General features: G+C 65.4%; 56 protein-coding genes and 2 tRNA genes (2 of these 58 running past the window's edge). 23 read left to right on the top strand and 35 right to left on the bottom strand.

Translation table 11 applies throughout. The features are described from left to right. From NNY25_RS10175 to NNY25_RS10095, 17 genes are all read right to left on the bottom strand, one after another. Positions 1–766: the 5' portion of a PhoH family protein gene (locus tag NNY25_RS10175; RefSeq protein ID WP_265571299.1), read on the bottom strand. It extends 233 nt beyond the left edge of the window; only the first 766 of its 999 coding nucleotides appear in the window; it begins with the start codon at positions 764–766; its stop codon lies beyond the left edge, outside the window. Further along, complete coding sequence (gene miaB, locus NNY25_RS10170) at positions 766–2,094, bottom strand: tRNA (N6-isopentenyl adenosine(37)-C2)-methylthiotransferase MiaB (protein WP_265571297.1); 1,329 nt, start codon at positions 2,092–2,094, stop codon at positions 766–768. Before miaB ends, NNY25_RS10175 begins: the two co-directional genes overlap by 1 nt. An 11-nt stretch (positions 2,095–2,105) precedes the next feature. Beyond that, positions 2,106–2,870 (bottom strand): lysophospholipid acyltransferase family protein, encoded by a 765-nt coding sequence (locus NNY25_RS10165; RefSeq protein ID WP_265571295.1) that lies wholly within the window; start codon positions 2,868–2,870, stop codon positions 2,106–2,108. Further along, the gene (locus NNY25_RS10160) at positions 2,842–3,264 is read right to left on the bottom strand and encodes a Fur family transcriptional regulator (RefSeq protein WP_265571294.1); all 423 of its coding nucleotides are present in this window, start codon (positions 3,262–3,264) and stop codon (positions 2,842–2,844) included. Before NNY25_RS10160 ends, NNY25_RS10165 begins: the two co-directional genes overlap by 29 nt. Positions 3,265–3,360: 96 nt before the next feature. Beyond that, complete coding sequence (locus tag NNY25_RS10155; protein ID WP_265571293.1) at positions 3,361–3,789, bottom strand: Ros/MucR family transcriptional regulator; 429 nt, start codon at positions 3,787–3,789, stop codon at positions 3,361–3,363. Between the two features lie 100 nt (positions 3,790–3,889). Then, positions 3,890–4,381, bottom strand: coding sequence for a GNAT family N-acetyltransferase (locus NNY25_RS10150; protein WP_265571292.1), 492 nt, complete (start codon positions 4,379–4,381; stop codon positions 3,890–3,892). Next, positions 4,381–4,989 carry a tRNA (adenosine(37)-N6)-threonylcarbamoyltransferase complex dimerization subunit type 1 TsaB gene (gene tsaB, locus NNY25_RS10145; RefSeq protein ID WP_265571289.1) on the bottom strand — a complete coding sequence of 203 codons (609 nt, stop codon included), beginning with the start codon at positions 4,987–4,989 and terminating at the stop codon, positions 4,381–4,383. Before tsaB ends, NNY25_RS10150 begins: the two co-directional genes overlap by 1 nt. A 76-nt stretch (positions 4,990–5,065) precedes the next feature. Beyond that, complete coding sequence (locus NNY25_RS10140) at positions 5,066–5,644, bottom strand: NifU family protein (protein WP_265571288.1); 579 nt, start codon at positions 5,642–5,644, stop codon at positions 5,066–5,068. Positions 5,645–5,675: 31 nt separating this feature from the next. After that, on the bottom strand, positions 5,676–6,578 hold the full coding sequence (gene mmsB / locus NNY25_RS10135; RefSeq protein WP_265571287.1) for a 3-hydroxyisobutyrate dehydrogenase: 903 nt from the start codon (positions 6,576–6,578) through the stop codon (positions 5,676–5,678). Positions 6,579–6,592: 14 nt separating this feature from the next. After that, positions 6,593–7,366, bottom strand: a complete 774-nt coding sequence (locus NNY25_RS10130; RefSeq protein ID WP_265571286.1) for an enoyl-CoA hydratase — start codon at positions 7,364–7,366, stop codon at positions 6,593–6,595. 12 nt (positions 7,367–7,378) lie between these two features. Continuing rightward, positions 7,379–8,443, bottom strand: coding sequence for an enoyl-CoA hydratase/isomerase family protein (locus NNY25_RS10125; RefSeq protein ID WP_265571284.1), 1,065 nt, complete (start codon positions 8,441–8,443; stop codon positions 7,379–7,381). 15 nt (positions 8,444–8,458) lie between these two features. After that, the gene (locus NNY25_RS10120; RefSeq protein ID WP_265571282.1) at positions 8,459–10,153 is read right to left on the bottom strand and encodes a PHA/PHB synthase family protein; all 1,695 of its coding nucleotides are present in this window, start codon (positions 10,151–10,153) and stop codon (positions 8,459–8,461) included. 4 nt (positions 10,154–10,157) lie between these two features. Further along, positions 10,158–11,300, bottom strand: coding sequence for an acyl-CoA dehydrogenase family protein (locus NNY25_RS10115; protein ID WP_265571281.1), 1,143 nt, complete (start codon positions 11,298–11,300; stop codon positions 10,158–10,160). 45 nt (positions 11,301–11,345) lie between these two features. Continuing rightward, positions 11,346–11,774: a hypothetical protein gene (locus tag NNY25_RS10110; protein ID WP_265571279.1), complete on the bottom strand. Its 429-nt coding sequence runs from the start codon at positions 11,772–11,774 to the stop codon at positions 11,346–11,348. Further along, positions 11,767–12,150, bottom strand: coding sequence for a RidA family protein (locus tag NNY25_RS10105; protein ID WP_265571277.1), 384 nt, complete (start codon positions 12,148–12,150; stop codon positions 11,767–11,769). Before NNY25_RS10105 ends, NNY25_RS10110 begins: the two co-directional genes overlap by 8 nt. Next, the gene (locus tag NNY25_RS10100; protein ID WP_265571276.1) at positions 12,147–12,602 is read right to left on the bottom strand and encodes a nuclear transport factor 2 family protein; all 456 of its coding nucleotides are present in this window, start codon (positions 12,600–12,602) and stop codon (positions 12,147–12,149) included. The genes NNY25_RS10105 and NNY25_RS10100 overlap by 4 nt, the downstream gene beginning before the upstream one ends. Positions 12,603–12,766: 164 nt before the next feature. Continuing rightward, entirely contained in the window at positions 12,767–14,266 is a 1,500-nt protein-coding gene (locus NNY25_RS10095; RefSeq protein WP_265571274.1) for a CoA-acylating methylmalonate-semialdehyde dehydrogenase, read from the bottom strand. Positions 14,267–14,573: 307 nt separating this feature from the next. Here NNY25_RS10095 and NNY25_RS10090 point away from each other — a divergent pair, with 307 nt between their 5' ends. Then, the gene (locus NNY25_RS10090) at positions 14,574–15,728 is read left to right on the top strand and encodes a S8 family serine peptidase (RefSeq protein ID WP_265571272.1); all 1,155 of its coding nucleotides are present in this window, start codon (positions 14,574–14,576) and stop codon (positions 15,726–15,728) included. A 68-nt stretch (positions 15,729–15,796) separates the two neighbouring features. On the opposite strand, the gene NNY25_RS10085 is transcribed toward NNY25_RS10090, so the two are convergent. Continuing rightward, a complete protein-coding gene (locus tag NNY25_RS10085; RefSeq protein ID WP_265571270.1) occupies positions 15,797–16,900 on the bottom strand; it encodes a putative metal-binding motif-containing protein in 1,104 nt (367 codons plus the stop codon). 107 nt (positions 16,901–17,007) lie between these two features. On the opposite strand from NNY25_RS10085, the gene rnr reads away from it, so the two are divergent. The 4 genes from rnr (at position 17,008) to NNY25_RS10065 (ending at position 20,786) form a co-directional block, all read left to right on the top strand. Beyond that, a complete protein-coding gene (gene rnr / locus NNY25_RS10080; protein ID WP_265571269.1) occupies positions 17,008–19,284 on the top strand; it encodes a ribonuclease R in 2,277 nt (758 codons plus the stop codon). 57 nt (positions 19,285–19,341) lie between these two features. Next, positions 19,342–19,902 (top strand): NADPH-dependent FMN reductase, encoded by a 561-nt coding sequence (locus NNY25_RS10075; RefSeq protein ID WP_265571268.1) that lies wholly within the window; start codon positions 19,342–19,344, stop codon positions 19,900–19,902. A gap of 59 nt (positions 19,903–19,961) precedes the next feature. Then, a complete protein-coding gene (locus tag NNY25_RS10070; protein WP_265571267.1) occupies positions 19,962–20,138 on the top strand; it encodes a YegP family protein in 177 nt (58 codons plus the stop codon). Between the two features lie 81 nt (positions 20,139–20,219). After that, the gene (locus tag NNY25_RS10065) at positions 20,220–20,786 is read left to right on the top strand and encodes a hypothetical protein (RefSeq protein ID WP_265571265.1); all 567 of its coding nucleotides are present in this window, start codon (positions 20,220–20,222) and stop codon (positions 20,784–20,786) included. On the opposite strand, the gene dcd is transcribed toward NNY25_RS10065, so the two are convergent. After that, positions 20,787–21,341, bottom strand: coding sequence for a dCTP deaminase (dcd, locus tag NNY25_RS10060; protein WP_265571264.1), 555 nt, complete (start codon positions 21,339–21,341; stop codon positions 20,787–20,789). It abuts the gene before it with no gap. A 120-nt stretch (positions 21,342–21,461) separates the two neighbouring features. On the opposite strand from dcd, the gene NNY25_RS10055 reads away from it, so the two are divergent. Further along, positions 21,462–22,952 carry a replicative DNA helicase gene (locus tag NNY25_RS10055; protein ID WP_265571262.1) on the top strand — a complete coding sequence of 497 codons (1,491 nt, stop codon included), beginning with the start codon at positions 21,462–21,464 and terminating at the stop codon, positions 22,950–22,952. Between the two features lie 3 nt (positions 22,953–22,955). Here the strand turns inward: NNY25_RS10055 and astD are convergent, their stop codons facing one another. Both astD and NNY25_RS10045 read right to left on the bottom strand, forming a co-directional pair. Further along, a complete protein-coding gene (gene astD, locus NNY25_RS10050) occupies positions 22,956–24,383 on the bottom strand; it encodes a succinylglutamate-semialdehyde dehydrogenase (RefSeq protein WP_265571261.1) in 1,428 nt (475 codons plus the stop codon). Positions 24,384–24,417: 34 nt separating this feature from the next. Continuing rightward, positions 24,418–25,809 carry a protein adenylyltransferase SelO family protein gene (locus tag NNY25_RS10045; RefSeq protein WP_265571259.1) on the bottom strand — a complete coding sequence of 464 codons (1,392 nt, stop codon included), beginning with the start codon at positions 25,807–25,809 and terminating at the stop codon, positions 24,418–24,420. Between the two features lie 41 nt (positions 25,810–25,850). On the opposite strand from NNY25_RS10045, the gene NNY25_RS10040 reads away from it, so the two are divergent. Further along, positions 25,851–26,717, top strand: coding sequence for an alpha/beta fold hydrolase (locus tag NNY25_RS10040; RefSeq protein WP_265571257.1), 867 nt, complete (start codon positions 25,851–25,853; stop codon positions 26,715–26,717). On the opposite strand, the gene NNY25_RS10035 is transcribed toward NNY25_RS10040, so the two are convergent. From NNY25_RS10035 to NNY25_RS10025, 3 genes are all read right to left on the bottom strand, one after another. Continuing rightward, positions 26,714–27,310, bottom strand: coding sequence for an SCO family protein (locus NNY25_RS10035; protein ID WP_265571255.1), 597 nt, complete (start codon positions 27,308–27,310; stop codon positions 26,714–26,716). The two genes, NNY25_RS10040 and NNY25_RS10035, sit on opposite strands and share 4 nt — an antisense overlap. Beyond that, on the bottom strand, positions 27,310–27,768 hold the full coding sequence (locus NNY25_RS10030) for a copper chaperone PCu(A)C (protein ID WP_265571252.1): 459 nt from the start codon (positions 27,766–27,768) through the stop codon (positions 27,310–27,312). The genes NNY25_RS10035 and NNY25_RS10030 overlap by 1 nt, the downstream gene beginning before the upstream one ends. 23 nt (positions 27,769–27,791) lie before the next feature. Further along, a tRNA-Cys gene (locus NNY25_RS10025) sits at positions 27,792–27,865 on the bottom strand. Between the two features lie 170 nt (positions 27,866–28,035). On the opposite strand from NNY25_RS10025, the gene NNY25_RS10020 reads away from it, so the two are divergent. The 4 genes from NNY25_RS10020 to NNY25_RS10005 all read left to right on the top strand — a co-directional run bounded on the left by NNY25_RS10020 (position 28,036) and on the right by NNY25_RS10005 (position 33,625). Next, positions 28,036–28,656: a protein-L-isoaspartate O-methyltransferase family protein gene (locus NNY25_RS10020; protein WP_265571250.1), complete on the top strand. Its 621-nt coding sequence runs from the start codon at positions 28,036–28,038 to the stop codon at positions 28,654–28,656. Between the two features lie 32 nt (positions 28,657–28,688). Continuing rightward, positions 28,689–30,140 carry a TolC family outer membrane protein gene (locus NNY25_RS10015; protein ID WP_265571248.1) on the top strand — a complete coding sequence of 484 codons (1,452 nt, stop codon included), beginning with the start codon at positions 28,689–28,691 and terminating at the stop codon, positions 30,138–30,140. A 14-nt stretch (positions 30,141–30,154) separates the two neighbouring features. Further along, positions 30,155–30,565 (top strand): DUF2497 domain-containing protein, encoded by a 411-nt coding sequence (locus NNY25_RS10010; protein ID WP_265571247.1) that lies wholly within the window; start codon positions 30,155–30,157, stop codon positions 30,563–30,565. 111 nt (positions 30,566–30,676) lie between these two features. After that, positions 30,677–33,625 carry a valine--tRNA ligase gene (locus tag NNY25_RS10005; protein WP_265571246.1) on the top strand — a complete coding sequence of 983 codons (2,949 nt, stop codon included), beginning with the start codon at positions 30,677–30,679 and terminating at the stop codon, positions 33,623–33,625. Here NNY25_RS10005 and NNY25_RS10000 read toward each other — a convergent pair. After that, entirely contained in the window at positions 33,622–34,506 is an 885-nt protein-coding gene (locus NNY25_RS10000) for a diacylglycerol/lipid kinase family protein (protein WP_265571244.1), read from the bottom strand. The two genes, NNY25_RS10005 and NNY25_RS10000, sit on opposite strands and share 4 nt — an antisense overlap. Positions 34,507–34,568: 62 nt before the next feature. Between NNY25_RS10000 and hemB the strand changes: the two genes are divergently transcribed. Genes hemB through NNY25_RS09985 form a run of 3 tightly spaced genes read left to right on the top strand, consistent with a single transcriptional unit; the run spans position 34,569 to position 37,367 of the window. Next, the gene (hemB, locus tag NNY25_RS09995) at positions 34,569–35,555 is read left to right on the top strand and encodes a porphobilinogen synthase (protein ID WP_420854342.1); all 987 of its coding nucleotides are present in this window, start codon (positions 34,569–34,571) and stop codon (positions 35,553–35,555) included. Beyond that, entirely contained in the window at positions 35,552–36,835 is a 1,284-nt protein-coding gene (locus tag NNY25_RS09990) for an APC family permease (protein WP_265571242.1), read from the top strand. The genes hemB and NNY25_RS09990 overlap by 4 nt, the downstream gene beginning before the upstream one ends. Further along, positions 36,813–37,367: a GNAT family N-acetyltransferase gene (locus NNY25_RS09985; protein WP_265571241.1), complete on the top strand. Its 555-nt coding sequence runs from the start codon at positions 36,813–36,815 to the stop codon at positions 37,365–37,367. The genes NNY25_RS09990 and NNY25_RS09985 overlap by 23 nt, the downstream gene beginning before the upstream one ends. Here the strand turns inward: NNY25_RS09985 and NNY25_RS09980 are convergent. Further along, positions 37,357–37,854 (bottom strand): hypothetical protein, encoded by a 498-nt coding sequence (locus NNY25_RS09980; RefSeq protein WP_265571239.1) that lies wholly within the window; start codon positions 37,852–37,854, stop codon positions 37,357–37,359. The genes NNY25_RS09985 and NNY25_RS09980 overlap by 11 nt on opposite strands. A gap of 110 nt (positions 37,855–37,964) precedes the next feature. Between NNY25_RS09980 and NNY25_RS09975 the strand changes: the two genes are divergently transcribed. Beyond that, positions 37,965–38,041: transfer RNA gene (locus tag NNY25_RS09975), tRNA-Arg, on the top strand. Positions 38,042–38,118: 77 nt separating this feature from the next. Here the strand turns inward: NNY25_RS09975 and NNY25_RS09970 are convergent. Continuing rightward, positions 38,119–38,277 carry a hypothetical protein gene (locus NNY25_RS09970; RefSeq protein ID WP_265571238.1) on the bottom strand — a complete coding sequence of 53 codons (159 nt, stop codon included), beginning with the start codon at positions 38,275–38,277 and terminating at the stop codon, positions 38,119–38,121. 145 nt (positions 38,278–38,422) lie between these two features. Here NNY25_RS09970 and NNY25_RS09965 point away from each other — a divergent pair, with 145 nt between their 5' ends. Then, positions 38,423–38,758 (top strand): hypothetical protein, encoded by a 336-nt coding sequence (locus tag NNY25_RS09965; protein WP_265571236.1) that lies wholly within the window; start codon positions 38,423–38,425, stop codon positions 38,756–38,758. Here NNY25_RS09965 and NNY25_RS09960 read toward each other — a convergent pair. From NNY25_RS09960 to NNY25_RS09940, 5 genes are all read right to left on the bottom strand, one after another. Beyond that, positions 38,703–39,035: a hypothetical protein gene (locus NNY25_RS09960; protein ID WP_265571235.1), complete on the bottom strand. Its 333-nt coding sequence runs from the start codon at positions 39,033–39,035 to the stop codon at positions 38,703–38,705. The genes NNY25_RS09965 and NNY25_RS09960 overlap by 56 nt on opposite strands. A 77-nt stretch (positions 39,036–39,112) precedes the next feature. Next, the gene (locus tag NNY25_RS09955) at positions 39,113–40,369 is read right to left on the bottom strand and encodes an N-succinylarginine dihydrolase (RefSeq protein ID WP_265571233.1); all 1,257 of its coding nucleotides are present in this window, start codon (positions 40,367–40,369) and stop codon (positions 39,113–39,115) included. Between the two features lie 3 nt (positions 40,370–40,372). Then, positions 40,373–41,389, bottom strand: coding sequence for an arginine N-succinyltransferase (locus NNY25_RS09950; RefSeq protein WP_265571232.1), 1,017 nt, complete (start codon positions 41,387–41,389; stop codon positions 40,373–40,375). Beyond that, positions 41,386–42,597, bottom strand: a complete 1,212-nt coding sequence (locus NNY25_RS09945; RefSeq protein WP_265571230.1) for a hydrolase — start codon at positions 42,595–42,597, stop codon at positions 41,386–41,388. Before NNY25_RS09945 ends, NNY25_RS09950 begins: the two co-directional genes overlap by 4 nt. 28 nt (positions 42,598–42,625) lie before the next feature. Next, positions 42,626–43,099, bottom strand: coding sequence for an RNA pyrophosphohydrolase (locus tag NNY25_RS09940; protein WP_265571229.1), 474 nt, complete (start codon positions 43,097–43,099; stop codon positions 42,626–42,628). A gap of 92 nt (positions 43,100–43,191) precedes the next feature. On the opposite strand from NNY25_RS09940, the gene NNY25_RS09935 reads away from it, so the two are divergent. The 4 genes from NNY25_RS09935 to NNY25_RS09920 all read left to right on the top strand — a co-directional run bounded on the left by NNY25_RS09935 (position 43,192) and on the right by NNY25_RS09920 (position 48,820). Beyond that, positions 43,192–45,069: a 2-oxoacid:acceptor oxidoreductase subunit alpha gene (locus NNY25_RS09935; protein WP_265571228.1), complete on the top strand. Its 1,878-nt coding sequence runs from the start codon at positions 43,192–43,194 to the stop codon at positions 45,067–45,069. A gap of 98 nt (positions 45,070–45,167) precedes the next feature. Continuing rightward, positions 45,168–46,172 carry a 2-oxoacid:ferredoxin oxidoreductase subunit beta gene (locus NNY25_RS09930; RefSeq protein ID WP_265571226.1) on the top strand — a complete coding sequence of 335 codons (1,005 nt, stop codon included), beginning with the start codon at positions 45,168–45,170 and terminating at the stop codon, positions 46,170–46,172. Between the two features lie 40 nt (positions 46,173–46,212). Beyond that, complete coding sequence (locus tag NNY25_RS09925; RefSeq protein WP_265571224.1) at positions 46,213–47,565, top strand: cryptochrome/photolyase family protein; 1,353 nt, start codon at positions 46,213–46,215, stop codon at positions 47,563–47,565. A 10-nt stretch (positions 47,566–47,575) separates the two neighbouring features. Further along, entirely contained in the window at positions 47,576–48,820 is a 1,245-nt protein-coding gene (locus tag NNY25_RS09920) for an SAM-dependent methyltransferase (RefSeq protein WP_265571223.1), read from the top strand. Here the strand turns inward: NNY25_RS09920 and NNY25_RS09915 are convergent. Together NNY25_RS09915 and purF are read right to left on the bottom strand one after the other, a co-directional pair. Next, on the bottom strand, positions 48,817–49,533 hold the full coding sequence (locus NNY25_RS09915) for an SDR family NAD(P)-dependent oxidoreductase (RefSeq protein WP_265571222.1): 717 nt from the start codon (positions 49,531–49,533) through the stop codon (positions 48,817–48,819). The two genes, NNY25_RS09920 and NNY25_RS09915, sit on opposite strands and share 4 nt — an antisense overlap. Before the next feature lie 19 nt (positions 49,534–49,552). Beyond that, on the bottom strand, positions 49,553–50,998 hold the full coding sequence (purF, locus tag NNY25_RS09910; RefSeq protein ID WP_265571221.1) for an amidophosphoribosyltransferase: 1,446 nt from the start codon (positions 50,996–50,998) through the stop codon (positions 49,553–49,555). Positions 50,999–51,125: 127 nt separating this feature from the next. On the opposite strand from purF, the gene NNY25_RS09905 reads away from it, so the two are divergent. From NNY25_RS09905 to NNY25_RS09895, 3 genes are all read left to right on the top strand, one after another. Next, a complete protein-coding gene (locus NNY25_RS09905) occupies positions 51,126–51,545 on the top strand; it encodes a hypothetical protein (protein WP_265571219.1) in 420 nt (139 codons plus the stop codon). 68 nt (positions 51,546–51,613) lie between these two features. Continuing rightward, positions 51,614–51,994 (top strand): MerR family transcriptional regulator, encoded by a 381-nt coding sequence (locus NNY25_RS09900; protein WP_265571217.1) that lies wholly within the window; start codon positions 51,614–51,616, stop codon positions 51,992–51,994. A 1-nt stretch (position 51,995) separates the two neighbouring features. Then, positions 51,996–53,798 (top strand): acyl-CoA dehydrogenase C-terminal domain-containing protein, encoded by a 1,803-nt coding sequence (locus NNY25_RS09895; RefSeq protein ID WP_265571215.1) that lies wholly within the window; start codon positions 51,996–51,998, stop codon positions 53,796–53,798. Between the two features lie 10 nt (positions 53,799–53,808). On the opposite strand, the gene NNY25_RS09890 is transcribed toward NNY25_RS09895, so the two are convergent. Then, positions 53,809–54,895, bottom strand: the final stretch of a protein-coding gene (locus NNY25_RS09890) for a putative bifunctional diguanylate cyclase/phosphodiesterase (protein ID WP_265571214.1). 1,586 nt of this gene lie beyond the right edge of the window; the window shows 1,087 of its 2,673 coding nt (coding positions 1,587–2,673); the start codon falls outside the window, past its right edge; the stop codon is at positions 53,809–53,811.

Raw genomic sequence — 54,895 nt, 5'->3', positions numbered from 1 at the left:
GCGTGGTGTTCTGCGCCTCGTCGAGGATGATGAAGGCGTCGTTCAAGGTGCGCCCGCGCATGAAGGCGATCGGTGCGATCTCGATCTCGCCCGACGCGATGCGGCGTTCGACCTGTTCGGCCGGCAGCATGTCGTAGAGCGCGTCGTAGAGCGGGCGGAGATAGGGGTCGACCTTCTCCTTCATGTCGCCCGGCAGGAAGCCGAGGCGTTCGCCGGCCTCGACCGCAGGGCGAGAGAGGATCAGCCGCTCGCACGCGCCGGTGATCAGCATGCTGACCGCCTGCGCGACCGCAAGGTAGGTCTTGCCGGTGCCCGCAGGGCCGAGCGCGAAGATCATGTCCTGCTTGGCGAGCGCGTGCATGTAGCTCGTCTGCATCGCCGAGCGCGGCACGATGGTCTTCTTGCGCGTGCGGATCATCACGCGCGGCGGGTCGGCGACTTCCTCGTTGATGATGCCGTCGAGCTGGGGCTGGTTCGCCATGCCGATCACGGCCTCGACCGCTTCGGCATCGACGTCCTGACCTTGGTCGAGACGAGTGTAGAGGCCCATCAGCACCTCGCGGGCGCGCGCCGCGGCGTCGGCCTCGCCCTCGATCATCACGCGATTGCCGCGCGCGGCGATATGGACGCCCAACCGGTCCTCGATGATGACCAGGTGACGATCATATTCGCCAAATAGGGGGCCGAGCAGGAACGGCTGGTCGAACTCGATTTCGAGCCGTGCGTGTTCCTCGACCGGTGCGGCCGCTTCGGCGCGTTTGCCCATCAGGCGGCCGCCGCCGGACGTACGCGGCGTCCGCCAAGACTGTTGGGAAGCGCCTCGGTGATCTCGACCTCGACGAGGTCGCCGATCGACGCGTCGGTCTCGCAGAACACGGACTGGAGCCACGGGCTCTTGCCGATCATCTGGCCGGGCTTCTTGCCCTTGCGGTCGATGAGGATGGACAGCGTCTCGCCGATCTTCGACCGGTTGAATGCGAGGCTGTGGGCGGAGAGGCGCGCCTGGAGGCGCTGCAACCTGTCGTCCATCACGTGTTGTTCGACCGCTCCCTTCATCTCGGCCGCCGGAGTGCCCGGGCGGGCCGAATATTTGAACGAATAGGCCGAAGCGTAACGCGTCGCATCGACGATGGCGAGCGTTTGTTGGAAATCTTCCTCGGTCTCCCCCGGAAAGCCGACGATGAAGTCTCCGGAAATGGCCATGTCGGGCCGCGCGGCGCGAAAACGTTCGATCAGCGCGAGGTAGGAGTCTGCGGTGTGGCTGCGGTTCATCGCCTTGAGAATGCGGTCGCTGCCCGACTGCACGGGAAGGTGGAGGTAGGGCATCAGCTTGTCGACCTCGCCGTGCGCGGCGATCAGGCCCTCGTCCATGTCGGCGGGGTGGCTGGTCGTGTAGCGGATGCGCTCCAGGCCATCGATTTTGGCAAGCCGACGGATCAGCAGCTCGAGACCGCCTTCGTGGCCCTTCTCATCGATTCCGCGCCACGCCGAGACATTCTGACCGAGCAGCGTGATCTCGCGCGCGCCGCCCTCGACCAGACCTTCGGCCTCGCCGACGACATCGCTCCACGGACGGCTGACCTCGGCGCCGCGGGTATAAGGTACGACGCAATATGTGCAGAACTTGTCGCAACCTTCCTGCACGGTGAGGAAGGCGGACGGTCCGACCTTCCGGCGCGCGGGCATGGCGTCGAATTTCGACAGGACCGGCATGTCCGTATCGACCTGGCGTCGTCCCTGTGCGGCCTCTGCAACCAGCTCGGGCAGGCGGTGATAGGCCTGCGGGCCGACCACGATGTCGATCGCGTCCGAACGGCGCTGGGCTTCGGCGCCCTCGGCCTGGGCGACGCAGCCGGCCAGCGCGATCATCGGCTTGCCGCCGTCGCGCGTGCGCAGGCGCCCGACGTCCGAATAGGCCTTCTCGGCCGCTTTCTCGCGGATGTGGCAGGTGTTGAGCACGACGAGGTCGGCATCCTCGCCGTCGGCGGCGGGGGCGAGGCCCTTGTCGGCCATCAATTCGGCCATGCGCTCGCCGTCATAGACGTTCATCTGGCAGCCGAAGCTCTTGATTCGAAAGGTCTTGGGATGGGTCATTTCGTCGCCGCCTATAGGGCAGGGGGCGCGGCGGGAGAAGCCTTAAGCGCGGCGTCGATCTCGGCGCGCGCGCGCTCGGCGAGCTGCTTGCGATCGGTTCCGGGATCGATCGGCTCGAGCATCCGGACGGCGACCCGCGCCGCTCGCCAGCGCCCCAGGATGCGGCGCGCATTGTCGAGCCCGCTCTCGCCGTCGGTCCACAAGACGAAGTCGCGATCCGCGCCATAGTCGATGGCGACCGGGATCAGGTGCGAATTGGGCGGCGGCGGCGTGACTGCCGACAGGAGCGCCGGACGGAACGGGCGCATCCCCTCGGGCGCGCTGGTCGTGCCTTCGGGGAAGACCGCGAGCGGCATATGGTGATCGAACCGGTCCGCCACTGCGGCAATCTGCGCGGCGACGGCGCGGCGATCCTCACGACGGACGTAGAGCGTTTCCTGCTGGTCGGCGAGCCAGCCCAACAGCCACTGGTCCCTGACCTCGGCCTTGGACACGAACGCGCAGCGGGTCGCGACCCCCATGGCAAGGATGTCGAGCCAACTGGGATGGTTGGCGATCAGCAGGCTGCGCACAGGCGGGCGCGGGCCGATACGGCGAATGCGGAGCCCGATGATGCGCGCGGCGGCCGCGAGAAAGAGGTGCGCCACGGGGCTGCGCCCGGTCGCGATCCTGACAAGGACATGGGGGACGAGCAGCGCAGCCAGAAGGGCGAAGAGCAGGACAAGCCGCACCAGTGCGAGCGGCAGGCTACCTCTTCCGCTCGATCGCGACGCCATAGAGTTCCATGCGATGGTCGACGAGGCGGAAGCCGAGCTTTTCGGCGATGCGGCGCTGCAATTGCTCGAGCTCCTCGTCGACGAATTCGACGACCTCGCCCGTCTCGACGTTGATGAGATGATCGTGGTGCGCGTCGGACGCTGCCTCGTAACGCGAGCGTCCGTCGCCGAATTCGTGGCGTTCGAGGATGCCGGCTTCCTCGAACAGCCGCAGCGTGCGGTACACGGTCGCGATCGAGATATTGGGGTCGACCCGCGACGCACGGCGATGGAGCGCCTCGACGTCGGGATGGTCTTCGCTCTCGCCAAGGACCTTGGCGATGATCTTGCGCTGTTCGGTGATGCGCAGTCCCTTTTCGGCGCACAGCGCCTCGACGTCGATTTCTCGCTTCATGGCAGAGGAGATAGGGTCTCTTTGGCGCGGGGTCAAAAGGAAGCGGCGCGCAGGACGGCCAGGGTCGTGCGCGCCGCGAATATCCTTCGAAGGAACCTACTTCTTCGGACGACGTCCGCGCTTCGCCTTCGTGCCCAGCCCGATCTTCTTGGCGAGCTGGCGCCGCTGCTCGGCATAGTTCGGGGCGACCATCGGATAGTCGGCGGGAAGACCCCAGCGCTCGCGATATTCGTCGGGCGTCATCGAATAATGGGTCATCAGATGCCGCTTGAGCATCTTCAACTTCTTCCCGTCCTCAAGGCAGACAATATAATCGGGCTTCACCGACGCGCGAACCGAAACGGCAGGTTCGGGCTTCTCTTCCTTTTCGGCCGAACCGCCATGCAGCTTGGCAAGCGCTCCATGAACGTTTTCGATCAATTGGGCGAGGTCGCCCACCGCGACCATGTTGTTGCTGACATGGGCCGCAACAATGTCTGCGGTCAGTGTAATCAGGGTGTCGTCCTGAATCATTTCTTCGTCCATGATTGGTTGTCCCGAGCTGTTCTTTTTGGATTCGGCTACGCAATACTTGCGCCGTTAACTAGGAAATATTGGCGGCAAAGACAATTGCGCCAAGTTAAGGTCAGTCGAGCGTTCTCGCGAAGGTAAGTGCGTCGTGCCTTACTCCGTCCGTGCCGCGATAATAGGCGCGGCGGCGGCCGGCGACCTGGAAGCCGGCATGGGCGTAGAGATGCGTCGCCGGGTTGCCGTCGCGTACCTCGAGATGGAGGCGGCGCGCGCCCTGAGAGTACGCGCCTGCGACGAACGCGTCGACGAGACCATGCCCGATCCCGCGACCCTGGTCTTCGGGGCGGACGGCGAGCAGCAGCAGCTCGGCCTCGTCGGACACGGTGCGGTGAAGCGCAAAGCCGACCACACGACCGGCGGGCGAGCCGTCATGGGCGACGGTCAGCCTGACACCGTTCATCGGCAGGATGCCCGCGCATTGCGAGCGCGACCAGGCTTCGCCGAAGGCAGGCGAGAAGGCGGTGTCCATCACCTCCATCACCGCGTCGAGATCTTCGAAGCTTCCCTGCGAATGAAAGATCGGGCGGGGCTGGGGGTGGGTGGCCATCAGGCGGCCTTGGGCTTTGCGTCGGGAGGCCTGCCGTAGAGCGGCTTGGGCTCCAGTGTCCGCAGCGCGTGGGGCAGGCGGAGCGCATGGGCGGCGCGCGGATGACAGACGATGGCGTGGCCGGTGCGGCGTTCCTCGACCAGTCGCTCGGCAGCGGGGCCGAGGACGAGCGGGGCCTTCACGCAGCGCGCGGCAAGTGGCGGGGAGAGGCTCTCGTGCTGGCCGATCTCGTGCAGTTTGGGGCGCGTGAATTCCTGGACGAACAGTTCGCCGTGGCCGCCGACCATGGCGGCGGCAACGGTCTCGCCTTCCTCGGCGGCCGCGGCGATCAGCGCGAGTGAGGAAAGACCGCGGATTGGCACGCCCCAGCCGATCGCCATACCCTGCGCGGCCGCAATGCCGACGCGGATGCCAGTGAAGCTGCCGGGACCGACCCCGACAAGAATCTCGGACGGGATGTGATTGCCGATGACCGCTTCGATCATCGGCACGAGCTTTTCGGCGTGGCCGCGCCCGATGAGTTCGTGCGCCTCGCCCACGAGCGCGCCTTCCGCGCCGAACAAGGCGACGCTGCACGCTCCGGTCGATGTGTCGATCGCAAGGATCACGGGCCAGACTCCAGCTCGCCCCCCTGAGTCGGGAAGGCAACATAAAGCGCGGAAAAGCGCAACCCTTGGGGGGAATTTAGATCGCTTCGACCGAGGTCACTTCGGGGACATAGTGCTTGATCAGCCCCTCGATGCCGTTCTTCAGCGTGATGGTCGAAGAGGGGCAGCCCGAGCAGGCGCCCTGAAGCTGGAGGTAGACGATCCCGTCCTTGTAGCCGCGGTACACGATGTCGCCGCCATCCTGCGCGACGGCCGGGCGCACCCGCGTCTCGATCAGCTCCTTGATCTGTTCGATGATGTCGGCGTCGGCCGGATCGTCCTCGAACGAGACGTCGCTGTCGGGAGCGACTTCGATGCCCGCCGCGCTCCCGGGCCGGAACAAAGGGGCGCCGGTCACGAAATGGTCGAGCAGGATCTGCAGCACTTCGGGTTCGAGCTGCGGCCACTCGACGCCCGGCGCGGCGCTGACCGAGACGAAATCGCGCCCGAAATAGACGCCGTCGACCATCTGCGTCGCGAAAAGTGCTTCGGCGAGCGGACTGGCCTCGGCGGCCTCGGCATGGGGAAAGTCGCGCCCGCCCGTCTCCATGACGGTGCGGCCGGGCAGGAACTTGCGCGTCGCCGGATTGGGCGTGGTTTCGGTTTCGATCAGCATGGATGCGATGTGGTGCGCGAGGGGCGGGCGATCAACCCTCGTCGGGCGCTTTCCACGTGTCGTCGATCATCTTGATGATCGCGGAGAAATCCTTGCCCGCGCCGCCACGGTCGACAAAGCGCTGGTAGAGTTCCTCGGCTTCGCCGCCCATCGGCGTGTAGGCGCCGGCGGCCTGCGCAGCCTCCATCGCCAGCTTCAAATCCTTGAGCATCAGCGCGGCGGCGAACCCGCCTTCGTAATCGCGGTCGGCCGGCGTTTCAGGGCCGACGCCGGGGACCGGGCAGTAGCTCGTCATCGACCAGCTCTGCCCCGAAGCCTTCGACGAGATGTCGTAGAAGACCTGCGGGTCGAGGCCGAGCTTCTCGGCCAGCGCGAAGGTTTCGCAGGTGGCTGCCATGGTCGCGCCAAGCAGCATGTTGTTGCAGATCTTGGCGGCTTGGCCCGCGCCCGCGTCGCCCGCGTGGATCACGGCCTTGCCCATCTTCTCGAGGATCGGCTGCGCCTTGGCGAAGCCGTCCTTTGAGCCACCGACCATGAAGGTCAGCGTGCCCGCGTCGGCAGCCGCGATGCCGCCCGAGACGGGCGCGTCGACCATGGCGAGGCCGGCGTCGGCAGCCTGGGCTTCGACCGCGCGCGCGGTGGCGACGTCGATGGTCGAGCAGTCCATTAGGATCGCGTCCTTCGACGCATTGGGGATGACGCTGTCGGCATAGACCGCGGCGACATGCTTGCCTGCGGGCAGCATGGTCACGACCGAATCGGCACCCTTGACCGCCTCCGCCGCATCGGCCGCGAGCGTGCAGCCATTGGCCTTGGCGCGGTCGAGCGCTTGCGGGGAAAGGTCGAACGCTGCGACCTCATGCCCCGCCTTGACGAGGTTCGCGGCCATCCCGCCGCCCATGTTGCCGAGCCCGATGAAGGCGATCCGTGCCATGACGCTTGTCTCCCTTACTTGCCGGTCCAGTTGCCCGGGCGCTTCTCGACGAAGGCCTTCATGCCTTCCTTCTGGTCGTGCGTCCCGAACAGTCCGTGGAACAGGCGGCGCTCGAAATTGATGCCTTCGGCGAGGGTCATCTCGAAGGCCGCGTTGACCATTTCCTTGTTGGCGATGGCTGCGAGCGGCGCCATCGAGGCGATAGTCTCGGCGGTCTTCATCGCTTCTTCGATCAGCTTGTCGGCGGGCACCACCTTGGCGACCAGGCCGCTCGACAAGGCTTCTTGGGCGCCCATCATCTCGCCGGTCAGGCACATGTGCATCGCCTTGGCCTTGCCGATCGCGTGGGTCAGGCGCTGCGAGCCGCCCATGCCCGGCGTCACGCCGAGCTTGATCTCGGGCTGGCCGAACTTGGCGGTGTCGGCGGCGATGATGAAGTCGGCCATCATGGTGACCTCGCACCCGCCGCCCAGCGCGTAGCCCGCGACCGCGGCGATCCAGGGCTTGCGGGTCGCGGTGACCTTTTCCCAGCCCTTGAAGAAGTCCGACTTGTACATGTCGGCGAAGCTCTGGTCCTGCATTTCCTTGATGTCGGCACCGGCCGCGAAGGCCTTTTCGGAGCCGGTCAGGACGAGGCAGCGCTGGCTGTCGTCGGCATCGTACTTGGCGAAGGCGTCGATCAGGTCGGCGAGCACGTCGCTGTTCAAGGCATTGAGCGCCTTGGGGCGATTGAGCGTGACCAGCGTCACCGCGCCCTTCTGTTCGACGAGAATGGTTTCGTAGCTCATGCGTCGTGCTCCTCAGTCCAGCGGGGTCCAGCGTTCCTCGGGCGGTAGCGGCTCGAAGAAGGTTTCGACCTCCTCGTCGCTGATCTCGGCCGGGTCGGCGGGGCTCCATTGCGGGTCGTTGGTCTTGTCGATGAGGAGCGCGCGCACCCCCTCGACGAAATCGGGATGGTAGATCAGCCGGACCATGATCCCATACTCCATTTGCATCTCGTCGACGAAATGGAGCTGTTTCGGGCTCTCGGTCATCAGCTTGAGGCTAACCTTGCAGGCCATCGGCGACTTCTTGCGGATGGTCGCCGCTTCCTTCGCCGCCCAGTCGTTGCCGGCTTCCGCTTCGGCGTCGAGGCAATCGAGAATGTCCTCGATCCGGTCGGAGGCGAAGCATTTATTGATGATGTCGAGGTTCGACATGATGCGCGCATCGGGCAGATCGGTCTCGGCCGCCTCGTCGAGGATCGCCTGCACGCGGAACGGGTCTTCCATGATCCGCGCCTTCACCTCTTCGAGCTTCTCCGATTTGATGTAGTGGGTCGCAAGGCGCAGCGCCTTGCACTCGGCCCCGTCGAGGCGCGCACCGGTCAGCGAGAGGAACTGGGCGAGGCGACCGCGCAGGCGCGACAGATAGCGCCCGCCGCCGACGTCGGGGAAGATGCCGATCGTCGTCTCGGGCATCGCGAAGACCGTGTTCTCGGTCGCAACGCGGTAGCGGCACGGACAGGCGATGCCGACCCCGCCGCCCATCGTGATGCCGTCCATGAAGGCGACGCCGGGTTTCCGATAGGTATATTCGAGATGGTTGAGCCGATACTCGTCGGCGAAGAAGGCACGCGCGGCGCGGCCCTGGCCTTCGACCGACTTGACGATGCTCACCACGTCGCCGCCCGCGCAGAAACCGCGTCCTTCGGCATGGTCGATGAGGATGATGCGCACGTCCGGGTCGTCGCGCCATTGTTCGAGCGCGGCAGTCATGTCGAGGCACATCTCGCGGGTCAGGCTGTGGAGCGCCTTGGGTCGGTTGAGGCGGAGGCGGCCGGCCAGCCCCTCCTTGAAGGTCAGTACGTCGTTGTTTTCACTCATTTTCAATGTCTTCGCTTAAGGCATCATCGCGTAGGAACCGGGGGCCGGTTCGATGCCGTCCTTGATTTTGCGGGCTGCGAGCGTCTTGCCGCTGCCCTTCTCGTCGAGCCACTTCGTCCAAGTCGGCCACCAGCTGCCTTCGTGGCGCGTTGCGCTGGCGAGCCAGGCGTCGGCGTCTTCGGGCATCTCGTCGCCGCCGGTCCAGAAACCGTGCTTGTTGCGGTGGGGCGGGTTGATCACCCCGGCATTGTGGCCCGAGCCGCCGAGGATGAAGTCCGCGCCCATGTCACGCGCGCCGCGATAGACCGCTTCCCATGCCGAGACATGGTCGTCCTTCAAGGCGATTACTATCATCGGGGTCTCGATTTTTGCGAGGTCGATCTTGACCCCGTCCACCTCGAAACCGGCTGGCTCGGCGAGCTTGTTGTCGAGGAGGAGGTCGCGATTGTAGCTCTTGAGGAAGGCCGCCGGGATGCGCGCGCCGTCCTCGAACCAGTAGAGGAGGTCGCTCGGCGGGGCGGGCTTGTCGAGCAGGTAGTGCTGGATGACGCTCGACCAGATGAGGTCGTTGGCGCGCATCGCGGCGAACAGGCGCTGCAGTTCGAGGCTGTCGATAAAGCCCTGCGCCTCGAGATGGTCGTCGAGCGCGTCGAGATGGCCCTCGTGGACGAAGGCCGACCAGTCGCGCATGTCGGCGAAGTCGACGAGGCTGCCGATCAGCGTCGCGCTGTTGACCTCGTCGGCGCGGTCCTGCGCGGCAAGCCAGGCAAGTGCGATCGCGACCAGCGTCCCGCCGAGGCAGAAGCTGAACAGGTCGGGCGCGTGGCCCGTGCGCTTCTTCACTTCGCCCGCCGCGGTGACGATGCCGTCGGTGACGTAATCGCCGACGCCCTTGTCCTTGTGCGCATCGCCCGGATTGACCCAACTGATGACGAACACGGTGCGGCCTTCACCGACCAGCCATTTGACGAACGACTGCGAAGGATCGAGGTCGATCATGTAGAAGCGGTTGACGAGCGGCGGCACATAGAGGAGCGGCTCGGCGGCGACCTTGTCGGTCGTCGGCGTGTACTGGATCAGCTGGAACAGCTCGTTCTGGAACACGACTTCGCCCGGCGTCGCGGCAATGGTCTTGCCCTTCTCGAACGCCGTCGGGTCCGTGCGGCGCTGGACGATGCCCTTGCCGCTGGCGACGTCCTCGACGAGGTTGGCAAAGCCGCGCACGAGGTTGGCGCCGCCCGTCTCCTTGGTGCGCGCGACAACGTCCGGGTTGGTTGCTGCGAAGTTGGCGGGCGAAACCGCGTTCAGATACTGGTCGAGGAGGAAGTGCATCATCGATTTGGTCGGTGCGTCGCCGCCGCCCATCTCGACCACCGCCTGCAGTTGGTCGGAGGCGAGGAGATAGGCATCGCGCAGCGCGCGGTAATAGCCGTCGTCCTGCCACTCGGGCGAACGGAAGCGGCGGTCGCGCGGCGCCTCGCCCGGCTCGCCGCCCGAAAGCGCGTGCGACCAGAAGGCGCCCCATTGCGAGGCGACTTCCATCTGCACTTCGAGGAGATCGGCCGGGCGGCTGGCAAGCCCCATCGCCCATTCGCCCTGCGCCTTGGCGATCGCGAACGGATCGAACGGCATGGTCGGGGCCTTGAGACCGGTCATCGCCTCGGCGGCCTGGTGAAGGCGCTTGGCGGCGTCGCTGAGCGTGTCGATCATCGTGCTACTGGCGCAGCAGGTCGCGCGCGACGATCATGCGCATGATCTGGTTGGTGCCTTCCAGGATCGAGTGGACGCGAAGGTCGCGCCAGAAGCGCTCGACCGGATAGTCCTGGAGATAGCCGTAGCCGCCATGGAGCTGGAGCGCGCGATCGACCACCGCGCTGCCCGTATCGGTCGCGAGCCGCTTGGCCATCGCCGCGAAACGCGTCTTGTCGGGCGCGTTCTCGGTCACCTTGACCGCCGCGGCGTATAGCAGCACGCGCGCCGCCTGCAATTCTGTCTCCATGTCGGCGAGCATGAACTGGGTGTTCTGGAATTCGGCGATCGCCTTGCCGAACTGCGAACGGTCCTTGGTGTAGCCGATCGCCTCGTCGAGGCAGCGCTGCGCACCGCCCAATGAGCAGGCGCCGATATTGAGGCGGCCACCGTCGAGGCCCATCATCGCGATACGGAAACCTTCGCCCTCGGAGCCGACGAGATTTTCGACCGGCACGCGGACTTCATCGAAATTGACCTGTGCGGTCGGCTGCGAGTGCCAGCCGAGCTTCTTCTCCTGCGCGCCGAAGGAGACACCTTCCATGTCCTTCTCGATGACGAGGCAGGAGATGCCCTTGGGGCCGTCCTCACCGGTGCGGACCATGGTGACATAGATCTCGTTCTCGCCGCCGCCCGAAATGAAGGCCTTCGAGCCCGAGACGACATAATGGTCGCCGTCCTTGACCGCCTTGGTCTTGAGCGCTGCGGCGTCCGACCCGCTCGAGGGTTCGGTCAGGCAATAACTGCCCATCCGCTCCATCGTGACCATCGAGGGAAGATACTTGTCCTTGACCGCCTGCCCGCCGAAACGGTCGATCATCCAGGCCGCCATGTTGTGGATCGAGATGAACGCGCTGGTCGAGGGACAGCCATAGGCCATCGCTTCCATGATCAGCGCGGCCTCGAGGCGGCCAAGGCCGATCCCGCCCGATTCCTCGCTGACGTAGATCGAGCCGAAGCCGAGCTCGGCGGCCTGCCGGATCGTGTCCTTGGGGAAGATATGCTTCTCGTCCCACTCGCCCGCATGGGGAGTGATGGCGTCAGCGGTGAACTTCTGCGCCATCTCCTGGATCTGGCGCTGGTCGTCGGTCAAATCGAACTGGGTCATGGCCAGCGCCCCTAGCACCCCCGCCAAGAGAAGGGGAAGGGGGGTTCAGTCGCAGCGGACGTACCGCGTCTCGCGCTTGGGCGAATTGCGCGAGCGCAGCAGTGTGTCGCCCTCGCGGGTCAGGATCACGACTTCGCTCCACGTCTCGCCCTGCGCCTCGATCATGAAACGCGCTTCGAGCCGCTTGGGCGAGGTCATGCGCGGCTCGTCGAAGCTCGCCTTCATGTCGTGGTTGGTGAAGCCGTCGGGCCCGACCGTGATCGATTCGCGCATATAGGTGTTTGCCGGATCGCAGTCCGCCGCGCTTGCACCCCATCGCCCGTGAAATTCGACCGGGATCGGCGGAGCCGGAGCCTCGTCGCCCGGCACGGTCAGCGCGCTCGGTCCCTCATAGGCAATCGACTCGTCCTCGCCGGGCAGGTCGGTACAGGCGACGAGCAGCAGCAGGGGCGCGAGCCAGCCGTTTCTAAGCATCGAGGATCGCTTCCGCCTCGATCTCGATCCGCCATTCGGGCCGGAGCAGCTTGGCGACCACGACCATCGTGGACGTCGGGCGCGTGTCGCCGAAAAACTCGCCGTGCACTCTTCCAATCGCATCGGCGTCGTCCGGATCGGTGATGAACATGCGCGTGCGCACCATGTCGTGCGCCGTCCCGCCCAACTCCTCGACGGCTTTCACGGCGATCTCGAAGCAGCGGCGGGCCTGCGCTCCGGCGTCGCCTGGCGTCGAACTCCCGTCCTCTTCGATCGGCGCGGTGCCCGCGACGAGGATACGGTTCCCGACGCGCAGTGCGCGCGAAAAGCCGTACGCGGCCTCGTAGGGCGAGGTGCCGGCGAGCCGTTTCCTCATTCGCTGCCGATCCGCGTGTTCTGGTCGTGGACCAGCCGCCACTCGCCGTCCTCGAGCGCGAAGCCGAATGTCAAGAGCGACGACTTGGCTTCCATCGGCCCGTCGGGTCCGTCCTCGTCGAAGCGTGTGCGGTAGAGCGCATGGCCATAGGTGCCGCGCACGTCGAAGGCGATCGGTTCGGCCTCCATCGTCCACCCCTCGACGCCGAAGAACATGTCGTGGAAGGCGAGATATTCCTCGCGCGTCTGCGTCATTCGCCCGGTCGGAAAGATGAGGAGCAGCGTCTCGCCCCTCGTGATCGTAGCGCGGATCGTTTCGATATCGCGCGTCTGGATCGCGGCGACATGCGCCCGTACGACGCTTTCGAAATCGGGCGGAGACAGGGCGGCTGGCGTGGTGGCGCATGCGGACAAAGCGAGCCCGGCGCATGCGATCCTGGAGAAGTGCTTCATAACGCCCCCTGTACCGTGGTCAGGGGACGCTATGGGCGCCGCTTGTTCAAGTCCAGTGGGGATGTCCGGCTTCGCAGGGAGTCCATCGCTCCCCGCCCCAGTTTTGCCTGGACAGCCAAACTGGTGGTGACCGCGTCGGACGCGCCCCGCGCGTCTTTCGGCGGTCACCCCATCGTCGGGATGACGAAGGCGTCCTTGTTGTCGCCGCTCGCCGAGCCGTCGGGCCAGCGCTGGGTGATCTTCTTGGCCTTGGTCCAGAACTTGATGCCATCCATGCCGTGCTGGTCGATGTCGCCGAAGCCCGAGCGCTTCCAGCCGCCGAAGGTATGGTAGGCGACCGGCACCGGGATCGGCACGTTGATGCCGACCATCCCGACATTGACGCGGTGCGCGAATTCCCGCGCGGCGTGGCCATTGCGGGTGAAGATGGCGACGCCGTTGCCGTACTGGTGCTCGCTTGGCAGGCGCACCGCTTCTTCGAAAGTGTCGGCGCGGACCATCTGCAGGACGGGGCCGAAAATCTCTTCCTTGTAGCTCTCGAAATGCGGCTTGACGTGATCGAACAGGGTCGGCCCGACGAACCAGCCGTCGGTGCCCTGCAGTTCGAGACCGCGCCCGTCGATCACCAGCTCGCCGCCTTCGTCCTTGCACTTCTGGATCCAGTTCTCGACACGGCTCTTGTGCGCTTCGTTGATCACCGGCCCGTAATGGGCCTCGGGGTCGGTCGAGACGCCGACGCGCAACTTCTCGATGGCGGGAACCAGTTTTTCGCGCAGGCGCGCGGCCGTCTCGTCGCCCACGGGCACGACGACCGGCAGCGCCATGCAGCGCTCGCCCGCCGATCCGAACGCGGCGCCCGTGAGATCATTGACGACCTGGTCGAGGTCGGCGTCGGGCATTACGATGCCGTGGTTCTTCGCGCCGCCGAACGACTGAACGCGCTTCGCGTTCGCGGTCCCGCGCGAATAGATATATTGCGCGATGTCCGACGATCCGACGAAGCTGACCGCCTTGATGTCGGCGGCGTCGAGGATCGCGTCGACCATTTCCTTGTCGCCGTGGACGACGTTGAGAATGCCGTCGGGAAGACCTGCTTCGCTCATCAGCTCGGCGAGGCGGACGGGCACGCTGGGATCGCGCTCGGAGGGCTTCAGGATAAAGGCGTTGCCGGTCGCGATGGCGGGGCCGAACATCCACATCGGGATCATCGCGGGGAAGTTGAACGGGGTGATGCCGGCACCGATGCCCAAGGGCTGGCGCATCGAATATACGTCGATGCCGGGGCCGGCACCCTGCGTATATTCGCCTTTCTGCGCGTGCGGGATGCCGCAGCAGAATTCGATCACCTCGAGCCCGCGCTGCACGTCGCCCTTGGCGTCGGCGATGACCTTGCCATGCTCGCTCGAGAGGAGCTCGGCGAGCTCGTCCATGTGGTGTTCGACGAGGCGCTTATACTCGAACATGATGCGCGCGCGGCGCTGGGGGTTGGTCGCGGCCCAGGCCGGCTGCGCGGCATTGGCGGCATCGATCGCCTGCTGCAGGACGTCGCTCCCGCCTAGCGAGACCTCGGCTTGCTGCCGGCCCTCAGACGGGTTGAAGACCACTCCCTTGCGGCTGCCTGCCGACACGCTCTTGCCGTTGATAAAATGGTCAATGCTACGCATGGGGAAAATCCTCGTTTGGAATGCTCGGGCGCTGCCCTAGCCAATGGATTTGGCAATATCCAGTTGTCTGGGACGCGCTGTTCATGAAGTCGGCGCGTTTACCGCGCGCCATTAACCGCGATTTATCGGCACCCGACCGGGTGCGATGCGATAATATCTCTCGAAAATTCGGCAAAAAATTGCAGCGATTTTGTCACAATCGCGGGAATTGCATTCCAATCGACTCCCACGTCGATTAACGAACTTGACCCTGCAAAATTCCGTGAGAAGCATGGCCCCGCTCACATTCAGTCAGCGGGGAAATTACATGAAGAATCTGATCGTTCTGGCCGCCGGTGTTTCGGCGGTCGCGGTGGCGTCTCCGGCTCTCGCCCAGCCCGAGTACATCCCGGGCCAATATATCTGCACCTTCGATGCGTCGGTTTCGAAGGGCGAGGTCGTGTCGGCTTCGAAGCGCGCGGCCGACACGGTGCGCGGCACCGTCATGCGCGACTACAAGAACACGATCCGCGGCTTTGCGGTGCGCATGCCCAACGAAAACAGCATGGGCAATCCCAAGGCGGCGATGAAGCGCGGCGGCAGCCCGGTTGCCGATTGCGAACAGGACCAGATCGCGACCGTCGATCTTTATCCGACCCCCAAGGCACCCAGCAACAAGGCCAAGCCCGGTTCGGGCGGCGGCTCGCCGTCCCAGTCGACCCCCTACGGCATCTCGCGCGTCAAGGGCCTGGCGAACTATACCGGCAGCAACGTCGCGTGGATCATCGACACCGGCATCGATCTCGACCACGAGGATCTCAACGTCGATGTCGGCCGCTCGGTCAACTTCGTCGAGCGCGAGAGCAGCCCCGAGGACCTCAACGGGCACGGTACCCACGTCGCGGGCACCGTCGCTGCAGTCAACAACTCGATCGGCGTGATCGGCGTTGCGCCCGGCGCGAAGGTGATCGCGGTGCGCGTTCTCAACCGTCGCGGCTCTGGCAGCTATTCCGGCATCATCGCGGGTGTCGACCATGTCGCCGCCAACGGTGCGCCGGGCGACGTCGCCAACATGAGCCTGGGCGGCGGGTACAGCCAGGCTCTCAACGACGCGGTCATCGCCGCGGCGGCCAACGGCATCCACTTCGCGCTCGCGGCCGGCAACGAGTCGACCGACGCCAACACCAAGAGCCCGGCGAGCGCCAATGGCGCCAACGTCTACACGGTGAGCTCGATGACCAGCAGCGACAGCTGGTCGAGCTTCTCGAATTACGGCAACCCGCCGGTCGACTATGCCGAGCCCGGCTCGTCGATCCTCTCGACCTACAAGGGTAACGGCTATTCGACGCTGTCGGGCACCTCGATGGCCTCGCCGCATCTTGCCGGTATCCTGCTCGCGACGGGCGGCAACCCGCAGACCAGCGGCACCGTCAAGAACGATCCGGACGGCAATCCCGACCCGATTGGCGTCGTCAGCAAGTAAGCGCGGCGCAGTCGAAATAAGAAGGGCGGCTCCTCGCGGGGCCGCCCTTTTTCATTGGGTTGGCCTGCCTAGTAGGCGTCCGGTGGAATATAGGATGGAGACGCCGGGTCATCCTCGTCGACTGTGCCATCGCAGTCGTCGTCATAATTGTTCATGAAATCGATCGCCATCGGATTCACCTTGAGATTGCGATCGTTGCAGTCGGTGCCGCGCGTCTCGTGAACACCGTCGTCGTGAACGTTGAACGCCTGCATCGAGATGAATCCGTCATTGTCTTGATCAACGTCTCCGATCGTCGAGACGTCGCAATCCTCGTCATGACCTTCTGCGTCGGCGACCTCCGGGTTGCCGGGGAAGCGGTTCGAGTCCGTGTCATCGCAATCGCTGCCACCAGCTTCGATCGCTTCCACACCGTCACCGTCGGCATCCTCTTCGACATGAATAGTGTCCGGGTCGAGCACGGTCAGCCCGTTCGGCTTGCTATAGGCATGAGTGCGACCCTTCCCGACGCGCATTTCATAGGTAGCGCGTTGAAGGCCCTCTTCGAGGAATTGCTCCAATCCGATACGTGTCGCTTGAGTGAGGGCCCCGGCCGGCACGAGCGGATCGCGTGCGCAATTAGGATCGGTCCGACTAGGACACATCCCCCTGATCTGTGCGCTAGGTTCGATGGTCGTCTCGCCGTCGACCCACCGTGCTGCGGCCAGCTTTTCGTTGAAATACTGCACCACCTGCTTGCAGCGTGTGTCGCAATTCTCGGGGGGCGACAGGATCTTGAGAACCTCTACATTGAAGCCATCATATTTCGGACCCGCAAGTCCTATCGTGGTTGCCCCGCCGGACGGGTAGTGGATCACGCGATCGGACGGCGCGAGGACGTAGATTTGTCCCCAAGGGGTTGCGCTACCGCCTCGTCTTGTCGCCTCACGGCGAGGAAGGTTCGGGCGCGTTTTCGCTTCGATGGGTGCGACCTTGGTCGGCGCGTTGATCTTGGTCTTGAGAATGCCCTGCAGCACCTCAGGCGGGAGTTTCGCCTTGAGCGTTGGCGCGACCACCGTTGTGGGCTTTTGGACGGTCACTTTGGGAGCGGGCAGCTTGGCGACCTGCGTTGCCGCAGGAGCGGTCATTCCCAACATGGCGACCATTGCGACCGCGAACAGTCTTTTGAACATCGACGCTACTCCTACGACCTCACCTGCCGACAGCTTAACCTGTTTTAAGGTCGATTCCAAAATCCGCTTCCGGTGGCACTTTCTGCGGGTCCGTGCGATGGCAGGGCATGGCCAAGACACCGCCCAAGGGCGCCCAGGGTCTTCCGACCCCCAAGCAGATCCTCGAATTCATCGAATCGTCCGACCAGCCCGCGGGCAAGCGCGAGATCGCGCGCGCGTTCGGCATTCGGGGCAACGACAAGATCCATCTGAAGCGCATGCTCAACGACATGGCCGACGAGGGGCTGATCGATAGCGGCCGCGGGCGAGCCTTCCACAAGATGGGCGGCGTCCCGCGCGTTACCGTGCTGCGGGTCATTTCGACCGACGATGGTGAAGTCTGGGCGACGCCCGAGCAGTGGCACGCTGAAACCCCGCCGCCCAAGCTGCGCGTGATCGAGCGCGGGCGGCGCTCGTCCTTGTCACTCAACGACCGGATCCTCGCGCGTACCGAAGAGCGCGGGAAGGGACATGTCGCCCACGTCATGAAGAAGCTCGCCCGCTCGGCAGAATTGCTGATGGGCGTTGTCCACCAAGAAGGCAGTCGCCACTTCCTCGCCCCGATCGACAAGAAGCAGCGGCGTCACTTCCCGCTGTCCGATCTCGGCGAGGCGCAGGTCGGCGACCTCGTGCTGGCCGAGCCGGTCGGCAAGGGCTCGCATGTCAGCGCCAAAGTCGACGCGGTGCTCGGCGACCCGTTCGCTCCGCGCAGCTTCAGCCTGATCGCGATCCACAAGCACGGCATCCGCGACAAATTTCCCGAAAGCGTGATCGCCGAGGCCGAGAAGGTCTCCAAGCAGCCGCTCGGCGACAAGCGCGAGGATTTGCGCCATCTTCCCATCGTTGCGATCGACCCCGAAGATGCGCGCGACCATGACGATGCGATTTGGGCCGAGCCCGATCCCGACAACGAGGGTGGATGGCGCGCGATCGTCGCGATCGCCGACGTCAGCTTCTACGTCCGCCCCGGCTCCGAACTCGACCGCGAGGCGAGAAAGCGCGGCAACTCGGTCTACTTCCCCGACCGCGTCGTGCCGATGCTGCCCGAGGAATTGTCGGCCGATATCTGCTCGCTCAAGGAAGGGCAGGATCGCGCGGCGATGGCCTGCCACCTGACCATCGGTTCCGACGGCGGACTGACCGCCTTCCGCTTCACCCGCGCGGTGATCCGCGTGGCCGGCAACATCGCCTACGAGGATGCGCAGGCCGCGATAGACGGCGAGAAGGACCGGGTCGATGCCGACCTGGTCGACAAGGCGTTGAGGCCGCTCTGGGGCTGCTGGGCTGCCTTGCTCAAGGCGCGCGAGAAGCGCGAGCCGCTCGAACTCGATTTGCCCGAACGCCGCGTCGTGCTCGACGAGAAAGGCCGCATCATGTCGGTCGCCCCGCGCGAGCGCCTCGATGCGCACCGGCTGGTCGAGGACTACATGATCGCGGCCAACGTCGCGGCCGCCAAGGCGCTCGAGAAGAAGAAGGCGCCGGTGATGTACCGCATCCACGAGCAGCCCGACCGCGAGAAGCTTTCCACGCTCAAGGAGTATCTCGACACGTTCGGGATCAGCTTCGCGCTGGGCCAGGTCATCACGCCGAAGACGTTCAACCGCATCCTCGAGCGCATCGGTCCCGATCACGACAACAAAACCGAGATCACCGAGCAGATCCTCCGGAGCCAGATGCAGGCGCGCTACGGGCCCGAGCCGCTCGGCCATTTCGGCCTGTCGCTGGGCAGCTACGCGCATTTCACCTCGCCCATACGCCGCTATGCCGACCTTCTCGTCCACCGCGCGCTGGTCGATGCCTACAGGCTCGGTGACGGCGGGCTGCCCAAGGGCGAGGGGGAGGAATTCTCGCGCATCGGCGAAACGATCTCGGCGCTCGAGCGGCGCGCGATGGAGGCCGAGCGCGAGACGATCGACCGCTATGTCGCCGCCTATCTCGCCGACCGCGTCGGCCAGCTGGTCGACGTGCGCATCACCGGCGTCCAGCCGTTCGGCTTCTTCGCCACGGTCGAAGGGCTGGGGGGCGACGGGCTGGTCCTCGCCAAGACGCTGGGCCGCGAATATTTCCGCTACGACGAGAAGCGCCAAGCGCTGGTGGGCGACGATAGCGGCGAGGAATATCGCTCGGGCCAGCGGCTCCAGCTCAGGTTGGTCGAAGCCGATCCCGCCTCGGGCGCGCTGCGCTTCGAACTGCCCGAAGGCAGCTATGGCGGCGATAGCCAGGACAGGCGTGATGGTCCTCGCCGGGGCAAGGGCCGCCGCGAGAAGGACGAGCGCCGCGACGGATCGCGCAAGCGCCGCCCCGATTCCGGCGGCCGACGCCGCGACAAGGGGAAGAAGCGCTAGGGAAACCCGCGCCCCGCCTGCCCGTTGGGGGAGAAATCCCCATCATCGGAGCACGCCATGGCCAAACCCAAAGTCGCCTTCATCTGCGGGTCGATCCGCGAAAAGAGTTTCAACCGCCGCCTCGGAAAGGCGGTCGCGGCGATGACCGCGGACCGGTTCGAGATCGTCGACGTCCCGATCGGCGAACTTCCGCTCTACAACCAGGACACGGACGGAGACGATCGTCCACCCGAATGGGAAGCGTATCGCGACATGGTACGCGAGTGCGACGCGGTGCTGTTCGCCAGCCCCGAATATAATCGCTCGATGACCGGCGCGCTCAAGAACGCGATCGACGTCGGGTCGCGCCCCAAGGGCAAGGGCGTGCTGATCGGCAAGCCCTGCGCGGTCTTTTCGGCCACTCCCGGATCGACCGGCGCGGAAAACGGCAACCTTGCGCTGCTGCCGTGCATCAAGACGCTCGACATGCCCGACATGGGCCAACCCGAAGCCTATTGGGGCGGGGTCAACGACGACAAGGTCGCGCTTGACGGGACGATCGCCGACGCGGGCCTCGAAAAGGTGGTGCGCCAGTTCGCCAATGCCTTTGCAGACTATGTCGAGAAGCACTGCGGTTGACCGTTCACCGGTCGCCTGACAGCCTGCATTTCCGTATCACCCGCCGAAGGAGTAGCAACGTGGCCCACAAGTTTTTCATCCGCAAGGACAAGCGCGGCGAGTTCCGCGTGAGCTTCGAATATAATGGCGAGAAGATCTTCTTCACCGAGGGATACTCGTCCAAGTCTAGCGCCAAGAACGCGATCGATTCGATCCTCAAGAACGGCCCCGCGGCCGAGGTGGTCGACGAGGCCTGACCCTTCGTCGAACCGGGCTTGGCCATTAGGTCGCCCGGCGATTGAACTCCCCGTTCCATCCATGGCGCGGGGAGTTTTTTCATGCTGCTGACGATGATGGCGAGCCTCGCGCTCGCGCAGATCCCGGAGGGTGTCGCGCCCGCTACCTGCGAGACCGGCGAGGCCACGCCCGAACAGCGCGAGGCGCTGAAGGACTTCGATTTCCTGATCGGCGACTTCTCGGTCACCGGCCATATGTGGACGGGCACGCAATGGTCGCCGCCGCGGCCCAACACGCCGCCCTCGCGCTGGAACGGGCGCTACGGGCTCGGCGGCACCGCGATTATCGACGAGTGGTACAATGTCGATCCCGGCTTCGAAGAGGACAAGGGTCGCGGCGTCAACGTGCGCATGAAGCGCGACGACGGCACCTGGGAGATGGTGTGGCTCAACCGCCCGGGTTTTTCCGCCCAGCATCTCGTCGCCTCGCTCAACGACAAGGGCGAGCCGGTGATGACGCAGGTCTATCCCGAGCGCAAAGGCTTTGAGGCGACCTTCACGCGGCTGGGCCCCAACCAGTGGATGCGCGTCCACCACGCGCTCGACGCCGAGGGCAATCCGCTACCGCCGATCATGCTAAAGGCCACGCGCATTCCCTGCGCCGAGTGATCAGAGTTTCGGCAACGTCACGCCGCGCTGGCCCATATATTTGCCGGCGCGGTCTTTGTAGCTCGTCTCGCAGCGCTCGTTGCCCTTGAGGAACAGGAACTGGCACGCGCCTTCGTTCGCGTAGATCTTGGCGGGCAGCGGCGTGGTGTTGGAAAATTCGAGCGTCACATGGCCTTCCCAGCCGGGCTCCAGGGGCGTGACGTTCACGATGATCCCGCAGCGCGCATAGGTCGATTTGCCAAGGCAGATGACGAGCACGTCCTCGGGAATGCGAAAATATTCGACCGTGCGCGCCAGCGCGAAGCTGTTGGGCGGGATGATGCAGCAGTCGGTCTGGCGATCGACGAAATTCTTGGGATCGAAAGCCTTAGGGTCGACCACCGATGAATCGACGTTGGTGAAGATCTTAAATTCGTCCGCGACGCGCGCGTCGTAGCCGTAGGAGGACAGGCCGTAGCTGATATTCCCTTCGCGGCGCTGCGCCTCGACGAAGGGTTCGATCATGCCGTTTGTCTGGGACTGCTCGCGAATCCACTTGTCGGAAAGGATGCTCATGGCCCCATTGTGTGGCGGGGAAATCCTGTCCACGCAATCGTTGGACTTATCCACATTTCGTCCACTGGAAAAATCGGGTGGCGCGTTCACGGGCCGCAATCTGCTATAAGCTGTCATCCCATGGCCGAAGTGATTCAGATTGGCGAGAGCGGGGGCTCGAACGCCGAACAGACCCTACCCCATAACGTCGAGGCGGAAGCCGCGCTGCTGGGCGCGATGATGATCGACAACAGGCTCGTCGAGGACGTGCAGATGAAGCTGCGCGCCGAGCATTTCTACGAGCCGCTCCATGGCCGGATCTACGAGCAGATCCTGCGCATGACCGACAAGAACATGATCGCCAACCCGGTGACCCTGAAGCCACTGTTCGAGGCGGACGAGGCGATGCGCGAGGTGGGCGGGCCGTCCTACCTCGCCAAGCTGACGGGGTCGGGCGCGAGCATCATCGGCGCGAAGGATTTCGCAGCCCAGGTCTACGACCTTGCGCTGCTGCGCGCGCTGGTCGGCGTCGGCCGCGATCTCGTCGAGAGCGCGCTCGACACGTCTGACGAAGTCGCGCCGCTCGACCAGATCGAACGCGCCGAGAGCGAGCTCTATCGCGTGGCCGAGGAAGGCGGCGCGGAAGGCAAGGCCAAGAGCTTCGGCGACGCTTCGAAACTGGCGCTCGAAATGGCCGAGAAGGCCTTGAACTTCGGCGGGCACCTGTCGGGCTACACGACCGGCATCGAGGGCGTGAACAGCAAGAGCGGCGGTCTCCAGCGATCCGATCTCGTGATCCTCGCGGGCCGTCCGGGCATGGGCAAGTCGTCGCTGGCGATGAACATGGCCTTCGCCTGCGCGCAGCGTTTCGTGCGCGACCAGCAGGACGGTATTCCGCCCGAAAAGAGCGCGGGCGCGCCGGTTGCCTTCTTCAGCCTCGAAATGTCGGCCGACCAGCTCGCGACCCGCGTGCTCGCCGCCGAGAGCGGCATCAGTTCCGAAAAGCTGCGCATGGGCAAGATCTCGCGCGAGGAGTTCAAGAATCTCGCGCGTGCCTCGGCCGAACTCGCCAACCTGCCGCTTTATATCGACGACACGGCCGGTCTCACCATCGCGGCGCTGCGCACCCGCGCGCGTCGGCTCAAGCGCCAGAAGGGCATCGGAATGGTCGTTGTCGACTATCTCCAGCTGCTTCAGGGCACCGGGCGCAACGGGGCGGAAAACCGCGTCCAGGAAATTTCCGAGATCAGCCGCGGCCTCAAGCAGCTCGCCAAGGAACTCGACCTGCCGGTAATCGCGTTGTCGCAGCTCAGCCGTGCGGTCGAGCAGCGCGAAGACAAGCGCCCGCAGCTGTCGGACCTGCGCGAATCCGGCTCGATCGAACAGGACGCCGACATGGTCTGGTTCGTCTATCGCGGCGACTATTATCTCGAAATGCGAAAGCCTGAGGACGACCATCCCAACTTTGCCGAATGGCAAGAAGAGATGAACCGTCTCTACGGTCTGGCCGAGCTGATCGTCGCCAAGCAGCGTCACGGTTCGACGGGCAAGGTGATGATGAAGTTCGACCGCCAAGTGACGCGTTTCAGCGACGTGGCGGACGACAGCTATTATCCGGAAATGCGGGGCTAGGCCCTAGTCCTCAAGCATCACGGGGTCGCGCAGACCCTGGCCGATCTGTGCGCGGCACAGCTCGCTTTCGACGCTGGTCACCGGATAGGCGCAATAGTCGGCGGCGTAGAAGGCACTGGGGCGGTGGTTGCCCGAAATGCCGACCCCGCCGAACGGCGCGGTCGAGGGGGCGCCGTTGGTCGGCTTGTTCCAGTTGATTACGCCCGCGCGGACGTTGGCCCAGAACTTGTCGTAATTTTCGGGCGTGCGCGTCAGCACGCTAGCCGCCAGCCCGAAGCGGGTCTGGTTGGCGACGTCGATCGCCTCGTCGAAGTCGCGCACGCGCACGAGCTGGAGGACCGGGCCGAAGATTTCCTCGTCGGGCCGATCCTTGACGTTGGTGACGTCGATCAGCGCAGGGGTGAGGTAGGGTCGCTCCTCGAACGGGCGGTCGAGCCGGCGGATCGGGGTGCCGCCCTTCATCATGAGGTTCATGAACTGGCTTTGCACATGGTCCGCCGCAGCGACGTCGATCAGCGGGCCCATGAAGGGCTGCGGGTCGGCGTGCGGATGATCGACGATCATGCGATCGATCAGCTTCAAGAGTTCGTCGAGCAATTGCTCGTGGCCTTCCTCGGGGACGATGAGGCGGCGCGCGCAGGTGCAGCGCTGGCCCGCCGAGAGGTAGGCCGACTGCGCGATGATCGCGGCCGCGGCATGGATGTCCTTGACGTCCCAGGCGACCAGCGGGTTGTTTCCGCCCGCCTCGATCGCGAGGATCTTGTGCGGCGTGTCGGCGAACTGCTTGTGGAGTGCCATGCCCGCGCGCGCCGAGCCCGTGAAGAGCAGGCCGTCGATGCCGGGATCGGAGGCGAGCGCCTTGCCGGTCGCGGGACCGCCATGGACGATGTGGAGCACTTCTTTCGGCACGCCCGCTTCGTGGAAGCAGTCGACGAGAAACTGGCCGCTGGCCGGGGTCTTTTCCGACGGCTTGAAGACGACCGCGTTGCCTGCGAGCAAGGCGGGGACAAGGTGGCCATTGGGCAGGTGCGCGGGGAAATTGTAGGGGCCGAGGACGGCGAGCACGCCGTGCGGCTTGTGACGCACCGACACCTTGTTGCCCAACGCGGCCTCGGCCTTGCGGCTGGGCGTGCGTTCGGAATGGGCGGTGATCGAGATCTCCACCTTGCCGACGACCGCGGCGACCTCGGTCTGGGCTTCCCAATAGGGCTTGCCCGTCTCGCGCGCGATCAGGTCGGCGAATTCCTGTTCCTTGCCGCGCACGACATTGGCAAAGCGGCGTAGCGTTTCGGTGCGGTAGGCGAAGCTGTGTGCGGCCCATTTCGCCCACGCGCCGCGCGCGGCTTCGACCATCGGCGCGGGATCGCCGACTTCGCCGGTCCAGATCTCGGCGCCGGTGGCGGGCTCGTAGGAGGTTAGGGTCTCGGCCATGGGTGGCCTCGCTTCCCATTGCGGCACGCTGGCGTCAAGCCGGATTGTCCATCGCCTCGCCCATGCGGCGGATCGCGGTGAGCTTGTCGTTGAGCGGCTGCCAGTCGTCGTCCTGCGCGATGGCGTCCCAGATCGCCTCGACCTCCTCGATGTGCATCGAGCAGGGTGCCTCGTCGCTCCAGTAGGGGTGGGTACCGCGTTCGCCCTCGTATGGCGCAAGCGCCTCGGCCAGCGCGCGGAAGGCGGGCGCGGCGTAGTTCTCGCCGCCGGGATCGCGTCCACCGCGCCAGTCGAAGAGGGCGCGATCGATGGTGACTGTCTTCTCTGCAAGCGCTGCGACGAGGGCGCGCGCGAGGTCGCGGTCGTGCGGCTCGCCGCGCGGGGTGACGCCGAGGCGGGTGAGGAGGGCTGTGGTGATGGCGCGGTGGAAGCGCTCGCCCCAGTCGTTGAGGATCGGCTCGAGCGCGTCGGCAGGGGCGATCAGCGACAGGCAGCCGCCGAGCTGGGCGAGGTCCCACTGGATCGCCTCAGGCTGGCGACCGAAGGCGTAGAGGCCGGTCTCGTCGAAATAGGCAGCGGTAAAGTCGAGATCCCAATGGGGCGCGAAGCGCCACGGGCCGTAGTCGAAACTCTCGCCGGTGATCGCGATATTGTCCGAGTTGAGTACGCCGTGGACGAAGCCCGCCGCCATGTAGGACGCGGCCAGCGTGGCGGTGGCCGACGCGACGAGATCGAACAAAAGCGCTGCGTCTCCGGCGGCGTCGCCCGCCGACGTTTCCCGGTAGAGATGGCGCAGGCAATAGTCGGTCAGTGTCTCGATCGCGTCGGTGTCGCGCTCGAACGCCATGCGCTGGAAGGTGCCGATGCGGATATGGCCGTGCCCGAGGCGAGTGAGGACGGACGAACGCGTGGGCGAGGGCTCGTCGCTGCGCCACAGGCTCTCGCCGGTCTCGTAGAGCGCGACCGTCTTCGACGTGTCGACGCCCAGTGCTTCGAGCATTTCGGTGGCAAGGATCTCGCGCACCCCGCCCTTGAGCGTCAGTCGCCCGTCGCCCGAGCGGCTGTAGGGCGTTTGGCCCGACCCCTTGGTGCCGAGGTCGAGCAGGCGACCCCGATCGTCGCGAAGCTGGGCGAACAGGAAGCCGCGACCGTCGCCGAGGTCGGGATTGTAATGGCGGAACTGGTGGCCGTGATAGCGTAGCGCCAGCGGCCGCTCGAGATTGCCGGGAAGTGGCTCGAAGCGAGCGAAATGGGCCTCGCGTTGGACGGCATCGAGATCGCCGAGCCCGACCCGCTCCGCCCAGCGCGCGTTGAAGAAGCGCTCGGTCGCTTGCGGGAATGGGGCCGGCGCGACGGGATCGTAGAAACGCCCACCCAGTTCGAGAATGGGGGGCTTGGCGTCGCTGGCGGGTTGGCTTTTGGCCATCGGCCAGCGATAGGGGAGCCATGAGCCCGGGGAAAGCGCCAATGGCCGATTATGTGGACCGCAGCTGGAACAGCCCCGAGGGGATCCGGCTGCACTATCGCGATTATGCCGGGCCGCACGACAAGCCGCCGATCCTTTGCCTTCCGGGCCTCACTCGCAACGCACGCGATTTCGAACCTGTTGCGGAAAGGTTCGCGGGCGACTGGCGGGTCATCGCGGTCGATTATCGCGGGCGCGGTGAGAGTGGCTACGACCCGGATTCGAGCCGCTATCATCCGCCTACCTATGTCGGCGACATCCTCAAGCTGCTCGACCAGCTGGGGATTGCCGAGGCCGTCTTCGTCGGTACCTCGCTCGGCGGGATCGTGACGATGTTGCTCTCGTCGACCGACGAGGAACGGATCGCGGGTGCGCTCATCAACGACATCGCGCCCGAGGTCGTCGACAAGGGGATCGACCGCATCCGCACCTATGTCGGCCAGCAAGTCTGGTTCGAAGACTGGAATTCTGCGGCTACCGCGATCGGCGAACGGATGACCGACGTCTATCCGCGCTGGGGTCTTGCCGAATGGGAGCGGTTCGTGCGGCGTTGCATGAAGCGCTTTCCCGACGGGCGGATCGGGTTCGACTACGACATGGGCATCGGGGAAAATGTCCGCGCCGGGGCCGAAGAGGAGCCGATGTCGGCGTGGCACCTGCTCGAGGGATTGAAGGACAAGCCGGTGATGATCCTGCGCGGCGCGCGCAGCGACCTATTCAATGCCGACATGGCCCGGCGCATGACCGAAGCATTGCCCCACTCGCGCGAGGTCGTAATCGAGGATGTCGGGCACGCGCCCTCGTTCGACGAGCCGGAGAGTCTCGACGCGCTGGCGTGGCTGCTCGAGGAAGTCGAGAAACGGGACTAGCCCGCGATCCGCCGGAGCTTGGCGAGCGCAGTCTCGCGGCTTTCCTCTGGGGCGATGGTGGCGACGAACTGTCCGTTCACGTCCATCAGGAAGACGCTAGCGGTGTGGTCGACATTGTAGTTTTCGGCGGTCCCGACCTTTTCGCTGAACACGCCGAACTGCTTCTTGACCTTGTCAATCTGCACCTGGCTGCCGGTCAGGCCGATGATCGGCGTTTCGAACAGCTTTCCATATTTCCCGATTTCCTCGGGGCCGTCGCGGGCCGGATCGACCGACACGAAGACGATGTCGAAACTGTCCGCGCCGAGTTCCTCCCGCATGCCGACCAGCCGGGCCAAGGTCGTGGGGCAGACGTCGGGGCAATGAGTGAAGCCGAAGAAGATGGCGTACGGGCGTCCGGCTAGCCTTGTGCTCGAGAACGGTTCGCCTGCGCTGTCGACGAGCGTGAAGGGGCCGCCGATGGTCGAGGCGTAATCGTCCGCCGGACGCGTCTCCATGCGCGGCGCCGGGGGCTTCGACGTGACAATGAAGGCCGCCATCCCCGCTGCGACGAGCCCGACGAGGGCCCACAGTGCGAGGCGGAGGCGCCGCATCAGCGTTCGCCCGCCCCGACGATCTTGACCTCGAGAGTGATCGGGGCCGCGGCCGCGAATTCGAGCGTCATCGGGAAGGTCTCGCCCTCGACGAGAGGCTTTTCGAGCATCTCGAGCATGACATGGTCGCCGCCCGGTTCGAACGCGATCGTTTCGCCCGGCTCGATGAGAAGACCGCCTTCGAGCGGACGCATAGTCGCGACACCGTTGTCGACCGCGCTGCGATGGAGGCTCGCACTGCCCGCGCGGTTCGTCGAGACGCCGGTCAGCTTGAGTTCGGTCTCGCCCTCGTTGCGCAAGGTGAAGTAGGCGGCGGCCATCTTCTGGCCTTCGACGGTCGAACGCGCCCAGGCGTCCTCGACGACCGGCTCGGCGGCAGGCTTCTGGGGCGCACAGGCGGCAAGGAGGAGCGCGCTGCCGAGTGTCAGGACCTGGCGGAGCGAAAGACGATGAATCATGGGGTCGGCAACCTGAGAATGGATGGAGGTCCGGGCCGGAATCGAACCGGCGTACACGGATTTGCAGTCCGCTGCGTCACCACTCCGCCACCGGACCTCGCGTGGTGCGGGCGCTGCTTTGGCCGTGCGCGGGGGCGCTTGTCAACGCCAAGTTTCGACCAATGACACGCATCCGCGCTTGGCGAGGCGCGTTCGTCCCTTTAGAGGACGGTTGAAGCCACACTGTATTAGTGGCATGATACAGCGAAAGATAAGGAAGAATAGTCAATGGTCGACACCCAGACCGCCCGCCGGATCATGATCGACAGCCAGCTGCGCCCGCAAGGCGTGACCGATGCGGCCGTGCTCGCTGCATTCGCCGCGGTGCCGCGCGAGCACCATGTGCCCGAAAGCGCTGCCGCGATCGCCTATCGCGACCGCTCGGTGCCGCTGGGCGAGGGGCGCGCGCTGATCGCGCCTGCTGCACTCGGTGCGATGTTGATGGAGGCGGCGGCCAAGCCCGGGGAAAAGGCGCTCGTCGTCGGACCCGGCGCGTCCTATGCGGCGGCGCTGCTTGCCGAGATGGGGCTTGAGGTCGTGGCGCTTGACGAGGAAAGCGGGCCGAAGACCAAGGGTGTGACCATGAAGAAGGGCGCCTTCGAAAAGGGTGCGGCCAAGGAAGGCCCCTACGATCTGGTGCTGCTGGTGGGCGCTGCAGAGGAGATGGGCGACGCGCTCGTCGAGCAGGTCGTCGAGGGCGGCCGGTTGGTCGGCGGCATCTTCGAGAACGGCGTCACGCGGCTTGCCAAGGGTGTGAAGTCGGGCGGACAGCTCGCGCTGCGCCCCTTCGTCGATGCACAGGTGCCGGTCATCGCTGCCTTCTCGCGTCCGGCGGCATTCGCGTTCTAGAAGAGCGCATCTTTTCGGGGAGGGTACCCAACGTGTCGAAGTCGAGCCTGATCACCATGAGCCTGCTGGCGCTTCCGCTGCTGGCTGTGCCGGCGCAGGCCGAGACCGATACGCTGCGCGAAGCCCTCGCGCAGACCTATGTTACCAACCCCACGCTGACGTCCGAGCGCGAAGTGCTCAAGGCGGCCGATGCCAATGTCGCGATCGCGCGCGCAGGTAGTCGTCCGACCTTGTCCGCCATTGCGGGGATCGACCGCGACCTGTCGCGCCGCGGCATCTTCGGGCCCAATCTCGACAAGTCGCTCGATCTCACGGTCGGCGCCGACCTGTCGCTGCCGCTATTCCAGGGCGGACGCGTGAAGAACAATATCCGCGCGGCCAAGGCGCGGGTCGAGGCGGGGCGCGCGAGCTTGCGCGCGGTCGAAGGCGATGTCTTCGTCGAGGCGGTTTCGGCCTACATGGACGTGATCCTCAACCGCGCCATCGTCGAATTGAACCAGAACCAGGTGCGCGTGCTCGACACCAACTTGCAGGCGACCGGCGACCGCTTCGAGATCGGCGACGTCACCCGCACCGATGTCGCGCAGTCGGAGGCTCGCCTCCAGCTGGCGCAGGCCAATCTCGCGTCCGCCGAAGGGCGGCTGGCCGGGGCGGTCGAGACGTTCCGCCGCGTGATCGGCGACAAGCCGGCCGACGAGCTGGCACCGCCGCCGCCGCTGCCCCCGCTGCCCGATACGGCCGAGGCGGCGGTCCAGATCGCATTGGGCGAAAATCCGGATTACGAGGCGATCATCGCGCAGGCGCAGGCCGCCCGCTACGACACCAAGGCGGCGCGTGCAGCGCGCTTGCCGACCGTCTCGGCGGTCGGGTCCGGCACCTATGTCGACAGTTTCAACGACGGGCTCGATAGCGACGGGTCGGTGACCAGCGTCGGCCTGTCCTCGCGCATTCCGATCTATCAGGGCGGTCTTCCCGCCGCACAGATCCGCCGCGCCCAGGCGTTCGAAGGTCAGTTGCTCGAACAGCGCGTCGCGACCGAACGCGGCGTGGTCGCGCTGACCCGCTCGGCGTTCGCGACCTACGAGGCCGCGCAGCGCGCGATTGCCGCCAACGAGGTGGCGGTCGAGGCGAACGAGCTGGCGCTCGAAGGTGCCCGGCTCGAAAATTCGATCGGCACGCGCACCATCCTCGAAGTGCTCAATGCCGAGCAGGAGTTGCTCAACGCGCAGGTCGCCTTGGTGACCGCGCGGCGCGACGCCTATGTCGCAGGCTTTCGTCTCCTCAACGCGATGGGGCAGGCCGAGGCCGCGGACCTGGGGCTGGACGGCGGGCCGCTCTACGACCCGCTCGGCAATTATCGCGCGGTGGCGGCCGACTGGAGCGACTGGGCGGGCGATCCCGATCCCGAGCCGATCGCCACTTCGACCGTGCTTCCCGAAGAACGCCCGGCGCTCAGCGAAGGCGTGACAGACGCCGATCAATAGGCAATAGGGAGCGCATGGCAGGTGCGCAGGACCCCTCGATGGAAGATATTCTCGCCTCGATCAAACGCGTGATCGCGGAAGAAAAGGAATTTCGCGAGCGCGACCCCGAGCCGGTCGCGGCGCAAGAGGAACCGTCGGTCGAAGACGTGCTCGAGCTCGACGAGAGCATGGAGGCAGCGCCGCCGCTCGCCCCCGGGCCGGTCCTGATGGACGAGGATGTTGCGGGCACCAGTCGCGCCAAGCTCGAGGAGCTGGCGGGGGTCGCTGCGGCCGATCCGCAGGCGGCTGCAGGCAATCCGCTCGAAGAGATGATCCGCGAGATGCTGCGTCCGATGCTTAAGCAGTGGCTCGACGAGAAATTGCCGGGCATCGTCGACGAACATGTCCGCCGTGAAATCAGTCGGATTACCGGCCGCAAGCTCTAGCGCAGAGGCGCACAAACACGCCCGCAAGCTTTAGCGCAGAGGCGCGCGAAGACTCTTGGAAGCTCTAGTAGCGGTTGAACCTTTGCGACGGGCGCACTAGGCGCTGTCGCCATGACCGAGCTTGCCAAGACGTTCGAACCGGGCCCCATCGAGGCCAAGTGGTACCAGCACTGGGAAGAGAAGGGCCTGTTCCGCCCCGACCGCCCTGACGCCGAGGCCTATACGATCGTCAATCCGCCGCCCAACGTGACGGGTTCGCTCCATATCGGGCACGCGCTCGACAACACGCTCCAGGACATCATGATCCGTTACGAGCGGCTGCGCGGCAAGGACGCGCTGTGGGTGGTGGGCGTCGATCATGCGGGCATCGCCACCCAGATGGTGGTCGAGCGCCAGATGGAAGCCAGGCAGGACAAGCGCACCAACTATTCGCGCGAGGAATTCGTGCAGAAGGTGTGGGAGTGGAAGGAAGAAAGCGGCGGGCAGATCACGCGCCAGCTGCGCCGTCTCGGCTGCTCGATGGACTGGAGCCGCGAGCAGTTCACCATGGACCCGCATTTCTCGGACGCGGTCTTGAAGGTGTTCGTCGACCTCTACAATGACGGGCTCATCTACCGCGACAAGCGGCTGGTGAACTGGGACGTCAAGCTGAAGACGGCCATCTCCGACCTCGAGGTCGAGACGATCGAGACCAAGGGCGGCTTCTGGCACTTCAAGTATCCGCTCAGCGGCGGCGCGAAGACGGCTGAGGGCAAGGACTATCTGGTGGTCGCGACGACACGGCCAGAGACTATGCTCGCCGACATGGCGGTCGCGGTGCATCCCGAGGACGAGCGTTACCAGTCGGTCATCGGCAAGATGATCGATCACCCGATCACGGGCCGCCAGATCCCGGTGGTCGCCGACGAACATGCCGATCCTGAACTCGGCTCGGGCTGCGTGAAGATCACGCCCGGCCACGACTTCAACGATTTCGACGTCGGCAAGCGGGCGGGGATGAAGCCTGCCGAGATGCTCAACATGCTCGATGGCAACGGCAATGTCTGCCAGACCGCCGATGGGCTGATTCCCGACGAATTTCTCGGCCTGCATCGCTTCAAGAAGGATGGTGTCGATGGCGCGCGCGAAGCAGTCGTCGCGCGGATGAAGGCCGACGGGTTCCTCATCCCGCATGTCGACAAGGAAGGCGTCGAACACGACGCCGAGCCGCGTACCATCCAGACGCCATTCGGCGATCGCGGCGGCGTGGTGATTGAGCCATGGCTCACCGATCAATGGTATGTCGATGCCGAAAAGCTCGCGCAGAAGCCTATCGAGGCGGTGCGGAATGGCGACATCGAGATCGTCCCCAAGACGTGGGAGAAAACCTTCTTCAACTGGATGGAAAACATCCAACCCTGGTGCGTCAGCCGCCAGCTCTGGTGGGGCCATCAGATCCCGGCGTGGTATGGGATGAAATTTGATGAAGTGCACTCAACGGGTGCAAAAATTGTGGGGACTGAAGTTTTTGTTGCGACTTGCGAGGAAGAAGCGCTCGAACTTGCACGACGTCACTACCTCAGCTCATCGGTGATAAACGACGACTTTTCTCCTGAGAATGTCATCGTCGTAGAAAACGCCGACGCTGCCGAAGATGCTTTCTGGGACGAAAATAAAATACCCATTTGGCGCGACGAGGACGTGCTCGACACATGGTTCTCCTCGGCGCTGTGGCCGTTCGCGACACTCGGCTGGCCTTTGGGTCAGGAGCCCAGGATGGCGGGCTATAGTCTTAAACAGTCTATATACTCTCAGCATCAAGACCCAGACCCGATGGTGGTCGCAGAGTGGAACGAAAAACGTGCGGAATGGGATAACTGGAACGCTGCGAAATCCCGAATAGACAAGCACTACCCCAACGACTTGCTCATCTCGGGCTTCGACATCCTGTTCTTCTGGGATGCGCGCATGATGATGATGGGGCGCCAGCTGACGGGCGAGAACCCGTGGCCGCGCCTCTACCTTCACGGCCTCGTGCGCGCTGCCGATGGCGCGAAGATGTCGAAGTCGAAGGGCAATGTCGTCGACCCGCTTGGCCTCGTCGACAAATATGGCGCCGACGCGCTTCGCTTCTTCATGGCGGCAATGGAAAGCCAGGGCCGCGACATCAAGATGGATAACAAGCGCGTCGAGGGCTATCGCAACTTCGCCACCAAGATTTGGAACGCCGCGCGCTTCCTGCAGGCCAACGGCATCGGCGCATCCGATACGATCGCCGCGCCGGATGCCGCCAAGCCCGTCAACAAGTGGATCATCGGCGAAGTCGTCGAGACGCTGGCCAAGCTCGAAAAGGCCTTCGACGAACTGCGCTTCGACGGCATGGCCGATGCCATCTACCACTTCGCGTGGGGCACGTTCTGCGACTGGTATCTCGAACTCATCAAGGGGGAGATGGACGAGGAGACGAAGGCTGTCGCCGCCTGGGCGTTCGACCAGATTCTCGTCATGCTCCACCCCTTCATGCCCTTCGTCACCGAAGAGCTATGGGGCGCGATGGGCGCGGGCGAGCGCGACCACTACCCGCTGATCACGGCGAAGTGGCCCGAGCCCGAAGCCGGCGTCGATGCCGAGGCAAAGAGCGAGATCGACTGGACCGTCGCGCTCGTCAGCGAAGTCCGCGCATTGCGCGCCGAACTGAACATCCCGTGGTCGAGCCGCCTGACGCTCCACCCGCTCGATGGCGGCCGCACCGATGCGGCGTCCGCGCTCGACCGGCAGGGCAAGGCCGACTGGGGCGAGCCGATCGACAGCGCGCCGGCCGGGTCGGCGCAGATTGTCGTCGCGGGCAAAAGCTATGCCGTCCCGCTGGCCGACGCGATCGACCTCGATGCCGAGCGCGCGCGCCTCGCCAAGGCCGCAGAAGCGGCGGACAAGGAAGTGAAGAGCCTCGAGGGGCGCCTCAACAATCCCAACTTCGTCGAACGCGCCAAGCCCGAAGCGGTCGAAAAGGCCCGCGCCGATCATGCGGAGCGCAAGGAAGAGGCCGACCGCCTCCGCGCCGCGCTTTCGCGCCTCGGCTAGGCCGGCACGACCACCCGGATCGCCCTGGGCGCGGCCTTGACTTCGCACGGGGTCGAGGCGCGGATCTCGCCGTCGACGCTGATCTTGCGGCGCGGGCGCGTGTCGAGCTTGAGGCTGGGCGCTTCCCACTCGGTCCAGGTCTGCTCGCGGGCGCGCAGGTGCAGCACGGTGGTCAGCCAGCTCCACGCGAGGTGCCACAGCGACTTGCCGGTAATCGCCTGCACGGTGATCCGCCCGTCCTCGATGTCGGCATCCTCGACCAGCTCGACCCCGCCGTGGAAATTGCCGTTGGCGATCCGCACCTCGGTTGCCCAGTGCACGTCGCGCTTCCCGTCGACTTCGACCGTCAGCCGGAACGGGCGGAAGCGGAATACCATGTAGGCCGCCCACAGCATGTAGCCGAGGAAGCTGAGATACTTCTTGAGCTTGTCGGGGATCGTCTCGGCGATCAGCGGCGACAGGCCGAGCGCGGCGACGTTGGCGAACCAGTGACCATCGATGCAGCCGAGATCGATGCGCTCGACCTTCCCCTTGGCGATCGCCTCGACCGCTTGCGGCAGGTCGACGGGCAGGCCCAGCGTGCGCACGAAGCTGTTGGCGGTGCCGAGTGGGAGCGGCGCGAGCACGGTGTCCTTGTCCTTGAAGCTGCCTGCGAAGCTGGAAATCGTCCCGTCGCCGCCGCCCACGATCACCATGGGCGCCTTGTCGATCGCCTTTTCGATGGTCGGCGCGAGGTCGTCGGGATTGTCGACCGCATGGCGCTCGATCAGGTCGATCCCGGCTTCCTCGAGCAGCTTGCAGGCCTCCTCGAACGCGTCTTCACCGCGCCGGCTCATCGCGTTGACCACCAGGATCGCCTTGTCGGGAACGCCACTGTCCATGGCCCCTCAATGCGCCAATCCGTCTTTCTTTCCGTGGGCGCTTCACGCTAGAGCGCTTGGCCATGAGCCATTTCCCCGCCCTTCGCCTGCGCCGCGGCCGCCAATCGGCATGGATGCGCGACCTCCTGGCCGAACATCGCCTCCACCCGAGCGATCTCGTCTGGCCGCTGTTCGTCGTCGATGGCGAGAACGAAGAACAGCCGATCGCGACGCTGCCCGGCGTCTCGCGCTGGAGCATCGACTTCCTCGTCGAGCGGGCGAAAGAGGCGCGCGATGCAGGGATCAAGCTGGTGGCCCTGTTTCCCAATACGCCCGCCGACCGGCGCAGCGACGACGGCAAGGAAGCGCTCAACGCCGACAATCTCGTCTGCCGCGCCATCGCCGCGATCAAGGACGCGGTCCCCGACATCGGCGTGATGGCCGACGTTGCGCTCGATCCCTACACCAGCCACGGCCATGACGGGTTGCTCGCCAATGACGGCAGCGTCGACAATGACCGCACCGTGGCGGTGCTCGCGCAACAGGCGATCGTCCAGGCGCGCGCCGGGGCGGACATCGTCGCACCGTCGGACATGATGGACGGCCGCATCGGCGCGATCCGCGAGGTGCTCGAGGAAAACGGGCATCCCGACACCGCGATCATGGCCTACGCCGCCAAATATGCTTCCGCCTTCTACGGCCCCTTCCGCGAGGCGGTCGGATCGGGAGATCGCCTGAAGGGCGACAAGCGTGGCTACCAGATGGACTTTCGCAACAGCGCCGAAGCGCTGCGCGAAATCGAGCAGGATCTCGACGAGGGAGCCGACTTCGTGATGGTGAAGCCGGGGCTTGCCTATCTCGACGTGATCGCCCGCGTGCGCGACGCGTTCGAAGCGCCGATTTTCGCTTACTCGACCAGCGGCGAGTACGCGATGCTCGAAGCGGCGGCGGCCAGCGGGGCGGGGGACCGCGACGCGATGATCATGGAGACGCTCGTCGCCTTCAAGCGCGCCGGGTGTACCGGCATCCTCACCTATCACGCGCTGGAGATCGCGCGGAAAATCGCATGAGCGACGGCGGCAAGTATCGCCGCGACATGGGGACGCTTGGCGTCGCCTTCCTAGTGGTCAACGGGTTGATCGGCGCGGGGATTTTCGGGCTTCCCGAGGTTCTGCATCAGGCTGTCGGAACATTCGCGCCGTGGCTGCTGCTGATCGGCGGGCTGCTCGTGATGAGCATCGTCATTTGCTTCGCCGAACTGACGAAGCTGACCGATCGCTCGGGTGGCCCGCAACGCTTCGTCGGCGACGCATGGGGAGCCTATCCGGGGTTTGTCATCGGCTGGACCTATTACGCCGCGCGTGTGATCAGCTTCGGGGCCAACGTGCTCGTGCTGATCGCCTATGCCGCAGCGCTATGGCCCGCGATCGGGGAGGGGGCAGCCAAGACGGTCGCGATCGTCGCGATCTTCTCCTTCCTTGCTATCATCAACGTCATCGGCGTGCGCAGGGCTGTCTCGGCGCTCGGCGCAATGACGGTGGTCAAACTTCTCCCGCTCGTCCTGCTTGTGATCGTCGGCATCGCGGCCGCCTCCGCGCCCGGTCCGGTCGTGCTGCCGCAATTCGGCGCGGTCGAGGGAATCGCGCTCGGTGCCCTCTACGCGTTCGTCGGGTTCGAGAACGCGACCGTGCCTGCGGGCGAGACTCGCAATCCGAAGCGGGCCATGCCGCGCGCCTTGCTGTTTAGCCTGGCGCTCGTGACGCTGATCTATTTCGGGCTGCAATGGGCCTACAGTCACTCGGTCATCGCCGGGTCCGGGCCCGAGGCGCCGATCACCGAGCTGGCGCGGCTTCACTGGGGCGATGTCGGTGCGCTGCTGATCGCGGCGACCATCGTCGTGTCGGTGCTGGCCAACCTCACTGCGGGTTATACGTCGACCAGCCGGATGCCTTCGGCGCTTGCCGACGACGGGCTGCTGCCCGCCTGGTTCGGCAAGGTTTCGCGCTGGGGGACGCCCGCCAACTCGATCCTGTTCCTGTTCGTGCTGATCACCCTGTTCGCGCTGGTCGACGATTTCCTCGTCCTCGCGATCATGTCGACCGTGGCGCGGCTGGTGGCCTACATCGCGTCGATCGTCTCGCTGCCGCGGCTGCGTGCGCGGGCGGGGCTGGCGGTCGTCAACACGACCATTGCCATTGCCGCGCCGATCGCGTTGCTCCTTTCGATCTGGGCAGCGACCCAGACGACGCCCGATCAGTGGTTGACCCTTGGCGGCTTTGCTGCTGTCGGCTCGCTTCTCTATTTCTTCGCGCGGCGGACGGGGATCGATGACCTTTCAAGCACGGACTGAACGCCTTCGATTGCGAAGCTGGCAGGCGGACGATTGCAGGCGTTTCTACGACATCATGAATACGCCGGCCGTGATGCAGTGGCTGGGCGGAGTGCAGGCCTACGAGAAATGGTGCGAGGGGTTCGAGCGCCTGCAAGGCTATGAGCGCGACTTCGGCTTCACCTTCTGGATCGTGGAGCGACTGGACGACGACGAGATGCTCGGTTTCTGCGGGTTGAAGCGCCTCAACTATGAGGGCGCGCCCAATCCGGGCGAGATGGAGATCGGCTGGCGCTTCCGCGAAAGTGCATGGGGGAAGGGCTATGCGCGCGAAGCGGCAGAAAAGGCGCTCGAACTCGCGTTCGAGCGGTACGGGGCGGCGCGGGTCAGCGCGGTCACGGTCGGCGGCAATACGGCTAGCCAGACGCTGATGCTGCGGCTCGGCATGATCGAGGATCCCGCGCTCGCCTATCACGATGCCGTCTATTCGGAGCGCTATGGCCCCGCGCGGCAGTGGCTGATCACCAAGTACGAATGGCGCGCTAGGGGCTGAGGTGACCGGTCAGGCGGTCGATCAGCGCCGACTGGCGCTCGTCGATCCTCGCGACCGCGGCGCTCGCGGTGGCGATCGCTTCGCGGTCGGCCGGGGCGACCCATTCGCGCTCCTCGATCGAGCCCGTCGCGAGCCGGTCGATATCGGCCAGCGCGGTCGCGACCGGCGCGCGCGCGGCATCGAGGCGCGAGAGCGCCTGCTGCGCGGCCGTCCACGCTTCCGAGCCGGGCGCATCCGCGGCCTCGACGATGGGCACGACCTGGCCGGCGAGCGCGTCGAACGCGTTCGAGCCCGCGGCCGCCTGGGCGACCAATGCCTCTAGACGGGAAAGGAGGGTGGGATCGGCCTCGCGCGGCAGCTGCGTCACGGCAACCGGCAGGCGCGGGTCGAGCGATTCGCCCGCGCGGCCATGGAGCGGCGGTGGGTCGACCGCAGGGGTCGAACAGGCCGCGACAAGAAGGATCGGAAGGAGCAAAAGCGCGCGCATCGCCCTGTCTGTAGGCAGGCGGGGGGCATCCGACAATGCGATTGGACATTTTGTTCAAAAGAGGGGGTTGCGCCCTTGGACATGCCCCACTATTGCGCCCTCCAGCCCAAGCGCCCGTAGCTCAGCTGGATAGAGCATCTGACTACGAATCAGAAGGCCGGAGGTTCGAATCCTTCCGGGCGCGCCATTGGCTCCGCAAAGAAAAAGCCGCGTCGGGGAAACCCTGCGCGGCTTTTCGTTTGCGTCGGCTCCGAAGCCGGTACGTCAGGCGGAAATCGGTTGGTATTTCTGCGCCCGCGCCGCGAACTCGGCGGCGAGCATCTCGTGACGCGACTTGGCTGCGGCAGTGACCGATCGCATCGCGGCCGTGCGCTCTTCGGCAGCGCGGCGCGCATAGAAGCGGTGATCGGATTCGGTACGCACAATCCACCTCCCATTTCGCGGCGATCGAAACGCAGACTGACCGGAAAAAGTGAATCACGCGTAAACGTGCGCGAATCGCCCCCAAGCGCCCGGAGCGGAAGGCATGACATTTCCCGTTCGGGTGAGTCTAGGCTATAAGGAAGCCATGAAGATGCTTCCCTTGTTCGCGCTCGCGCTTTGCGTCTCCACGAGCGCCCCGCTGTTCGCCCAGGCGACCGACTTCACCCTCGTCAACGGGACCGGCAATGCGCTCGGCGACCTGTCGATCCGGCGCACGGGCACCGCGGCCTGGCAGCCGCTCGGCTCGGCCCCTGCGCCCGATGCCCGCCAGGCAGTGAAGTTTTCCAATCCGGATTGCGCGTTCGACATTCAGGCGCAAGCAGGCGGGCAGACGCTGGTGTGGTCCGGCGTGAACCTGTGTGACGTCAGCGTCGTGACGCTGCGCGTTGCCGGCGGGACCCCGTACGCTGAATATCGCTGACGTGACGGCGCGCGGGCGAGGCGGCATGCCGTGCCAGCGCCGGATGCGGGCCTTCGACGATGCGCGGCTCTGCCGGTCGAACGCTGTCGAGTAGCTTCGCGCCGGCGAGGAACACGACGCCGAGGCAGGCGAAGAAAAGAGCCAGGCCCCAGCCGCCGGGATAATTCGCGAGATAGGTCTTGCCCCGTTCGACCGCGCCCAGCGCGATGGCGTACGTGACCAGCCACGCTTCCCAGCGCGTCTTGATCACGAACAGTCTGCCGAACTTCTTGAGCATCGCAATAAGTTAAGCAAACGCCGTGCCAAGCCCAGAGTTCCGCCAAAAAGCTCTTAAAGCGAATGATTAAGTGTCAATTAAATCGACGTTAACTCGTTTAGATTTAATGTATCGATAATCGCGGCGTGGGCGTCACGTACCGTGCGGACGAGCGTTTCAGACTGGAGTTCGCGCGCGTCCACTTCCTCGGGCCAGTAGCGCGACACCGTCTGCGCCATCGCATCGAGCTTGGCCTCGTCGACAAGGAAGCGCGGGTCGACATGGTCGGGATCGCAGGCGACGCGCAGGCGCAGGCAGGCGGGGCCGCCACCGTTGGCCATCGACTGGCGCACATCGACCACTTCGACCTTGCGGATCGGACCGTTCGAGGCGAGGTGCTTCCCCAGCCACGCCCAGACGCTCGGCGTCTCGCGGCATTCGCTCGGCACGACCAAGGTCATCGTGCCGTCGGGCGGGGTGACCAGCTGAGCGTTGAACAGATAGCTCGAAATGGCGTCGGCCAGCGGGACTTCGGCATCGGGCACTTCGACATGCTGGAGTGCGGGGAAACGCCCGGCGATGCGCATCAGCGTGTCGTCGCGGTCCGCGAACGCCTTTTCATGGCTGAACAGCACGCGCTCGTTGGCGACTGCGACCACGTCGTTGTGGAAGGCGCCGGCCGCGATCGCTTCTTCCGACTGCTGGACGAACAGGGTGCAATCCGGATCGAGCCGGTGGAGGCGGGCAATGGCGCGGCTGGCTTCGATATGCTGGCGCGCGGGGAAGGGGCCGCCCGAGACGCCGTAGACGAAGATCTCGACGCCCTTCGCGTCATGGCCTTCGCAAAGCCGCATGAAGTTGGCCGCGCCTTCGTCGCCGAAAGCGGTCGGAACAGGGCCGTGGACGGCGAAACGGTCCTTGTCGGCGAACGCAAGCTGAAGCTGTCGAAGCGTGAAAGGCCATTCGTGGCTGCGGTGTGCCATCGTCTTGAGGTTGGCGACGGTGAGGTGGCAGCGCCCGTCCGCCGCGTCGGGCGCGGGACTGACGGTGGCGGCATTGGCGGCCCACATCGAGGACGCGGACATGGCGTTGGCGGCGAGCGCATGCGGCGCGGTCAGGAACTCAGCGCCGAGGGCGTCGAGCCAGTCGGTGGCGGGGCGCGGCTGGGGCAGGAAAACGCCTTGGACGAGGCCCAGCGCAAGGTTGGCGCGCATCTTCTCGATCCCCTGAAGGGCGGCAGCGCGCGGCTGCGAGACGTCGCCGGCGTTGCGGGTCGAGGCGAGGTTGCCGAGGCTGAGCCCGGCATAATTGTGGCTGGGGCCGATCAGCCCGTCGAAGTTGATTTCGCGGATCATCGCCTAGCGTCCCACCGCGAGCACGCGGTCGCCGATTTCGAGGTCGAGAATCTCCATCGCCTGCGGCGAGAGGCGGATGGCGCCATCCTCGATGCGACCGACTGCTTGGCAGCACATAAAGTTCTCGAGGCGCCCGGTGGCCACCATCATCTTGTCGCCGCCTTCGCCACTGAACTCGTCCTCGACACGATACCATTCGGCATCGGCGACCGATTTGACCTGGTCGGTCGGCGCGACGACGGTCGGACCGCCGTCGAAAATATCGACATAGCAGTCCCATACGAAGTTCTCGCGCTGGAGCATCTTGAGGGCCGCGCGACCGGTCGGGTGCGGCTGGCCGATCACCGCCTGCGCACTTTCGGGGAGCATCGAGACGTAGATCGGGCTCTTGGGGAACAGGTCGGCGATGAACTGGGTCCCGTGGACGGCGTTGAACTCGTCCGCTTCGGGGAAGGTCATGCCGAAGAAGCGTCCGCCGATCGCGTCCCAGAAGGGCGAGTGTCCAGCCTGGTCCATCACGCCGCGCAATTCGGCAAGGATGCGCGCGCCGAAGCGCGGGCGGTGCTGCTTGATGAAGAGGTAGCGCGAGCGCGCCAATAGCATGCCGAGGCCGCCGGCGCGTTCGGCCGGGTGGAGGAACAGGCCGCCGACCTCGCTCGATCCCTCGAGATCGGTGCACAGGGTCAGGAGCTTGTTCGAGAACATTCGGTCGAGTTCGGCACTCTTCTGCGTCAGCGTCGAGATGCGGTAGGAATAGAAGGGCTGCTTCACCCCGACCTTACCAAACACCTGGCAGGTGCCGCGGATCTGGCCCGTCTCCACGTTCTCCAGCATGAAAACGTAGAGATCATCGCCCTGTCCTTCGCCTTCGCGGGAAAAGCCCTCGGCCGAGCGGGAGAGCTTGGCCTCGAGCGTCGCCTTGTCGGCCGGCAGGTTGGTAAACCCGCCCCCTGTCAGCTTTGCGAGATCGTAAAGGGCATCGACATCGTCGGGCCGCGCCGCGCGAATGCGGTGGGTCATGAATTGGCAATCCTCAGGATGGTCAGGGCCGAGAGCGCCGCGCGTTCGGCAAGGCTCTCGACGATCAAAAATTCTTCGGGCGAATGGATGGCGCCGCCGCGCACGCCCATCGTGTCGACGACGGGCACCTTCTTGGCGGCGATATTGTTGCCGTCGCACACGCCTCCGGTCGCTTTCCAGCCGATTTCCTGGCCGAGGTCGCGGCCCGCGCCTTGGACCAGCGTGAACAGCTTTTCCATGTCGGGGGTCATCGGCTTGGGCGGGCGGGCGAAGCCTCCATGGCGGTCGATCGTCACGTCGTGCTCGGCAGCGACTGCGGCCACTTCGCGCGCGACCAGCGCCTCGGCGCGCGCCTGGTCGTCGGTCGAGACGGGGCGCATGTTGACGCGCAGGATCGCAAGGTCGGGCACGACATTGTTGGGGCTGCCACCGTCGATCTTCGCGGGATTGACCGACAGCGTGTCATCCATTCCGGCCTTGAGGCGCAGCGCCAAGTCCGCCGCGGCGACCAGCGCATTGCGTCCGTCGCGCGGGTTGCGGCCGGCATGGGCGGACTTGCCGTGGACAGTGAAGGAGAAGTTGCCGCTGCCCGAACGTGCGCCCGCCAGCGTGCCATCGGGTAGGGCGGAGGGCTCGTAGGTCAGCGCGGCGCGCTTGCCCTCGGCGCAGCGCGCAATGAGCGGCGCGGAACTGAGCGAGCCGACTTCCTCGTCGGAATTGATGATGACTTCGTAGCCGATCGATGCGGCGGCCGGGTCGGCCTCGATCGAGCGAAGCGCCGCGAGCATCACGGCGAGTCCGCCCTTCATGTCGGCAACGCCAGGGCCGCCGAGCACTGCGTTCTCCTCGATCCAGTGAAGTTTCTGGAACGGGTGATCGACCGGGAACACCGTGTCCATGTGGCCCGTGAACAAAAGCTGGAGCGGGGCATCGGGGCGCACGCGCATGTGGAGGTGGTGCCCGTGCGGGATGTCATATTCCTTGCCGCCATCGTCGATCGCGGTGACGGGGGCGGGGTCGACCATCTCGATCTCGCCGGGAAGGTCGGAAAAGGCGTCCGCCAGCTCGGCGCCGACCTCGGCGAGGCCGGACAGGTTGCGCGAGCCCGAATTGATCACCGCCCAGCGTTCGGTGTGGCGCAGCATCTCGTCCTGCGCACCGCGCGCGCGCTCGACGGCGGCCTGTTCCTGATCGGTCAACTTGCCCATGGCGAGGCTGTCTAGCGGGACAATTCGCCTAAAGCCAGCGGGCGAAGCCGTCGACGATGGCGCGGTACATGTCGCGCTTGAACGGGACGATGAGTTCGGGAAGCAGCCGCGGTTCGACCCACTTCCAGTGGCTGAACTCGGGATGCTCGGTGGCGATGTCGACATCGGCGTCGCTGCCGTGGAAGCGCTTGAGAAACCAATGCTGGCGCTGGCCGACATATTTGCCGCCCCACAGGTGACCGCGCAGCGTCTCGGGGAGGTCGTAGGCGAGTTCGAGCACCGGGGCGTCCTCGACCTGACGGACGAGCGCTGGCGCGATTCCCGTTTCCTCTTCGAGCTCGCGCATCGCGGCAGCGCGCGGGTCCTCGCCCTTGTCGATGCCGCCCTGCGGCATCTGCCAGGCCTCGTCCTTGTTGTCGATGCGGCGACCGACCCAGACGAGGCGGTCGGAATTGATCAGCATGATGCCGGCACCGAGCCGGTAGCGGTTCTCGTTGGACATGGAGGCGGCCTTAGCGCAGTTTTGAGGGGTGGCGAAGCGCTCTTCACGGCTCTAAGGGCACGCGCTAGGCAGAGTATGAAGGGAATGTGCTGATGGTGTCGGCGACGCACAGGCTGACCGAGGAAGAAGCCGCCAATAGCGATCGCGGCGAAGCGGTCGTGGTCCGCTTTGCGGGCGATAGCGGCGACGGCATGCAGCTGACCGGCGGGCAATTCACCCTGTCGACCGCGCTGGCGGGCAACGATCTTGCGACCTTCCCCGACTTTCCGGCCGAGATCCGCGCGCCGCAGGGCACCACGTTCGGCGTCTCCGCCTTCCAGATCAATTTCGGGTCGAGCGCGATCGAGACTGCGGGCGACCAGCCCGACGTGCTGATCGCGATGAACCCGGCGGCGCTCAAGATGAACGTCCAGCAGCTGCGCGAGGGCGGACTAGTGATCGCCGACACCGGCGCGTTCAACAAGCGCAACCTCGACAAGGCCGGCTACGAAGCCGATCCGCTTCAGGACGGGAGCCTTGCCAAGTGGAAGGTGCTGGCGTTCGACATCAGCGCGCTGACGCTGGAATCGGTCAAGGAGTTCGGGCTTTCCAACAAGGAAGCCCTGCGCTCGAAGAACATGTGGACGCTGGGCCTCGCGCTGTGGATGTTCGATCGCTCGCGCGCGCCGGTGGTCGAGTGGCTCAAGCAGAAATTCGCCAAGATGCCCGAAATCGCCGAGGCGAATATCGCCGCGATCAATGCGGGCCACGCCTATGGCGAGACGGCGGAACTGGGCGGACAGGTCGGCCAGCGTCATATCGACCCGGCGCCTGCCGAACCCGGCCTCTATCGCACCGTCACGGGCGCGGAGAGCCTTGCGCTCGGGCTGGTCGCGGGGTCGCAGTTGGCGGGCTTGCCGATGTTCTTCGGGGGCTATCCGATTACGCCCGCCTCCGCTCTGCTCCACCACCTTTCGCGCCTCAAGGAATATGGCATCACCACTTTCCAGGCCGAGGACGAGATCGCTGCGATCTGCGCCGCGATCGGGGCGAGCTATGCGGGTAGCCTTGGCGTCACGTCGTCTTCGGGTCCGGGCATCGCGCTCAAGGGCGAGGCGATGGGTCTGGCGGTGATGACCGAAATCCCGCTGGTGATCGTCAATTCGCAGCGCGGCGGGCCGTCGACCGGCCTTCCGACCAAGACCGAGCAGTCCGACCTCTACCAGGCGGTCTACGGGCGAAACGGCGATGCGCCGATCCCGGTGATTGCGGCGCGCTCGCCCGCCGATGCGTTCGATTGCGCGATCGAGGCTTGCCGCATCGCGACGCGCTACATGACCCCGGTGATCCTGCTGACCGACGGCTATATCGCCAATGCCGCCGAGCCGTGGAAGGTGCCCGACATGGACGGCTACGAGCCGTTCCCGGTCAAGTTCGCAGTGGCGCCCAAGGGCGATTTCTCGGTCGAGCCCTATGCGCGCAACGCCGATGGCGCGCGGCCGTGGATCAAGCCGGGCACGCCCGGGCTCGAGCATCGCATCGGCGGAATCGAGAAGGCGCCGGTTACTGGCAACATCGACTATTCTCCGCAGGCCCACGCGCAGATGACCGCGGAGCGCGCGGCCAAGGTCGCAAATGTCGCCGACACCATCCCCAACCAGGACGTGTGCCTCGGCGAAACGAGCGGCAAGCTGGCGCTGGTCGGCTGGGGCTCGACCTTCGGGCCGATCCACCAGGCGGTACGGCGAAGCCGTTCGCGCGGCCTTGATGTCAGCCACATTCACCTCCGCCATATCGCGCCGTTCCCGAAAAATCTTGGCGAGCTGCTGCGCGGCTACGACCGGATTCTCGTGCCCGAGATGAATATGGGGCAGTTGAAGACGCTGCTACGCGACCAGTTCCTGGTCGATGCCCAGCCGCTCAACAAGGTGTCGGGCCAACCCTTCCGCATCGCCGAGATCGAGGCCGCCATCGAGGAGTCGCTGGCATGAGCGAGCCGACGCCCAAACCGATGAACGCCTTCCCGCTGATCGCGCTGCTTGTCGTGGTCGTCCTGATTCTCGTCGCCTTCAACGGAGGCCTTTGAGCCATGAACAACGTCACCACCCTCAAGGATTGGGCCAGCGACCAGGAAGTGCGCTGGTGCCCGGGCTGCGGCGACTATGCGGTGCTCAAGGCGGTGCAGCGGACCATGCCCGACCTCGGCACGGCGATCGAGAAGACCGTGTTCGTCTCGGGCATCGGTTGCTCGAGCCGGTTTCCGTACTACATGGCGAGCTACGGCTTCCACACGATCCACGGGCGTGCCTGCGCGGTGGCGACGGGGGTCAAGCTGGCTAATCCCGAGCTCGACGTGTGGATCATCACCGGCGACGGAGATGCATTGAGCATCGGCGGCAACCACACGATGCACCTTTTGCGGCGCAATCTCGACTGCCAGCTCCTGCTGTTCAACAACGAGATTTACGGCCTCACCAAGGGGCAATATTCGCCGACCAGCCGGATCGGCACGCGCAGCCCCTCGACGCCGTTCGGTTCGGTCGACCGGCCTGCCATTCCCGCCAGCTTCGCGCTTGGCGCGGGCGCGCGTTTCGTGGCGCGCGGGATCGACGTCAACAAGAAGCTTCCCGAGGTCCTCAAGGCGGGTCACGCGCACAAGGGTGCGGCGTTCATTGAGATCTTCCAGAATTGCATCGTCTACAATGACGACGTGTTCGCGCCATTCACCGATCGCAGCGTCGCCGACGAAAAGCAGCTGTGGCTCGAAGCCGGCGAGAAGATGCTGTTCGCCAAGGGGGAGAAGGGTGTCGCGTTCGATGCCGGGACCAAGGCGCTCAAGGTCGTCGCGGGCGACAGTGACGAGGTGCTGGTGCACGATCCGCGGAACCGAGCGCTCGCGCTGCTGCTCGCGGAAATGCCTGGCGACATCTTCCCTGTCGCGCTCGGCGTCCTCTACGAAGACCCCGCTCCGACATTCGAAAGCGCGGTGATCGAGCAGAATCGCGCCGCGTCCGAAGGCAAGAATGCCGATCTCCAGAAGCTCGTCGCCAAGGGCCAGACCTGGCAGGTCGAGAAGGAACCGCACGAGCTCTGATCGGGCGGAACCCGCGCACCAAGCGAGCGGTTGGGGCGAAATGGCAGCCCCCCGACTGATGTGGTTCCGGCGCGATCTGCGCCTTTCCGACAATCATGCCCTAGTCGCTGCGTGCGACGGCGGAACGATCATACCCTTGTATGTGCTCGACGAGGAAACGCCGACCCACGGCTATGCAATGGGCGCGGCGCAGAAATGGTGGCTGCATCACAGCCTCGCAGCGCTCGACGAACAGCTTCGCGGGCATCTGATGCTGCGGCGCGGTAACGCTGCCGAGATCGTCGCCGAGGTTGCCGACGCGATCGGGGCGGAGGAAATCCACGCGACGCGCCTCTACGAACCTTGGAGCGTGGAGCAGCAGGACGCGCTCGGCGAGCGGCTGGTGCTGCACGATGGCGAATGCCTCGTTTCGTCCGAGCAGGTCTGCACGGGGGCGGGCGAGCCCTACAAGGTCTATGGGCCGTTCTGGCGGGCGCTGAGCGAGCAGTTGCCGCCGCCCGCGCCGATCGAGCGGCCGGCGCGCATCGATTATGGCGAAGGGCCCAAGGGAGACCGGCTCGAGGACTGGGACCTGCTCCCTACTGATCCGAACTGGGCGTCGAAATTCTCCGGCGACTGGACGCCGGGCGAGGAGGGCGGGCGCGAGAGGCTCGACGACTTTGCCGAGGAAGTCTCGGCCTATGCGAATACGCGTAACCTGCCTTCGGAGGAAGGGACGAGCCGCCTGTCGCCGCACCTTCACATGGGCGAAGTGAGCGCGCGGCAGGTGTGGCACGCGCTCGATCTGAAAGGCGGAGCGAAATTCCTCAAGGAGCTGGGCTGGCGCGATTTTGCGCGGCAGGCGATGCGCGCCCAACCCTCGATCGGCTGGGAGACGGGGCGCGAGAAGATGCAGAAACTGGCCTACCGCACAGGGTCGGCGGCGGACGCGGACTTCGAGGCCTGGACCAGGGGCGAGACCGGTTATCCGATCGTCGATGCCGGGATGCGACAATTGTGGGCGACGGGATGGATGCATAATCGCGTGCGCATGCTCGCGGCCTCCTTCCTCACCAAGCACCTGCTGATCCATTGGGAGCGCGGGGCGAAGTGGTTCTGGGACTGCCTGGTCGATGCCGACTATGGCAACAATTCGCTCAACTGGCAGTGGATTGCGGGTACCGGGACGGCGAGCCAGCAGTTTAACCGCGTCATGGCGCCGCTGTCCCAGTCGGATAAGTTCGATGCGGCGGCCTATATCCGCGAATGGGTGCCCGAACTGGCTGACCTGTCCGACGCCGCAATTCACGACCCGCACGAGGCCGGATGTGCACCCGAGGGCTATGCGAAAAAGCTGGTCGAGCATAAGGAGGGACGGGAGAGGGCGCTAAGCGCCTACCGCGACACCAAGTAGAGGGGCATTGATGGCGACGCGCGGCGAACACCTGGTCCAAGCGGACCGGCATTTCGCGACTGGCGATGGATTGATCGGGCGGCTCGCCGCGCCCTTCTTCAAGGGGCTGCTCGACACGTTCGACCGCCGCATCGAACATGGCGGGATGGACGTCATCCTGCCCGACGGGACGCGCCGCAGGGTCGGTTTTCGCGGTCCCGGCCCCGTGGCGGTCATTCACCTCCACAGCTATGCCGCACTGGTACGCCTCGGCCTGTCGGGCACGGTCGGCTGGTACAAGGCATACGAAGCGGGTGAATGCTCCTCGCCCGACATGGTGTCCGGCTTCGCCCTGTTCATGGCGAACGCCAAGAGCCTCGGCGATGCCGCGCGGGCCAAGGGGCCGATGCGCTGGATCAACGCGGCGGCGCACAAGCTGCGCGACAACGGGCTGGTGCAGGCGCGGGAGAATATCGCGGCGCATTACGACCTGGGGAACGACTTCTACGCGGCGTGGCTCGATCCGACGATGAGCTATTCCTCTGCGCTGTTCGCTGACGGCGACGATCTCGAGGTGGCGCAGCTGCGCAAGGTGCATGCACTGCTCGACCGGCTCGACCTCAAGCCGGGCGACCGGCTGCTCGAGATCGGGTGCGGGTGGGGAACGCTGGCGATCGAAGCGGCAAAGAGAGGCGCGTACGTGGTCGGTCTGACCTTATCTGCAGAGCAGAAAGGTTTTGCCGATAAAAAGATTGCCTCTTTACAACTAAGTGACCGGATCGAAATCAGGTTGCAGGATTATCGGCAGATTTCCGAGAAATTTGACGCGATCGCCTCGGTCGAGATGGTCGAGGCGGTCGGCGAGCGCTGGTGGCCAGCCTACATGGATACCATCGCGCGCAACCTCAAGCCGGGCGGGAAGGCGGCGCTCCAGTTCATCTCGATCGAGCATGACTTGTTCGACGCCTACCGCGCCGGTGCCGACTTCATCCAGGCCTATATATTCCCGGGCGGGATGCTGATCGACGAGCCGCGCTTCGAAGCGCTCGCGGCCGAGCGCGGGCTGGGCTGGGCCGACCGCCACGGGTTCGGGCTCGATTATGCCGAGACGTTGTTCCAGTGGCGCCAGCGCTATGACGACGCAGTCGACAGCGGACGCGTCGAGGGGTTCAGCGACCGCTTCCACCGCTTGTGGCGATTTTACTTGATGTATTGCGAAGGCGGTTTCCGCGGTCGCGGGATCGACGTCGCGCAGGTGACGCTGGCGAAGGCCTAGCCGTCGACGGTAAGGCGGCCGCCGGTCGGGGCATCCGATTGGAGACGCGCGACGATCGCGTTGGCGACCACCGCCGGATCCTTTAGCGTCGTTTCGTCTTCACCGGGGAAAGCGCGCGCGCGCATCGCGGTGCGGGTCTTGCCCGGATCGACGATGTGGACGCGGATCTTGCCGGCATGCTCGTTCTCATCGGCATAGGCGCCGAGCAACGTGTCGAATGCGGCTTTCGAAGCACCATAGGCGCCCCAGTAAGCGCGCGGCGTGGCGCCCACCGACGACGTCACGCCGACGACCTCGGCCTTGTCGGCGCGGCGCAGCAGAGGGTCGAAGCCCGCGATCAGCGCCTGGTTGGCCATCAGGTTGAGCGCAACGGTGCGCCCGAATTCCTTGCCGTCGATATGTTCGACCGGGGTCAGCGATCCGAGGGTCGCGGCATTGAGAACGAGCATATCGAGCTTCTCCCAGCGCTCGCCGATCGCCTGGGCGAGGCGGCCGATGGCGCCGTCCTCGAGCAGGTCGAGCGGGGCGAGCGTGGCGCTGCCGCCGGCTTCGTGGATACGCTCCTCGACCTTTTCCATCTCGGCGGCGGTGCGCGCCACCATCACTACATGCGAGCCAGCGGCTGCGAGCGCTTCTGCTGTGGCGGCGCCGATGCCGCGGCTGGCGCCCGTGACGAGCGCAATCCTGCCCTCGAAGGGCTTCGTGTCGGTCATGCTTGTATTTTTCCGTCGGTTAGTTGCGCGAAACGAGCTTGAGCTTGCCTTCGCGTTTGAGTTCCTGGTCAGTCAGCCGCGTCGGATAGTCACCCGAGAAGCAGGCGTCGCAACGCTGCGGGGCGGCATCGTCGCGTGCATCGCCCAGCGCGCGATAGAGGCCGTCGAGGGTGATGAAGGCGAGGCTGTCGGCCTTGATGTAGTCGGCCATCGCCGCCGTATCCATCTGTGCTGCCAACAGCTTGGCGCGGTCGGGCGTGTTGACCCCGTAAAAGCAGCTGTGCCGCGTCGGGGGCGAGGCGATGCGCATGTGGATTTCCGCCGCACCCGCGTCGCGCATCATCTGCACGAGGCGCATCGACGTCGTCCCGCGCACGATGCTGTCGTCGATGAGAACGAGCTTTTTGCCTTCGATGAAGCGGGCATTCGCGTTGTGCTTGAGCTTGACGCCGAGGTGACGGATGCCGTCGGTCGGCTGGATGAATGTTCGCCCGACATAGTGCGAGCGGATGATGCCGAGTTCGAACGGGATGCCCGATTCCTGGCTGTAGCCGATCGCCGCGGGCACCCCGCTGTCGGGGACGGGGACGACATAGTCCGCCTCGACCGGAGCCTCGCGCGCCAGCATCGCGCCGATCGCCTTGCGGGTCTCGTAGACCGACACGCCCTCGAAGACGCTGTCGGGGCGCGAGAAATAGACATGCTCGAAAATGCAGGGGCGCGGGCGCGCCTTCTCAAACGGGCGGAAACTGCGCACGCCCTCGTCATTGACGAGGACGAGCTCGCCCGGTTCGACCTCGCGCAGGAAGGTCGCGCCGATCACGTCGAGCGCAACCGTCTCCGAGGCGAAAACCGTAGCCTCGCCGAACTTGCCCATCACAAGCGGTCGCACGCCGAGCGGGTCCCGGCAGGCGATCAGGCCTTCCGGGACGAGGCAAAGGAGAGAGTAGGCACCCTCGACCTGCTTGAGCGCGTCGATCAGGCGATCCATCGGCGTGGAAAAGGACGAGGTAGCCGCCAGGTGGATGATGACTTCGGTGTCACTGGTCGACTGGAAGATCGACCCGCGCCGGATCATCTCGCCGCGGATCGTCATGGCGTTGGAAAGATTGCCGTTATGCGCGACCGCAAAGCCGCCCTCGGCCAGATCGGCGAACAGTGGCTGGACGTTGCGCAGCGCGGTCTCGCCGGTGGTCGAATAGCGCACGTGCCCGATGGCCGCGTGCCCCGCGAGCTTGTTCATCACGGCATCGCTGTCGAAGTTGCCGGCGACATGGCCCATGGCACGGTGTGCGCGATGAGTCTTGCCATCGAAGCTGACGATGCCCGCGGCCTCCTGGCCACGGTGCTGGAGCGCGTGCAGCCCGAGCGCGGCAAGATTGGCCGCGCCCTCGGCACCCCACACGCCGAATACGCCGCATTCTTCCTTGAGCTTGTCGTCGTCGAACGGGTTGGTCGTCAGCATCGGGCGAATCCGTTTGAGGGCGTGGGGTGCCCCTATAGGAAAGATGGGCCGACTTGTCGCCATCTTGTCACAAAGAATGTGCGACCCTAGGCCCGTCCTGTACCGCAACGAAACGAAAGCGTTCAAAATGCGTCTTGCCGCGATGATCGTGCTGAGCCTTGCGCTGGCTTCCTGTGGTGGGGAGAGCGAGGAGGCACGAACGGCGGGCCTCGGACCCGGCTTGTGGACGGACGAAACGCGGGGCGGCCTTTGCGTCGATGAGGGAGGCGAGGCGGCTTTCATCCTCTACGCCGAGACGGGCAATGCCAATTGCATGGCCGAAGGGCGCATCGAGGTGGATGGCGAGGGCATGACCTTCCTACCGCGGGGCGACGAGCAATGCCGGATTCCGATTCTGGCCGAGGGCGAGACGCTCCGCTTCGGGGATAGCGGAGAGGCGTGCGCCTATTACTGCGGCAGCGACGTGGAGCTAGGCGGACAAACCGTCATGCGCAGCGAGGCGCGGCCCGGCACGCTGACCGATGTCGCGGGCGACCCGCTCTGCTGATCGCGGCGGATCGGTTGCTCGTCGCAACTCGGTTGACCTTTACGGAAACGTAAACTAGCCCTGTGGTCATGTTGGCCGACAGCGCAACCTATTCGATCGGACAATTGTGCGAGGAGTTCGGGGTCACCGCCCGGGCGCTGCGCTTCTACGAGGACGAGCAGCTGATCTCGCCCCGCCGCGAAGGTACGCAGCGCATTTATTCGGAGCGTGACCGTGCGCGCCTCGCCTGGATCCTGCGCGGCAAGCGCGTGGGCTTTTCCCTGTCCGAAATCGGCGAACTGCTCGATCTCTACGACCTTGGAGACGCGCGCCGCAAACAGCGCGAGATGACGCTCGACAAGTGCCGCGAGCGGATCGACGCGCTGACCCGGCAGAAAGCCGATATCGACGAAACCATCGAGGAACTGGAAGGCTTTATTGGCCTGCTCCAGGAGCAAATAGAGGACTGATATGCCCGTCTACACCGCCCCCGTTCGCGACACGAAGTACGTGCTCGATCATATTGTCGGCCTGCAGAACTACACCAACCTGCCGGGCTTCGAGAATGCCTCGCCCGACATCGTCGAGGCGGTGCTGAACGAGGCGGGCAAGCTGGCGGCCGACGTTCTGGCGCCGCTCAACCGCGTGGGCGACGAGGAAGGCTGCACGCGACACGACGATGCGAGCGTGACCACGCCGACGGGTTTCAAGGACGCCTACAAGCAGTTCTGCGAGGGCGGCTGGTCGACGCTGGCCTTTCCCGAGCAATATGGCGGGCAGGGCCTGCCGCACGCGCTTTCGACCGCGGTGAGCGAATATTTCGTCGCCGCCAACCAGGGCTTCGAGATGTATCACGGCCTCACCGCAGGGGCGATCGCCGCGATGCTGGTGGTCGGTACCGACGAACAGAAGGATACCTATCTGCCCAACATGGTGTCGGGCGTCTGGACCGGCACGATGAACCTCACCGAGCCGCATTGCGGGACCGATCTCGGCCTGCTCAAGACCAAGGCGGTGCCGCAGGACGACGGTACCTACAAGATCACCGGCACCAAAATCTTCATCTCGGCCGGCGAGCACGACCTCTCCGAGAACATCATCCACATGGTGCTCGCCAAGATGCCCGACAGCCCTGACAACGTGAAAGGCATCTCGCTGTTCATCGTGCCCAAGTTCCTCGTCAACGAGGATGGCACTGTGGGTGAACGCAATGCGGTCAGCTGTGGCTCGATCGAGGAGAAGATGGGGATCCACGGCAACTCGACCTGCGTCATGAATTATGACGGGGCGACGGGTTACCTGATCGGCGAGAAGGAAAAGGGCCTCGCCGCGATGTTCATCATGATGAACGCGGCGCGTCTCGGTGTTGGCCTTCAAGGCCTCGCGCAGGGCGAGGTCGCCTACCAGAACGCGGTCGCCTACGCGAAGGATCGCAAGCAGGGCCGCGCCCTCAAGCCAGAGGACCGCGACATGGACGCGAAGGCGGATAACCTGTTCGTCCATCCCGACGTGCGCCGCATGCTGCTCGATGCCAAGTCGTTCAACGAGGCGGCGCGGGCGCTTATCCTGTGGGGGGCGCTGCAGGTCGACTTGTCGCACAAGTCGCAGGACGAAGCCGAGCGCGAGCGCGCCGACGACCTCGTCTCGCTCCTGACGCCGGTCATCAAGGGCTACCTCACCGACAGGGGCTTCGAGACCACGGTCCAGGCCCAGCAGGTGTTCGGCGGGCACGGTTACATCCGAGAATGGGGTATGGAGCAGTTCGTGCGCGACGCGCGCATCGCCCAGATTTACGAGGGCACCAACGGCGTGCAGGCCATGGATCTCGTCGGACGCAAGCTGGGGCAGAATGGCGGGCGTGCGGTGCGGGCTTTCTTCGAGGTGCTGGCCGAGGATATCGCGGCAGCGCGTCAGGCGGGCGATCCCGCCGGCATTGCCGAGCCGCTCGAAAAGGCGGTCGGTCATCTCCAGGGCGCGACCATGTGGCTCGCTCAGAACGGTATGGCCAACCCCAACAATGCCGGTGCTGGCGCTTACCCGTACATGGAGCTGATGGGGCTCGTATCGCTCGGCTGGATGTGGCTCAAGATGGCTGGCGCCAGCGCCGGCCTGAAGGACAGCGAGGACAAGGCGTTCCACGAGGCCAAGATCGCCACCGCGCGCTACTACGCCGATCGCCACCTGCCGCTTGCCAGCGGGCTACGGCGACAGGTCGAAGCGGGTGCGGACAGCGTGATGGCACTACCGGTCGAGGCGTTCGAGACGGCAGCCTAGGCCGAGGCCGCTAGCCGACCGCCTGGTCGACGTACCAGGGGCGCATCACGCTCGGCGAGTGTTCCTTCGGCTTGACCGCGGTCAGCCGTGACAGGTCGAAGGCTTCCTCGAATTGGATACCGAAGCGGGACGATTGCGCCCAGCGAACGGTACCGACGACCGGGCCGACCCCGACAATGTCGATCGTGAGCGCGGTTCCCGGCGCGAGGGGGACCGGGCATTCGACGAGAGCGCCCATGGCGGAGATGTTGCGCAATCGGATCTCGGTCGGCGCGCCGTGAAGAGAGACGATCGCGCGGCGCATCAGGCGGTGGCGCGGTTCTCGGGTGGTGCTGAAGCCCTCGGGAACGACGGACGCGGCCTTGGCCAACTCGCGCGCTTCCTCGCCGCGCACGGGCTTTCCGAAGATGAAGCCCTGGATCTGGCTGACCCCGAAATCGCGAACGAGATTGAGGACGTCGTGCGTTTCGACACCCTCGGCCGTGGTGTCCATGCCGAGACTATCGGCGAGCGTGACGATGGCACGGATGATCGCGCTGTGGCGTCCGGTTTCCGACGTCGCCCCGCGCACGAAGCTCTGGTCGATCTTGATCTTGTCGAACGGTGCCTTCTTCAGATAGCCGAGCGAGGAATAGCCGGTGCCGAAATCGTCGAGCGCGAGGCGGACGCCAAGCGACTTGAGACGCGCGAAAGTTTCCTCGGTCGCATCGCTATCCGCAAGGAACACGCCTTCGGTGATTTCGAGTTCGAGCCGTTCGGCCCTGAGGCCGTGTTTCTCGATCACTTGCGCGACGGTTTCGACAATCTTGGGATCGTTGAACTGGATCGGGGAGAGGTTGATCGCAATCCGCACGCTGTCGGGCCAGTGGATCGCTTCGGCGACCGCCTGGTCGAGGACCCACTTGCCGATCGACGGGATCAGGCCGCACTCTTCCGCGATCGCAATGAACCGTTCGGGCGAAATCGCGCCGCGGGTCGGGTGGTCCCAGCGCACCAGCGCCTCGAAACCGCACACGTCCTCGGAAGTCGCGCGCACGAGCGGCTGGTAGGAAACCCACAGCTCGCCGCGTTCGATCGCGCCGCGCAGGTCGTTCTCG

Origin of the sequence: Sphingomicrobium nitratireducens, from assembly GCF_026157035.1 — a bacterium.
Taxonomy (GTDB): Bacteria; Pseudomonadota; Alphaproteobacteria; order Sphingomonadales; family Sphingomonadaceae; genus Sphingomicrobium; species Sphingomicrobium nitratireducens.
The sequence above is the reverse complement of the archived record's forward strand: the minus strand, read 5'-3'. Positions and strand labels throughout refer to the sequence as shown.

Bases quoted from the DNA above. Each gene is read 5' to 3' on its own strand.
- miaB (WP_265571297.1), bottom strand. From the start codon at position 2,094: ATGACCCATCCCAAGACCTTTCGAATCAAGAGCTTCGGCTGCCAGATG.
- NNY25_RS10165 (WP_265571295.1), bottom strand. From the start codon at position 2,870: ATGGCGTCGCGATCGAGCGGAAGAGGTAGCCTGCCGCTCGCACTGGTG.
- NNY25_RS10160 (WP_265571294.1), bottom strand. From the start codon at position 3,264: ATGAAGCGAGAAATCGACGTCGAGGCGCTGTGCGCCGAAAAGGGACTG.
- NNY25_RS10155 (WP_265571293.1), bottom strand. From the start codon at position 3,789: ATGGACGAAGAAATGATTCAGGACGACACCCTGATTACACTGACCGCA.
- NNY25_RS10150 (WP_265571292.1), bottom strand. From the start codon at position 4,381: ATGGCCACCCACCCCCAGCCCCGCCCGATCTTTCATTCGCAGGGAAGC.
- NNY25_RS10140 (WP_265571288.1), bottom strand. From the start codon at position 5,644: ATGCTGATCGAAACCGAAACCACGCCCAATCCGGCGACGCGCAAGTTC.
- mmsB (WP_265571287.1), bottom strand. From the start codon at position 6,578: ATGGCACGGATCGCCTTCATCGGGCTCGGCAACATGGGCGGCGGGATG.
- NNY25_RS10130 (WP_265571286.1), bottom strand. From the start codon at position 7,366: ATGAGCTACGAAACCATTCTCGTCGAACAGAAGGGCGCGGTGACGCTG.
- NNY25_RS10125 (WP_265571284.1), bottom strand. From the start codon at position 8,443: ATGAGTGAAAACAACGACGTACTGACCTTCAAGGAGGGGCTGGCCGGC.
- NNY25_RS10120 (WP_265571282.1), bottom strand. From the start codon at position 10,153: ATGATCGACACGCTCAGCGACGCCGCCAAGCGCCTTCACCAGGCCGCC.
- NNY25_RS10115 (WP_265571281.1), bottom strand. From the start codon at position 11,300: ATGACCCAGTTCGATTTGACCGACGACCAGCGCCAGATCCAGGAGATG.
- NNY25_RS10110 (WP_265571279.1), bottom strand. From the start codon at position 11,774: ATGCTTAGAAACGGCTGGCTCGCGCCCCTGCTGCTGCTCGTCGCCTGT.
- NNY25_RS10105 (WP_265571277.1), bottom strand. From the start codon at position 12,150: ATGAGGAAACGGCTCGCCGGCACCTCGCCCTACGAGGCCGCGTACGGC.
- NNY25_RS10100 (WP_265571276.1), bottom strand. From the start codon at position 12,602: ATGAAGCACTTCTCCAGGATCGCATGCGCCGGGCTCGCTTTGTCCGCA.
- NNY25_RS10095 (WP_265571274.1), bottom strand. From the start codon at position 14,266: ATGCGTAGCATTGACCATTTTATCAACGGCAAGAGCGTGTCGGCAGGC.
- NNY25_RS10090 (WP_265571272.1), top strand. From the start codon at position 14,574: ATGAAGAATCTGATCGTTCTGGCCGCCGGTGTTTCGGCGGTCGCGGTG.
- NNY25_RS10085 (WP_265571270.1), bottom strand. From the start codon at position 16,900: ATGTTCAAAAGACTGTTCGCGGTCGCAATGGTCGCCATGTTGGGAATG.
- rnr (WP_265571269.1), top strand. From the start codon at position 17,008: ATGGCCAAGACACCGCCCAAGGGCGCCCAGGGTCTTCCGACCCCCAAG.
- NNY25_RS10075 (WP_265571268.1), top strand. From the start codon at position 19,342: ATGGCCAAACCCAAAGTCGCCTTCATCTGCGGGTCGATCCGCGAAAAG.
- NNY25_RS10065 (WP_265571265.1), top strand. From the start codon at position 20,220: ATGCTGCTGACGATGATGGCGAGCCTCGCGCTCGCGCAGATCCCGGAG.
- dcd (WP_265571264.1), bottom strand. From the start codon at position 21,341: ATGAGCATCCTTTCCGACAAGTGGATTCGCGAGCAGTCCCAGACAAAC.
- NNY25_RS10055 (WP_265571262.1), top strand. From the start codon at position 21,462: ATGGCCGAAGTGATTCAGATTGGCGAGAGCGGGGGCTCGAACGCCGAA.
- astD (WP_265571261.1), bottom strand. From the start codon at position 24,383: ATGGCCGAGACCCTAACCTCCTACGAGCCCGCCACCGGCGCCGAGATC.
- NNY25_RS10045 (WP_265571259.1), bottom strand. From the start codon at position 25,809: ATGGCCAAAAGCCAACCCGCCAGCGACGCCAAGCCCCCCATTCTCGAA.
- NNY25_RS10040 (WP_265571257.1), top strand. From the start codon at position 25,851: ATGGCCGATTATGTGGACCGCAGCTGGAACAGCCCCGAGGGGATCCGG.
- NNY25_RS10035 (WP_265571255.1), bottom strand. From the start codon at position 27,310: ATGCGGCGCCTCCGCCTCGCACTGTGGGCCCTCGTCGGGCTCGTCGCA.
- NNY25_RS10030 (WP_265571252.1), bottom strand. From the start codon at position 27,768: ATGATTCATCGTCTTTCGCTCCGCCAGGTCCTGACACTCGGCAGCGCG.
- NNY25_RS10020 (WP_265571250.1), top strand. From the start codon at position 28,036: ATGGTCGACACCCAGACCGCCCGCCGGATCATGATCGACAGCCAGCTG.
- NNY25_RS10010 (WP_265571247.1), top strand. From the start codon at position 30,155: ATGGCAGGTGCGCAGGACCCCTCGATGGAAGATATTCTCGCCTCGATC.
- NNY25_RS10005 (WP_265571246.1), top strand. From the start codon at position 30,677: ATGACCGAGCTTGCCAAGACGTTCGAACCGGGCCCCATCGAGGCCAAG.
- NNY25_RS10000 (WP_265571244.1), bottom strand. From the start codon at position 34,506: ATGGACAGTGGCGTTCCCGACAAGGCGATCCTGGTGGTCAACGCGATG.
- hemB (WP_420854342.1), top strand. From the start codon at position 34,569: ATGAGCCATTTCCCCGCCCTTCGCCTGCGCCGCGGCCGCCAATCGGCA.
- NNY25_RS09990 (WP_265571242.1), top strand. From the start codon at position 35,552: ATGAGCGACGGCGGCAAGTATCGCCGCGACATGGGGACGCTTGGCGTC.
- NNY25_RS09985 (WP_265571241.1), top strand. From the start codon at position 36,813: ATGACCTTTCAAGCACGGACTGAACGCCTTCGATTGCGAAGCTGGCAG.
- NNY25_RS09980 (WP_265571239.1), bottom strand. From the start codon at position 37,854: ATGCGCGCGCTTTTGCTCCTTCCGATCCTTCTTGTCGCGGCCTGTTCG.
- NNY25_RS09965 (WP_265571236.1), top strand. From the start codon at position 38,423: ATGAAGATGCTTCCCTTGTTCGCGCTCGCGCTTTGCGTCTCCACGAGC.
- NNY25_RS09960 (WP_265571235.1), bottom strand. From the start codon at position 39,035: ATGCTCAAGAAGTTCGGCAGACTGTTCGTGATCAAGACGCGCTGGGAA.
- NNY25_RS09955 (WP_265571233.1), bottom strand. From the start codon at position 40,369: ATGATCCGCGAAATCAACTTCGACGGGCTGATCGGCCCCAGCCACAAT.
- NNY25_RS09950 (WP_265571232.1), bottom strand. From the start codon at position 41,389: ATGACCCACCGCATTCGCGCGGCGCGGCCCGACGATGTCGATGCCCTT.
- NNY25_RS09945 (WP_265571230.1), bottom strand. From the start codon at position 42,597: ATGGGCAAGTTGACCGATCAGGAACAGGCCGCCGTCGAGCGCGCGCGC.
- NNY25_RS09940 (WP_265571229.1), bottom strand. From the start codon at position 43,099: ATGTCCAACGAGAACCGCTACCGGCTCGGTGCCGGCATCATGCTGATC.
- NNY25_RS09935 (WP_265571228.1), top strand. From the start codon at position 43,192: ATGGTGTCGGCGACGCACAGGCTGACCGAGGAAGAAGCCGCCAATAGC.
- NNY25_RS09930 (WP_265571226.1), top strand. From the start codon at position 45,168: ATGAACAACGTCACCACCCTCAAGGATTGGGCCAGCGACCAGGAAGTG.
- NNY25_RS09925 (WP_265571224.1), top strand. From the start codon at position 46,213: ATGGCAGCCCCCCGACTGATGTGGTTCCGGCGCGATCTGCGCCTTTCC.
- NNY25_RS09920 (WP_265571223.1), top strand. From the start codon at position 47,576: ATGGCGACGCGCGGCGAACACCTGGTCCAAGCGGACCGGCATTTCGCG.
- NNY25_RS09915 (WP_265571222.1), bottom strand. From the start codon at position 49,533: ATGACCGACACGAAGCCCTTCGAGGGCAGGATTGCGCTCGTCACGGGC.
- purF (WP_265571221.1), bottom strand. From the start codon at position 50,998: ATGCTGACGACCAACCCGTTCGACGACGACAAGCTCAAGGAAGAATGC.
- NNY25_RS09905 (WP_265571219.1), top strand. From the start codon at position 51,126: ATGCGTCTTGCCGCGATGATCGTGCTGAGCCTTGCGCTGGCTTCCTGT.
- NNY25_RS09900 (WP_265571217.1), top strand. From the start codon at position 51,614: ATGTTGGCCGACAGCGCAACCTATTCGATCGGACAATTGTGCGAGGAG.
- NNY25_RS09895 (WP_265571215.1), top strand. From the start codon at position 51,996: ATGCCCGTCTACACCGCCCCCGTTCGCGACACGAAGTACGTGCTCGAT.